The sequence below is a fragment of the Microbulbifer sp. MCCC 1A16149 genome, assembly GCF_050368945.1.
Lineage (GTDB): Bacteria > Pseudomonadota > Gammaproteobacteria > Pseudomonadales > Cellvibrionaceae > Microbulbifer.
Map to the genome: position 1 here is coordinate 3,292,672 of NZ_CP185959.1, position 57,671 is coordinate 3,350,342.

At 57.1% G+C, this 57,671-nt stretch carries 45 protein-coding genes and 1 other RNA gene (2 of these 46 only partly in view); 27 read left to right on the top strand and 19 right to left on the bottom strand.

What is annotated here, in order from left to right; genetic code table 11:
• Together dnaK and grpE are read right to left on the bottom strand one after the other, a co-directional pair.
• Positions 1-875 carry the 5' portion of a molecular chaperone DnaK gene (gene dnaK, locus ACONT6_RS13845; RefSeq protein WP_428819038.1) on the bottom strand. It extends 1,060 nt beyond the left edge of the window, so only the first 875 of its 1,935 coding nucleotides appear in the window; the start codon lies at positions 873-875; its stop codon lies off the left edge, out of view.
• A 128-nt stretch (positions 876-1,003) separates the two neighbouring features.
• Positions 1,004-1,609, bottom strand: coding sequence for a nucleotide exchange factor GrpE (gene grpE, locus ACONT6_RS13850; RefSeq protein WP_181252243.1), 606 nt, complete (start codon positions 1,607-1,609; stop codon positions 1,004-1,006).
• Positions 1,610-1,893: 284 nt separating this feature from the next.
• Here grpE and recN point away from each other — a divergent pair, with 284 nt between their 5' ends.
• Both recN and ACONT6_RS13860 read left to right on the top strand, forming a co-directional pair.
• On the top strand, positions 1,894-3,546 hold the full coding sequence (gene recN, locus ACONT6_RS13855; RefSeq protein WP_428819039.1) for a DNA repair protein RecN: 1,653 nt from the start codon (positions 1,894-1,896) through the stop codon (positions 3,544-3,546).
• Positions 3,547-3,719: 173 nt separating this feature from the next.
• Positions 3,720-4,313: a 1-acyl-sn-glycerol-3-phosphate acyltransferase gene (locus ACONT6_RS13860; protein ID WP_181252241.1), complete on the top strand. Its 594-nt coding sequence runs from the start codon at positions 3,720-3,722 to the stop codon at positions 4,311-4,313.
• Between the two features lie 79 nt (positions 4,314-4,392).
• On the opposite strand, the gene fur is transcribed toward ACONT6_RS13860, so the two are convergent.
• Positions 4,393-4,803, bottom strand: coding sequence for a ferric iron uptake transcriptional regulator (fur, locus tag ACONT6_RS13865; protein WP_181252240.1), 411 nt, complete (start codon positions 4,801-4,803; stop codon positions 4,393-4,395).
• A 353-nt stretch (positions 4,804-5,156) separates the two neighbouring features.
• Between fur and ACONT6_RS13870 the strand changes: the two genes are divergently transcribed.
• Positions 5,157-5,501, top strand: coding sequence for an outer membrane protein assembly factor BamE (locus ACONT6_RS13870; protein ID WP_181252239.1), 345 nt, complete (start codon positions 5,157-5,159; stop codon positions 5,499-5,501).
• A gap of 32 nt (positions 5,502-5,533) precedes the next feature.
• Here the strand turns inward: ACONT6_RS13870 and ACONT6_RS13875 are convergent, their stop codons facing one another.
• Both ACONT6_RS13875 and ACONT6_RS13880 read right to left on the bottom strand, forming a co-directional pair.
• Positions 5,534-5,863 carry an RnfH family protein gene (locus ACONT6_RS13875; protein ID WP_181252238.1) on the bottom strand — a complete coding sequence of 110 codons (330 nt, stop codon included), beginning with the start codon at positions 5,861-5,863 and terminating at the stop codon, positions 5,534-5,536.
• Entirely contained in the window at positions 5,860-6,300 is a 441-nt protein-coding gene (locus ACONT6_RS13880; protein ID WP_181252237.1) for a type II toxin-antitoxin system RatA family toxin, read from the bottom strand. The genes ACONT6_RS13875 and ACONT6_RS13880 overlap by 4 nt, the downstream gene beginning before the upstream one ends.
• 194 nt (positions 6,301-6,494) lie before the next feature.
• Here ACONT6_RS13880 and ACONT6_RS13885 point away from each other — a divergent pair, with 194 nt between their 5' ends.
• The 5 genes from ACONT6_RS13885 (at position 6,495) to ssrA (ending at position 11,905) form a co-directional block, all read left to right on the top strand.
• Positions 6,495-7,922 carry a sodium-dependent transporter gene (locus tag ACONT6_RS13885; RefSeq protein ID WP_428819040.1) on the top strand — a complete coding sequence of 476 codons (1,428 nt, stop codon included), beginning with the start codon at positions 6,495-6,497 and terminating at the stop codon, positions 7,920-7,922.
• Between the two features lie 9 nt (positions 7,923-7,931).
• Positions 7,932-8,411, top strand: coding sequence for an SsrA-binding protein SmpB (gene smpB / locus ACONT6_RS13890; protein ID WP_078083882.1), 480 nt, complete (start codon positions 7,932-7,934; stop codon positions 8,409-8,411).
• 73 nt (positions 8,412-8,484) lie between these two features.
• A complete protein-coding gene (locus ACONT6_RS13895; RefSeq protein ID WP_428819041.1) occupies positions 8,485-9,831 on the top strand; it encodes a sodium-dependent transporter in 1,347 nt (448 codons plus the stop codon).
• A 137-nt stretch (positions 9,832-9,968) separates the two neighbouring features.
• Positions 9,969-11,384, top strand: coding sequence for a 23S rRNA (uracil(1939)-C(5))-methyltransferase RlmD (rlmD, locus tag ACONT6_RS13900; protein ID WP_428819042.1), 1,416 nt, complete (start codon positions 9,969-9,971; stop codon positions 11,382-11,384).
• A gap of 133 nt (positions 11,385-11,517) precedes the next feature.
• Positions 11,518-11,905, top strand: a transfer-messenger RNA (tmRNA) gene (ssrA, locus tag ACONT6_RS13905).
• Positions 11,906-12,171: 266 nt separating this feature from the next.
• On the opposite strand, the gene ACONT6_RS13910 is transcribed toward ssrA, so the two are convergent.
• Together ACONT6_RS13910 and ACONT6_RS13915 are read right to left on the bottom strand one after the other, a co-directional pair.
• Positions 12,172-12,987 carry a hypothetical protein gene (locus ACONT6_RS13910; RefSeq protein WP_428819043.1) on the bottom strand — a complete coding sequence of 272 codons (816 nt, stop codon included), beginning with the start codon at positions 12,985-12,987 and terminating at the stop codon, positions 12,172-12,174.
• 411 nt (positions 12,988-13,398) lie between these two features.
• Positions 13,399-14,337, bottom strand: a complete 939-nt coding sequence (locus ACONT6_RS13915; protein WP_428819044.1) for a LysR substrate-binding domain-containing protein — start codon at positions 14,335-14,337, stop codon at positions 13,399-13,401.
• Between the two features lie 139 nt (positions 14,338-14,476).
• Here ACONT6_RS13915 and ACONT6_RS13920 point away from each other — a divergent pair, with 139 nt between their 5' ends.
• From ACONT6_RS13920 to ACONT6_RS13955, 8 genes are all read left to right on the top strand, one after another.
• Positions 14,477-15,409 (top strand): alpha/beta hydrolase, encoded by a 933-nt coding sequence (locus tag ACONT6_RS13920; protein ID WP_428819045.1) that lies wholly within the window; start codon positions 14,477-14,479, stop codon positions 15,407-15,409.
• Positions 15,410-15,479: 70 nt separating this feature from the next.
• Entirely contained in the window at positions 15,480-16,415 is a 936-nt protein-coding gene (locus ACONT6_RS13925) for an alpha/beta hydrolase (RefSeq protein ID WP_428819046.1), read from the top strand.
• Positions 16,416-16,508: 93 nt separating this feature from the next.
• Complete coding sequence (locus tag ACONT6_RS13930) at positions 16,509-17,147, top strand: SDR family oxidoreductase (RefSeq protein ID WP_428819047.1); 639 nt, start codon at positions 16,509-16,511, stop codon at positions 17,145-17,147.
• Between the two features lie 70 nt (positions 17,148-17,217).
• Complete coding sequence (locus ACONT6_RS13935; protein ID WP_428819048.1) at positions 17,218-18,048, top strand: SDR family NAD(P)-dependent oxidoreductase; 831 nt, start codon at positions 17,218-17,220, stop codon at positions 18,046-18,048.
• 45 nt (positions 18,049-18,093) lie between these two features.
• On the top strand, positions 18,094-18,753 hold the full coding sequence (locus ACONT6_RS13940; protein WP_428819049.1) for a flavodoxin family protein: 660 nt from the start codon (positions 18,094-18,096) through the stop codon (positions 18,751-18,753).
• Between the two features lie 279 nt (positions 18,754-19,032).
• Complete coding sequence (locus ACONT6_RS13945) at positions 19,033-19,950, top strand: alpha/beta hydrolase (protein ID WP_428819050.1); 918 nt, start codon at positions 19,033-19,035, stop codon at positions 19,948-19,950.
• Between the two features lie 102 nt (positions 19,951-20,052).
• Complete coding sequence (locus ACONT6_RS13950) at positions 20,053-21,216, top strand: NADH-dependent flavin oxidoreductase (RefSeq protein WP_428819051.1); 1,164 nt, start codon at positions 20,053-20,055, stop codon at positions 21,214-21,216.
• A gap of 631 nt (positions 21,217-21,847) precedes the next feature.
• Positions 21,848-22,909, top strand: a complete 1,062-nt coding sequence (locus ACONT6_RS13955; RefSeq protein WP_428819052.1) for a metallophosphoesterase family protein — start codon at positions 21,848-21,850, stop codon at positions 22,907-22,909.
• A gap of 204 nt (positions 22,910-23,113) precedes the next feature.
• Here the strand turns inward: ACONT6_RS13955 and ACONT6_RS13960 are convergent, their stop codons facing one another.
• Positions 23,114-28,936, bottom strand: a complete 5,823-nt coding sequence (locus tag ACONT6_RS13960; protein ID WP_428819053.1) for a hypothetical protein — start codon at positions 28,934-28,936, stop codon at positions 23,114-23,116.
• 829 nt (positions 28,937-29,765) lie between these two features.
• On the opposite strand from ACONT6_RS13960, the gene ACONT6_RS13965 reads away from it, so the two are divergent.
• The gene (locus tag ACONT6_RS13965) at positions 29,766-29,975 is read left to right on the top strand and encodes a cold-shock protein (protein ID WP_078083216.1); all 210 of its coding nucleotides are present in this window, start codon (positions 29,766-29,768) and stop codon (positions 29,973-29,975) included.
• 265 nt (positions 29,976-30,240) lie between these two features.
• Positions 30,241-32,514 (top strand): ribonuclease R, encoded by a 2,274-nt coding sequence (gene rnr, locus ACONT6_RS13970; RefSeq protein ID WP_428819054.1) that lies wholly within the window; start codon positions 30,241-30,243, stop codon positions 32,512-32,514.
• 106 nt (positions 32,515-32,620) lie between these two features.
• On the opposite strand, the gene ACONT6_RS13975 is transcribed toward rnr, so the two are convergent.
• Positions 32,621-34,147, bottom strand: a complete 1,527-nt coding sequence (locus ACONT6_RS13975; RefSeq protein WP_428819055.1) for a M20 family peptidase — start codon at positions 34,145-34,147, stop codon at positions 32,621-32,623.
• 475 nt (positions 34,148-34,622) lie between these two features.
• On the opposite strand from ACONT6_RS13975, the gene ACONT6_RS13980 reads away from it, so the two are divergent.
• Positions 34,623-37,139 carry a TonB-dependent receptor gene (locus ACONT6_RS13980; protein WP_428819056.1) on the top strand — a complete coding sequence of 839 codons (2,517 nt, stop codon included), beginning with the start codon at positions 34,623-34,625 and terminating at the stop codon, positions 37,137-37,139.
• Between the two features lie 99 nt (positions 37,140-37,238).
• Here the strand turns inward: ACONT6_RS13980 and ACONT6_RS13985 are convergent, their stop codons facing one another.
• Both ACONT6_RS13985 and ACONT6_RS13990 read right to left on the bottom strand, forming a co-directional pair.
• Positions 37,239-37,973 (bottom strand): tRNA-uridine aminocarboxypropyltransferase, encoded by a 735-nt coding sequence (locus ACONT6_RS13985; protein ID WP_428819057.1) that lies wholly within the window; start codon positions 37,971-37,973, stop codon positions 37,239-37,241.
• Between the two features lie 86 nt (positions 37,974-38,059).
• Positions 38,060-38,377, bottom strand: a complete 318-nt coding sequence (locus tag ACONT6_RS13990; protein WP_428819058.1) for a DMT family transporter — start codon at positions 38,375-38,377, stop codon at positions 38,060-38,062.
• A 301-nt stretch (positions 38,378-38,678) separates the two neighbouring features.
• On the opposite strand from ACONT6_RS13990, the gene ACONT6_RS13995 reads away from it, so the two are divergent.
• Positions 38,679-40,619, top strand: coding sequence for a DUF3604 domain-containing protein (locus ACONT6_RS13995; protein WP_428819059.1), 1,941 nt, complete (start codon positions 38,679-38,681; stop codon positions 40,617-40,619).
• A 40-nt stretch (positions 40,620-40,659) separates the two neighbouring features.
• Here the strand turns inward: ACONT6_RS13995 and ACONT6_RS14000 are convergent, their stop codons facing one another.
• Genes ACONT6_RS14000 through ACONT6_RS14025 form a run of 6 tightly spaced genes read right to left on the bottom strand, consistent with a single transcriptional unit; the run spans position 40,660 to position 47,447 of the window.
• Positions 40,660-41,091, bottom strand: a complete 432-nt coding sequence (locus ACONT6_RS14000; protein ID WP_428819060.1) for a potassium channel family protein — start codon at positions 41,089-41,091, stop codon at positions 40,660-40,662.
• A gap of 36 nt (positions 41,092-41,127) precedes the next feature.
• Positions 41,128-42,657, bottom strand: coding sequence for an efflux transporter outer membrane subunit (locus ACONT6_RS14005; protein WP_428819061.1), 1,530 nt, complete (start codon positions 42,655-42,657; stop codon positions 41,128-41,130).
• Positions 42,632-43,744, bottom strand: a complete 1,113-nt coding sequence (locus ACONT6_RS14010) for an HlyD family efflux transporter periplasmic adaptor subunit (RefSeq protein ID WP_428819062.1) — start codon at positions 43,742-43,744, stop codon at positions 42,632-42,634. The genes ACONT6_RS14005 and ACONT6_RS14010 overlap by 26 nt, the downstream gene beginning before the upstream one ends.
• 9 nt (positions 43,745-43,753) lie before the next feature.
• Positions 43,754-43,963: a DUF1656 domain-containing protein gene (locus tag ACONT6_RS14015; protein WP_428819063.1), complete on the bottom strand. Its 210-nt coding sequence runs from the start codon at positions 43,961-43,963 to the stop codon at positions 43,754-43,756.
• Positions 43,964-43,983: 20 nt separating this feature from the next.
• The gene (locus ACONT6_RS14020) at positions 43,984-46,203 is read right to left on the bottom strand and encodes an FUSC family protein (protein ID WP_428819064.1); all 2,220 of its coding nucleotides are present in this window, start codon (positions 46,201-46,203) and stop codon (positions 43,984-43,986) included.
• Positions 46,204-46,229: 26 nt separating this feature from the next.
• Entirely contained in the window at positions 46,230-47,447 is a 1,218-nt protein-coding gene (locus ACONT6_RS14025) for a cation:proton antiporter (RefSeq protein WP_428819065.1), read from the bottom strand.
• 321 nt (positions 47,448-47,768) lie between these two features.
• Here ACONT6_RS14025 and ACONT6_RS14030 point away from each other — a divergent pair, with 321 nt between their 5' ends.
• The 7 genes from ACONT6_RS14030 to ACONT6_RS14060 all read left to right on the top strand — a co-directional run bounded on the left by ACONT6_RS14030 (position 47,769) and on the right by ACONT6_RS14060 (position 55,963).
• Positions 47,769-48,536, top strand: a complete 768-nt coding sequence (locus ACONT6_RS14030) for a hypothetical protein (protein WP_428819066.1) — start codon at positions 47,769-47,771, stop codon at positions 48,534-48,536.
• A 278-nt stretch (positions 48,537-48,814) separates the two neighbouring features.
• Positions 48,815-49,564: an OmpW/AlkL family protein gene (locus tag ACONT6_RS14035; protein ID WP_428819067.1), complete on the top strand. Its 750-nt coding sequence runs from the start codon at positions 48,815-48,817 to the stop codon at positions 49,562-49,564.
• Positions 49,554-51,887, top strand: a complete 2,334-nt coding sequence (locus ACONT6_RS14040) for an autotransporter outer membrane beta-barrel domain-containing protein (protein ID WP_428819068.1) — start codon at positions 49,554-49,556, stop codon at positions 51,885-51,887. The genes ACONT6_RS14035 and ACONT6_RS14040 overlap by 11 nt, the downstream gene beginning before the upstream one ends.
• A 69-nt stretch (positions 51,888-51,956) precedes the next feature.
• Positions 51,957-52,841, top strand: a complete 885-nt coding sequence (locus tag ACONT6_RS14045) for a DUF1853 family protein (RefSeq protein WP_428819069.1) — start codon at positions 51,957-51,959, stop codon at positions 52,839-52,841.
• 79 nt (positions 52,842-52,920) lie between these two features.
• Complete coding sequence (locus ACONT6_RS14050; protein WP_181252205.1) at positions 52,921-53,475, top strand: GbsR/MarR family transcriptional regulator; 555 nt, start codon at positions 52,921-52,923, stop codon at positions 53,473-53,475.
• Between the two features lie 86 nt (positions 53,476-53,561).
• A complete protein-coding gene (locus ACONT6_RS14055; RefSeq protein ID WP_428819070.1) occupies positions 53,562-54,941 on the top strand; it encodes a cytochrome ubiquinol oxidase subunit I in 1,380 nt (459 codons plus the stop codon).
• The gene (locus tag ACONT6_RS14060; protein WP_428819071.1) at positions 54,938-55,963 is read left to right on the top strand and encodes a cytochrome d ubiquinol oxidase subunit II; all 1,026 of its coding nucleotides are present in this window, start codon (positions 54,938-54,940) and stop codon (positions 55,961-55,963) included. Before ACONT6_RS14055 ends, ACONT6_RS14060 begins: the two co-directional genes overlap by 4 nt.
• An 89-nt stretch (positions 55,964-56,052) precedes the next feature.
• On the opposite strand, the gene pelA is transcribed toward ACONT6_RS14060, so the two are convergent.
• Both pelA and ACONT6_RS14070 read right to left on the bottom strand, forming a co-directional pair.
• Complete coding sequence (gene pelA / locus ACONT6_RS14065) at positions 56,053-57,246, bottom strand: pectate lyase (RefSeq protein ID WP_428819072.1); 1,194 nt, start codon at positions 57,244-57,246, stop codon at positions 56,053-56,055.
• 164 nt (positions 57,247-57,410) lie between these two features.
• A protein-coding gene (locus ACONT6_RS14070; RefSeq protein ID WP_428819073.1) for a PepSY-associated TM helix domain-containing protein crosses the window boundary here: on the bottom strand, positions 57,411-57,671 show its 3' portion. The gene runs 867 nt beyond the window's last position; 261 of the gene's 1,128 nt are visible here — the last part of the coding sequence; its start codon lies beyond the right edge, outside the window — the gene reads right to left on this strand; it ends in the stop codon at positions 57,411-57,413.

Below are 57,671 nucleotides of genomic sequence, written 5' to 3' on the forward strand. Positions count from 1 at the left end.
CCGGTAGCGTCTGCAGTGATGTACGGCAGGTTCACTTCGGTCTGCTGGCTGGAGGACAGCTCGATCTTGGCTTTCTCACCGGCTTCTTTCAGGCGCTGCATGGCCAGGGGGTCACCTTTCAGGTCGATGCCCTGCTCTTTCTTAAACTGCTCGGCCAGGTAGTCGATCAGGCGCAGGTCGAAGTCCTCACCGCCGAGGAAGGTGTCACCGTTGGTGGACAGCACTTCAAACTGCTTCTCGCCGTCGACGTCGGCAATCTCGATGATGGAGATATCGAAGGTACCACCACCCAGGTCGTATACGGCGATGGTGCGGTCACCACCGGCCTTGTCCATGCCGTAGGCCAGGGCCGCAGCAGTCGGCTCGTTGATGATGCGCTTCACGTCCAGACCGGCGATACGGCCGGCGTCTTTGGTCGCCTGGCGCTGGGAGTCGTTGAAGTAGGCCGGTACGGTGATTACCGCAGCGTCTACCTTCTCACCGAGGAAATCTTCCGCGGTCTTCTTCATCTTTTTCAGGACTTCGGCAGAGATCTGCGGCGGTGCTTTCTTGTCGCCCTTTACTTCTACCCAGGCGTCACCGTTCTCGGCTTCAACGATGGAGTAAGGCACCATTTTGATGTCTTTCTGCACAACGTCGTCTTTGAACTTGCGGCCGATCAGGCGCTTAACCGCAAACAGGGTATTGGTGGGGTTGGTCACTGCCTGACGCTTGGCGGACTGGCCTACCAGTACTTCGTTGTCGTCGGTGAAGGCAACGATGGAAGGCGTAGTGCGATCGCCTTCAGCGTTCTCGATGACACGAGCCTTGTCGCCGTCCAGTACTGCCACACAGCTGTTGGTAGTACCCAGGTCGATACCGATGATTTTTCCCATTGGTCTGATTCCTCACTTTACTGCGCGCCGGATTCGGTCCTGGCTGCACACGTTTGTATTCGGTTGCTGCTTATATTGGTGCCGCCGTTTCGTTTTCAAGGGCGGCGGAGCAGGGTTTTACAATTGCGTTACGGTGCCTTGCTGACAACCACCATGGCCGGGCGCACCAGGCGGCCGTTCAGGCGGAAGCCTTTCTGGAACACGTCCAGTACCGTATTCGGCTCTACATCGCCGTTCGGCACCTGGGTCATGGCCTGGTGCAGTTCGGGATCGAAGGGCTCACCCGCCGGATTGATTACCTCAACGCCGTTTTTGGTCAGGGTGTCGATAAAAGACTTGTGAGTCAGCTCGATCCCTTCCACCACGGCCTTGTGCGCCTCGTGCTCACTGTCGACAGTGGCGATGGCACGCTCCAGGTTATCCACGACCGGCAGCAGGTCCTTGAGCAGCTTTTCCGCCCCGAACTTGTGCGCTTTTTCTACATCCTGCTGGGCGCGGCGACGGGCGTTCTGCACGTCTGCCTGGGCGCGCAGCACCATGTCTTTGTGTTCCGCCAGCTGCTGCTGCAGCGCAGCGATCTCGATGTCCTGCGCACTTTCTCCAGCCAGTTCTTCAGCGAGGGCTTCCTCCGCTGCACGCTGTTCTTCCGCGCTGGGGGTTTCCACTTCTGCGGCCTGCTCTGCCGCCTGCTCGCCGGTCTCGGTCTGTTCTTCTTCGCTGCGCTCTTTGGCCACTGCTGTCTCCGTATGTGTCCGTCGGCATACTGCCAGTTAGGTCGTAACGCCGGCTAAAACCGGCAATGCAGAGCTATATGGGGCCTGCCCGCCCCACTTCAAGGGAAGGGGCTCTTGAGGAATGTCACAGGGCATGGGAAACGGGTTGCCGGGCCTAGGTTAGCGTCGCCGCCGGCCAGCCGCGAAAAGGGAATGCAGCACATTCAGGCCCCGGGGTGATTGAAACCCCGCCTCCAAATACTGTATAAACAACCACTACTTTAATCAGCGTGAAATCGATCCCCATGTTGCTGCACCTGTCTATCAGTCAGTTCACCCTGGTCGACCAGCTGGAGCTGGAGTTCGGCCCCGGCACCAGCACCCTCACCGGCGAGACCGGTGCGGGCAAGTCCATCACCCTGGATGCCCTCGGCCTCGCCCTCGGCGACCGCGGCAACGGTGAACTGGTGCGCGCCGGCGCGAAACGCGCGGATATCCATGCGACGTTTGATATCAGCAATCACGCCGAGGCCCAGGACTGGCTGGAAGCCCAGGAAATGGACGCCGGACGCGAAGTGATCCTGCGCCGCACCATCAGCGCTGACGGCCGCTCGCGGGCCTACATCAATGGCCAGCCGGTGACCCTGATGCAGCTGCGCACCCTCGGCGAGCAACTGATCGACATCCACAGCCAGCACGAACACCAGTCACTGCTGAAGAAAGACACCCACCGGCGCCTGCTGGACGAGTACGCCCACGCGGAAAGCCACAGCGCCGAAGTGCGTATTCACTTCAAGACCTGGCAGGACCAGCACCGGCGCTACCGCAAGCTGGCAGATAGCGCCGGCGAGACCCAGGCCCGTCGCGACCTGCTGGAATACCAGCTACAAGAGCTCGAACAACTCGACCTCAAGCCCGGAGAACTGGAAGAACTGGAGAGCGAACAGCGCCAGCTGGCCAACGCCGGCGACATTCTGAGCGGCAGCTACCAACTGGCGGCACTGCTGAACGGCGGCGAAGGAGATATCGCCGAGCAGTTGCACCGCGGACTGCAACTGGTCGGCGCCATGCCGGAACAGAGCCCGGCGCTGGCAGAAGTGGCGCAGATGCTCGAAAGCGCCCGTATCCAGATCGACGAGGCCGCCAGCACCCTGTCGCGTCACATCGATCGCTTCGAGATGGACCCGGAACGACTGGCGGAAGTGGAGGAGCGCCTCTCGGCGATCTACTCGATCGCCCGCAAGCACCGGGTGCAGCCGAACCAGCTGGCAGACCTGCAACAGCAGTGGCAACAGGAACTGGAAGAAATTGGCACCCCGGACACCCTCGACAAGCTGGCCGAGGAGTGCGAGAAACTGGAACAGGCATTCCGCAAAAGCGCAGCGAAACTCAGCAAGCTGCGGGCAGCCGCGGCAAAAAAACTCGCCGAGGCGGTCAACGGGCAGCTGGCCGATCTGGCCATGCCCCACGCCCGTGTGGAGCTGGCGCTTACCGAGCTGGACAAGCCCTGCGCTACCGGCCTCGAAGAGGTAGAGATCCTGATTTCCACTAACCCGGGCCAGCCGCCCAGGCCACTGGGCAAGATCGCTTCCGGCGGTGAACTGTCGCGGGTCAGCCTGGCCATCCAGGTAATTACCGCGCAGACCTCCCGCACCCCCACCCTGGTGTTCGACGAAGTGGATGTAGGTATCGGCGGCGCTACCGGCGATGTCGTGGGCAAGTTGCTGCGGCAGCTGGGGGAGCGCGGCCAGGTTATCTGCGTTACCCACCTGGCCCAGGTTGCCGCCCGCGCCCACCGCCAGTACCTGGTGGAAAAGCACAGCGATGGCGAAGCCGCATTTGTGGCGCTGCGCGAGCTGAAAGATGCGGAACGCAGCAGTGAGATCGCGCGGATGCTGGGCGGCGAGGCCACCACCCAGTCCATCGCCCACGCACAAGAGATGCTGAGCCGGGCCTGATGCCCGGCCGCGCCGGCACACCAGAAATTGAACCGGCCGGTCTCAAATATTCCCGGTGCCGGGACCCAAATTGACCGAAAGTGAAAAGAGATTCACTTTATACTCCCGCGCCCTCACTCATGCCCTGAACAGGGGATCCGACTACACTGACGGGCAAAGAACTCGGTCATACCATGCAGACAACCATATTCAACACCCCCATTCTCACTCCCTGCCTGCGCCTGCTGGCTCGCCTGTTGCTCAAGTTGCACGGCTGGAAGGTCGTGGCCGACGAGCGCGCCCTGAAATTGAAAAAATACGTGCTGCTCGCCGCCCCCCACACCTCCAACTGGGATGGCTACTTCTTTATCCTGGCGGCGCTCAAGCTGAAGGTAAATCCGCAGTGGATGGGCAAGGACAAGCTGTTCCAGTTCCCCCTCGGCAGCACCATGCGCTGGTTTGGCGGCATCGCCGTAAACCGCAGCAAAGCCAACAACCTGGTGGAAGCCACGGTAAACCAGTACAACGAGCGCGAAGAACTGGTCATTGCGGTGCCGCCAGAGGGCACACGCGGCAAGGCGGAGCGCTGGAAAACCGGCTTTTACCACATCGCCCGCGGCGCGGCGGTACCGGTGGTTTGCGGCTTCATCGACTTTGCCAAAAAGGAAGCCGGACTCGGACCGGTGATGGAGATGGGTGAAAACCTGGCCAAGGAACTGGCCAGATTCGGCAACTTTTACGCGAGCAAGGTCGGCAAATATCCCGACGACTACACCGCTCCCGTGTGAGCATCGCGCCCGTCAGCTGAACTGGCGCCAATAAAAAAGGGGAGCACAAGCTCCCCTTTTTGCGTCTGAAGGCGCGTTATCAGCCTTCCCGCTTCTTCACATACAACACCAGGCTGTGGCCGGTGAGCTCGTAGCCGTGCTCCTCGGCGATCTGGTGCTGCAGTTCTTCAATCTGCTCATTGTGAAATTCGATCACCTGGCCGGTATCGGTGCATACCATATGGTCATGGTGGTCACCACGGTCCAGTTCGAACACGGAGTGGCCGCCGTCGAAGTTGTGGCGAATCACCAGTCCGGCGGACTCGAATTGGGTCAGCACGCGGTAGACGGTGGCCAGGCCCACGTCTTCCCCGGCTTCCAGCAGCATTTTGTACACATCCTCGGCGCTCAGATGCTGTTCGCTGGCATTCTCCAGCAGTTGCAGAATTTTCACTCGCGGCAGAGTGACCTTGAGACCCGCCTTGCGCAGTTCCTGATTTTCGTTCGACATGAGTATTAAAGTTCCGGATGTGTGCTCGTGATCGCTTTAGCGTCATTCTCAATAAATGTTGTGCGCCTGTCGGCAGGCGTACAGTTCGGGTATTATCCACGCCCAGTGAAGGCAGCGGAACCCCAAGCGGGGAATCGGGTCTCAAACCGGGCAACCGGCACGTCACTGCTGCGCCAGGGGCGAGTAACCACTCACCCACAGACTGGGGCGCCGGCAACTTAGTAGACGGCCGCCAGGTCCGCTATGCTGTCCACAGCGGCGAACCTACCCGCGTCGAGCGACCTGCTGCGCCCACTTGCACGGCAATAGCACCCAAATTAGGGAACCCAATAAAAATTCAGATGGAGCATTCAATGCCATCAGTTGTACGAATTCTACTGATCGTCGGCCTCTGCAGCCTGGCAACCGCCTGCAGCCTGTTCAAATTTCCCGGCGTACACCGCATTCAGGTCCAGCAGGGCAATATCATTACCCAGGAGATGGTGGACCAGCTCAAGCCCGGCCTGACCCGCCGCCAGGTGCGCTTCGTTCTGGGTACCCCGCTGCTGGAAGACACCTTCAACCCCAACCGCTGGGACTACATCAACCGTGTGCGCAGCCCCCAGGGTGAAGAAACCCAGAAGCGTTTCTCCGTGTACTTCAACGGCGACCTGTTGATCGCGACCAGCGGCGACTGGCAGCCGGCCGGCTGGCCCTGATTCCAGCCCGCCAGAGGATTAAGAGGCAGGGCTTAACCGCCCTGCGCCTGCCGCTTGGCCTTTTCCGCGCGCTGCTTGCGCGCCTCCTTCGGATCGGCAATCAACGGCCGGTACACCTCCACCCGGTCTCCGGGCTGCAATACATACTCCGCGGCCACCGCCAATCCCTTGGTTCCCAGGGCCTGACCGAAAATACCCAGTTTCGCCGTCGCCGGATCCACTTCCGGGTACTCCTTCGGTATCCCCGACTGCTCCAGCGCCTGCAACGCGGTGGTGCCCGGCTCCACCAGCATGCTCATCAGGCGCTGCTCGTGGGGCAACGCATACACCACTTCCACGGCGATGGTTTTCTTACTGCTCATCCGTTTTCTCCATAAATCTGGCCGGCACGCTCACACATGGCATCCACCATCTGGTTGGCGATGCCACTGAATAACTTGCCTGCGGCGGCCCCCAGCAGGCGATTCTTGGCGCGGAACTCGAGGGTAAACATCACCTTGCACGCGTTCTCCGCCAGCGGGGTAAAGGTCCAGCACCCGTTGAATTCGCTAAACGGGCCATCCACCAGTACCAGCTCCATTTTGTCCGGGCGATGCAGGCGGTTGCGGGTAACGAAACTCTGGCTGATCCCCGCCCGGGACAGATCCAGGCGCGCCTCCAGGGTATCTTCGTCCCGGTGCAGGATCTCTGCCCCGCGGCAACCGGGCAGGAACTGTGGATAACTGGCCACGTCATTGACCAGGTCAAACATCTGCCCTGCGCTGTACATCACCAGCGCACTGCGTTCAATTTTTGTCATTGTTCAAACCTTGCCCGCCAACCGCGGTTATCTTGCCTATCTTGTGGGTAGCCGGGCGATTTTGGCCACTGGCGCTACTCAAGGCGGGTATTTCCTGCAACAATCGGCACCTTTAACGGCCCCGCGCAACCATTCTGGTGCCACGGCCGTAACAATCGTTCTGGCGACAAGAATAACAGGCAAGCGAGAAGATTATGTCCGCAGCAAGAGAACATTTTGGCTCCCGACTCGGGTTCATTCTGGCCGCCGCCGGCTCCGCCGTCGGTATCGGCAACCTGGTTTCCTTTCCCGTAGCGGCAACCAAAAGTGGCGGCGGCGCGTTCCTGCTGGTGTATGCGCTGTTCGTGTTTCTCATCTGCCTGCCGGTGATGATGGCCGAGCTGGCGCTGGGCCGAAAAACCGACAAGGACCCCGTGGGCGCCTACCGTCAGCTCTCCGGCGGCTCGCACCTGTGGCGTATTCCCGGCTGGCTGGCGCTGATCACACCATTCATGATCGCCGTCTTCTATATGGTGGTAACGGTCTGGGTACTCGGCTATCTGGTGGAAATCTTCAAGGGCAACCTGACCTCTCTCACCACCGAGGCGTATTTCGGCGAGTTTATCAATTCCAAGACCGTATTCCTGTACCTCATTGCCCTGATGCTGATCATCAACGGGGTACTGTCCATGGGCGTTAAAGACGGTATCGAGCGCGCGGCCAAGACCCTGATGCCAATGCTGTTTGTCATGCTGCTGATCCTGGTCATGTTTGTGCTGACCCGGGAAAACGCCATGATTGGTGTGCAGTACTACCTGATCCCCGACTTCTCCAAGATCAGCGCGGAAGTCGTGAGCAAGGCCATGGCCCAGGCGTTCTTCTCCCTGTCGCTGGGTATGGGCATCATGATCACCTACGGCTCATATATGAAGAAGCGGGACTCCGTGCCCGGCTCTGCCAAGGCGGTCGCGCTGACCGACACCATGGTGGCCTTTACCGCGGGCCTGCTGATCCTGCCGAGTATTTTCCACTTCAATCCGCAGATCGATACCACCTCGCTGAGCGACTCCTCCGCCGGTATGATCTTCCTGTTCCTGCCGAAGATCTTCCTCTCCCTGCAGGACAGCATCGGCTATTTTGGCGCGAGCGTGTTCGCCGCCGCCTTCTTTTTCCTCGTATTTGTGGCTGCACTCACTTCGCTGGTCTCCATCATTGAAGTCCCCATCGCCACCCTGCGCGATGAGCGCGGCATGACCCGCAAGAAGGCGATCTATACGGTAGCGGCGGTACAGTTCATACTCGCCGTGGGCTGCGCCATGTCATTTGGCATGGCGGACTGGCTGACCCAGTTCGTCACCCTGGCCGGCAGCGACAAATCGTTTTTCGACTTGGTAGAAATCCTGTTTTACGACACCATACTGCCCCTGAACGGCCTGCTGGTGTGTATCTTCGTGATCTACAAGTGGAAGCGGGCCAACCTGGACAAGGAACTGCAGGAAGGCGACAGCAGTTTTGCTGGCTCCCTGTCACAGAAGTACGTCAACTTCTCCCTTGGTACCTTTATTCCCGCGATCCTGTTGCTCGTATTCATCAACACAGTACTGCTGAAGTTCTTCAATACGAGCCTGTTCAATCTCATTTAAGTTGTATTCATGGCAAAGAAGAAAAAGGCCCCCTCCTCGAACACCATTGCCCTCAACAAGAAGGCAAAACACGATTACTTCATCGAAGAGAAGTTCGAGGCGGGGATGGAATTGCAGGGCTGGGAAGTCAAATCCTGCCGCGAAGGCAAGGCCCAGCTCACCGACAGCTACGTGCTATTCAAAGACGGCCAGGCCTGGCTGCTGGGTGCGCGCATCCAGCCTCTGCCCAGCGCCTCGACCCACTTTGTGACCGAACCGGACCGCACCCGCCGCCTGCTGCTGAACAAGCGCGAGATCGCCAAACTGGTGGCCGCGGTCAACCAGAAGGGCTACGCCTGTGTGTGCACCGCGATCTACTGGAAAAAGCACCTGATCAAATGTGAAATCGCACTGGCCAAGGGCAAGGCGTCACACGACAAGCGCGAGACCCTGAAAGAGCGCGACTGGAACCGCCAGAAGCAGCGCATCATGCGGACCGACAACCGCTGACGGGCCACCCCCGGGGCAGCGATACACCGAATAAGAAACTCAACTCGGCAAAACAATAATTACAGGATTTACCATGAGTGCACCGCGAGGACAGTTCAGCTCCAATTTCGGCTTTCTGATGGCGGCCGCCGGCTCCGCCGTCGGCCTTGGCAACATCTGGGGCTTTCCCACTAACGTGGCCACCAACGGCGGTGCCGCATTTGTAGTGGTCTACCTGATACTGGCATTTATTCTCGCCTACCCGGTACTGATGGCAGAACTCTCCATCGGCCGCTACGCCCGCAGCAATATGGTGCAGGCCCTGCGCGGTATTTCCACCGGCCCGGTAAGTCGCACCGTGGGTACATTAGCCGGCTTTGGCGGCATCGTGGTGGCCTCCCTGATTCTCAGCTTTTACGCCATTGTTGCCGGCTGGATGGTTGCCCACCTGGCAGACCCGTTTGCCACCCTGGTTGGTGCCGACAGCTCGGCAGAATGGCTAACCAGCAACAGCACCTCGCGCAACTTCACCTTTACCGCCATTTTCAGTGGCCTCACCATGGCAATCATCGCCGCCGGTGTGGAGAAGGGGATCGAGCGCTGGTCCACCCTGCTGATGCCATCCCTGATCATCCTGCTGTTGCTGCTGATTGCCTATGTACTGAGCCAGCCCGGCGCCATGGCCGGCCTCGAAGCCTACCTGATGCCGGACTTCAGCGAGCTGTCCCCGGAACTGATGCTGTCCGCCATGGGCCAGGCGTTTTTCTCCCTGTCCCTCGGCGTGGGTACCATGCTGATCTACGGCTCCTACCTCAGCAAACAGGAAAGCCTGCCGCGACTGGGCGCACTGGTGACCTTGATCGACGTGGGTATCGCCTTCACCGCCGGCCTGCTGATCGTCCCCGCCATGTATGTGGCGCAGGAAGCCGGCACGCAAATTTTTGCCGAAGGTGGGCAGCTGATGGGGGGGCCGGACCTGATCCTGCAGGTACTGCCGGCACTGTTCGACACCATGGGCACCAGCGGCCTGTTCGTCGCCATCGCCTTCTTCGCACTGATGACCATCGCCTCGCTGACCTCTTCCATCTCCATGCTGGAGGTACCGGTCGCCTTCTGCATCGAAAACCTCGGCCTCAAGCGCCGCCCGGCTACCCTGCTGGTGGGCCTGGTTATTTTTGGAATCAGCTCCCTGATCATCTCCAATTTCGGCGCGCTGTTCGTGCTGGTGGTCACCATCAGCACGGAATACGGCCAGCCCATTCTGGGCATCGCACTGTGTATATTTGCCGGCTGGATCTGGCGTCGCGACCAGCTGCTGATGGAGCTGCGGGAAGGCCACCCGGATATCGAAAAGACCTTCTTCTGGAAAGTCTGGCCCTGGTATGTGCGCATCGTCTGCCCGCTGCTGATTCTGGCCGCGTTTGTACAGACCATCATCTAACTTTTGACCGGCCTCGGATCCCCGCGGCCGGTCTCCCTCTCCCCAGCCAATCCCCACTCAGCCAAGCGCGCAATTCTGCTTGCAGCGCATTATCATTGCCGCTTTCACGACATCACCGACCAAAAGCAGCAACCACAATGCCCTCCAGACGTCCTCCGTTCCCGACAAACAAGTCGCGCAAAGCCGCGCCCCCCAAGCGCAACAGCAAACCGTCCAGCAACAAGCCTTCTAACGCCACGCCGACGGTGACCATAGAGGCACTCAGCCACGAAGTGCGCGGTATCGCGCGACTGGAAGGCAAAACCCTGTTTGTGGATAACGCCCTACCCGGGGAAACCGTCAAGGTGCGCTACCTGGCCAACCGGGCCAAGTTCGACGAAGCCGCCGCGACTGAAGTACTCGAAGCTGCGCCGGAGCGACAGGACCCGCCCTGCCCCCACTTTGCGCTGTGCGGCGGTTGTGCTCTCCAGCACATGCGGCCCGATGCGCAGATCGCCGCCAAGCAGAAAATCCTGCTCGACCAGCTGCAACGCTTTGCCCGCATCAGTCCCGACCAGGTATTGCCGCCACTCACCGCCGACATCGCCGGCTACCGCAGCAAAGCGCGTCTGGGGGTTCGCTATGTGAAAGAGGCACACAAGAAAGGGGCGGACGGCAAACCACAGCTGGTTCTGGGATTCCGCGAAAAGCGCTCCAACAACCTCACCGACATCCGCGAGTGCCTGGTGATGCCGAAATCCTTTTCCAGCCAGCTGCCGCAACTGCACGCGCTGGTCGACCAGTGCCGGGAAGGCCGACACATCTCCCATATTGAAGTCGCCGTCGGCGAAGATGCCACCGCACTGGTAGTCCGCCACCTCAAACCATTACCGGAAACCGATGTGCAGCTCTGGCTCGACTTCGTGCAGCAGCAGCCGGACTGGCACCTGTACCTGCAGGCCGAGGACACACCACACAAAATCTGGCCCGAAGACGGCGAAGAAAGGCTGAGCTACGCCCTGCCCGAATTCGACCTGACGATGCACTTCCATCCCCAGGACTTTGTGCAGGTGAACTTCGCCATCAACCGCCAGATGGTGCACCGCGCGGTCGAACTGCTGGATCCACAACCAGACGAGCGCGTACTCGACCTGTTCTGTGGACTCGGCAATTTCACCCTGCCACTGGCCAAGCGCGCCGCAGAAGTCGTGGGCGTTGAAGGCGCCCTCGACCTCACCCGCCGCGGCCGTGAAAATGCCGAGCGTAACCAGCTCGACAATGTGCAATTCCAGGCCGCCGACCTCACCGAGGACTTTTCCACAAGCCCCTGGGCCCGCGGCGGTTTCGATAAAATCCTGCTGGACCCACCGCGCACCGGCGCGCTGGAAGTGGTGCGCAACATCGCGCACTTCGGGGCCAAACGCATCGTCTACGTCTCCTGTAACCCGGCCACCCTCGCCCGGGATACCGCGGAACTTCTGCAACGGGGCTACCGTCTAAGTCAGGCGGGCGTAATGGACATGTTCCCCCACACTACCCATGTGGAGTCCATTGCTCTGTTTGAACGCAAGTAACCGAAAAGGTACCGGATAGTCACAAAATTCTATCCCCGCCCTATGGTGGAAAGTGACCTTCAGGTATACTGTGCGTTACGCAAATGCGTTTCGTACTGACCGGCGAACAAAGCCTGTTCACTGCGTAGATTCCGGGGATGACTTGGATTCGACGTTGGTTGCGAAACCATGGGTGCATGCCGTGAGGGTAGCGAATCACGTAAATCCAAAGCTGCATTTTATTAGTTGCCAACGACGACAACTACGGTGCCCAACTGGCTGCGTAAGCAGCCCGTAAAGCACTACTAAGGGTTCGCCCTTAGCGGCCCTCAGCAAGGTTCCAGTACCGCGCTGCTGGCTGTCATACAGAACTGGATCGTCCTGAAGCGTGCCTGACGCGGAAGGCCTAAAACTTATTCAGGCTCGCTCTTTACGTCCTGCCCGCTGGGCTGTAGAGAGCTAAATCAATAGGCGGATCTAAGCATGTAGAGCTCTTGGCAGAGTGCTGACGGACGCGGGTTCGACTCCCGCCATCTCCACCAAATTAAAAAGGCCCGTTACCGCAAGGTAACGGGCCTTTTTAATTTGGCAGAGCTGACGCGAGAGGAACGCAAGGCGCCCGGGTTCGATCGATGCGCGCATGCGCATCAAGACAGCCGCAGGCTGCCCCGCAGGGGTGAGGAGCGCAGCGACGAATCACTCCCGCCATCGGGCGATCGGCTTACTACCAAGCTTTATTAAATATCTGGACTAATAGATATTTTTGTCAGAATTTCCGAGAACCGTTCGCAAACCCCATAGATGATAATTAAGGCAGATTTAGCTCAACATCCAGAAAACCATCATCCTGGACGGATGGGGGGGGGATATCATCCTGAGAGGGGGGATTGAGCATTTCCGTAATATCATCGCTGAACGTAAAGAACGAGGAATTCAAGGAATTCACAACAATGCTATCTGGCCTCGGAGATCCCGCCCCAGAATAATCCTCCAAAAGGATACTCTTGGCGTTGGTGTCATCAATAAAAACATCAAAAATTTCACGTGTGAAACCGCGGGGATCATAGCTATTAATGAATCTAATCAATTCCGCGTCACCTTCGGTATATATCCAAAGTTCGCTAGAGCTCCTGACTGAAACGAAAATCTTTTCCAAGTTATGGCTTAAAACACCGATATTCGGATTGGAGCAGTCGCCACCGGGGCAGGGGTCAAAATTTGTCGGATAAGCGTTTACGGAGAACGTATCGTCATTGTCTGGCATGTCGTTGCCGTTAGCATCGGTGAGTGTCGCAATCTCGTAATCCACCAGAGGGTTGTAAGCACCGTCATTTGGGTCCACATCAATAAACGCCCGCGCAAATACCCTCGGTGCATCCACGACCTCACAGTTCTCATCCAGCGCCAAACCACCGGGATCATTGTGCGGAGGGTAAACGTCACCATGGTTATCAATATGCTTCGTTAGCGCAGTACCATCCGGCACAGCGATCTTTTTGTACGTCTCCGTCGTTACATCCCAGTGGCAGATGTCAACCTTTGGCATCTTGGCCGCGTGGACCCCGGCTGCCCCAAAAAATAGGACAGTCCATAAAATGGCATTTTTACACGACAATGTCTTCACATGCGTCTCCTGGGAAACTCTTTATCGAGCAGTTAACTTAGGTGTCAACAGCCGCATTTTGCGGTTATCTGTTCGACACAGAATTTAAGCCGGATAATGCGGGGGGCGGTGTAGAAAAATCTGTCAAATTTGTGAGGCATTTCGTATAGCAAGATTTTGACAGTGAAAACGGTGGCAGATGGGCAGCCACCGTCCCGTATACACTGTGCCCTTTGAGTGAATTCCTGCGACGAAAAACCCTGAAATCAACCAAGAATGTGTCTATAGCTCGCTTATTTGGTAAACGATGAATTAACACTATATAACGTAGGAAGTCAGCTTCAGATTCCGGGCTTACCCCTAGCTGATGGTGGGGTTATTAAATCCAATCTCTCGAAAGTCTCTAAACAAATACACACTTAATATTGCCAATTAATCGGGCCACCACTCACTCCCAAACTCATCCCGCTGCTCCACCAAAAAATCAATCAAAGCCCTAATCTTCGCCGGCATCTGCGCTCGCGAAGGCACATACAAAAAGAACCCCGGAAAAGGCTCGCACCAGCTGTCCAACACCCTCACCAGCGAGCCCTCTGCAAGATGCTGCTGCACGCACAGATCCAGGTGCTTGATCACACCCACACCATTAAGCGCCGCGTGCAGCATGCTTTCGTCATCGTTGAACACCCCGTTGCCCTTCGGCTCGAACACCAACGTGCGCTTGTCAGCATCCGGCGAGGTGAAGGACCAGCGGTCGATGTTGCCACTGGAGGTAAAACGAAAGGCGAGGCAGTTGTGCTGCAGCAAGTCATCCGGCGTTTCCGGGGTGCCATACTTCGCGAAATACTCCGGGGAGCCAACGATCGCCATCGACATCGGCGGTGTTACCGGCACAGCCACCATATGTTCAGCCAGAGTTTCCCCCAGGCGAATACCTGCGTCCATTCCACTGGAAATGATATTGGAAAGGCCATCATCCAGGATCAATTCCAACTTTAGTTTGGGGTAGCGGGCCAGGAAGGTTTCCATCTTTGGTTCCAGCAATAACCTGGCTGCCACCCGCGACGTATTGATCCGTATTACCCCGGACGGCTCTGCCTGCGACTCCCCCACCTCAGAGACTGCCCGGTCGATCGACTCAATGGCCGGGGTAAGAACGTCAAACAGTCGCTGCCCCTCCTCTGTTAGCGACATGCTGCGCGTACTGCGATTCAGCAAGCGCACATTCAGCTGCTGTTCCAGCGATTTCAGGTGCTGCGACAGGGCTGCGCGTGATACCTCCCCCTCCTCCGCGGCCTTAGTAATGCTGCTGTGATGCGCTATACGCACAAACCACACTAGAGATGGGTATAGCGAGGGATCGATGGCCATATTGTTAACCTGCACTTAACACTGATTTAAGTTTTAGCACGTTTTTCCAAATAAGGCCCGCCATTAATATTTCCCCTGTCTGAGCACAACGGCTCAGAAAAACACTGAGACCGAAGCCACCAACATGAAGGGCACCGTCATGAAAAGCACCAGCATGAAAAGCATCAGCATCAAGAACCTCAACGGCCAAGGCGTCACTATCGCCGCCAACGTGTACTTCCCTGCCGACTTTGATGAAAGCCAGCAGTACGCCGCAGTGGTGGTATCCCACCCTGGCGGTGGTGTTAAGGAGCAGACAGCCGGACTCTATGCCGAGCGACTGGCAGAGAGTGGTCTGGTCACGGTTGCTTACGACGCTTCTTACCAGGGAGCGAGCACCGGTACGCCGCGTCAGCTGGAGAACCCCTACATCCGCACTGAGGATGTCAGTGCGGTGATCGACTACCTGACCACGCTGCCATACGTCGACAACAACCGCATCGGCGCCATGGGTGTCTGTGCTGGCGGCGGCTATTCCGCCAATGCCGCGATCACCGACCGCCGCATCAAATCCCTGGCCACCGTCAGTGCGGTAAACATCGGCCAGATGTTCCGCAACGGCTGGGAGAACAACGTCAAGGATGCCGACGCACTGCCATATGTCGTGGCGGGCTCCGAAGCGCGCACCAGCGACGCCAACAGCGACGAACTGGGCACCCTGCCCCTGGCCCCCATGAAGGAGGAGGACGCGCCCAATGAAGAGCTGCGCCAGGCCTGGGAGTACTACCACACCGATCGTTGCCAGCACCCGAATGCGCCCGGTTTCATGACCGCTCGCAGCCTGAACCAGATCATCACCTATGACGCCTACAACCTGGCTGAGGCCTTCTTGACCCAACCGGTACTCACCATTGCCGGCGACCAGGCGGGGAGCAAATGGATGAGTGATGACCTGATCGCCCGCGCAGCTAGCAGCGACAAGACCATGCATGTCGTGAAAGGTGCGAACCACATGTCGCTGTACGACGTGCCCGAGTATGTGGACGAAGCGGTATCGGTACTGACCCCGTTCTTCGCGCGCACACTGAAGTAACTGAATTCAAAACGAGTCATTCAGGGGCACATCCTGCGTGTGCCCCGATTCAAAATTCGAGGTGATGTCAATGAGTAACGTAAGCATCCAGCATGTGAACTATCAGAACCTGGGGTGGCAGTCTGCCGCTGACCTCTACCTGCCGCCGGGTTTTGATGACACTAAAAAATATCCGGCCATCGTCAGCACGCACCCGATCGGAAGCTGCAAGGAACAAACCTCCGGCAATATCTATGCGAAGGCACTGGCGGAGGCTGGATTTGTCGCCCTGGCGTTTGATGCCAGCTTTCAGGGGGCAAGTGGTGGTTCCCCGAGATTTATTGAGGACCCGTCGATTCGCACATCCGACATCCGCTTTGCGATCGATTACCTGGTAACACTGCCCTATGTGGATCCGGAGCGAATCGGGGCCATCGGTGTTTGCGGCGGTGGCGGATACACCATACACGCGGCGATTACCGATCACCGCATCAAGGCGCTGGCTTCCATTACCGGTGTTAATTTTGGGCGCCTGATTCGCGAAGGGTTTAGTGAATTCGATCCCGTGTCTGCCCTGCAGGCCATGGGCGAGCAGCGCACCGCCGAAGCACAGGGCGCAGAGCGCCACGTGATTGACTACCTGCCGGCTTCGGTGGAAGAAGGTCGGGCCAATGGCATCACCGACAGGGATGTGCTGGAAGCGACGGACTACTACAAGACCAGTCGCGGCCAACAGCCGAACGGTGCAACCAGTGGCCTGTTTTCGTTTAACAGTGCCGCCATGGGCTGGGATGCGTTTCTTAATGCAGAAAGCCTGCTGACGCAGCCGTTGCTAGTAGTCACCGGTGATAAGCCCGGCGCTTTCGGTGCCTATCGGGATAGCTGGGAAATCTATGGGCGCGCCGCGTCGAAAGACAAGCAGATCTTCGTGGCTGAGGGCTACTCCCATTACGACCTCTACGACAAGTCCGAGCCTGTGGCGCTGGCCATGGCTGAGGTCCTGCCATTCTTCGAGCGACACCTCTAACTGTCGCGGAGTAGATTGAGAGAAAAAACTAGTTGTTCCAGTCTCCCTGGCTGGAACCCTCTTCGGGTTCTCCGGAATGTGGAAAAACAACCTATGAAAAATGTACTCGTATTGGGCGCAAACGGACAGATCGCCCGATGGGTTATCGCGAAGCTGACAGATCGAGACGATGTATTTTTGACGCTGCTGCAGCGCAACCCAAACAAACTTACCGGGTGGGAACCTGCGAATGGGCAGATCGTAATTGGCAACGTACTGGATCGTAAACTGCTGCGGTTGGCTATGGCTGACCAGGATATCGTATATGCCAATCTCATTGGCGAGGACTTGGACCTACAGGCAAAACGCGTGATCGAAGCGATGCAGAACGCAGGCGTAAAGCGCCTGGTGTTCATACTTTCACTCGGTATTTACGATGAAGTACCGGGTCGATTCGGTCAGTGGAACAACGAGATTATTGGCAAAGACCTCGAACCATACCGCAGGGCCGCCGATGCCATCGAGAGTTCAGGCCTGGAATACACCATCCTGAGACCCGCTTGGCTGACTGACGAGCGCGAAGTGGACTATGAAATCACAGCCAAGGAGGAGGCGTTTAAAGGAACCGTGGTATCGCGCAAGAGTGTGGCGGATCTGGTTGCCAAGATCATCGTGTCACCTGAGCTGCATCTGGGCGAGAACCTGGGGGTAAATAAGCCCGGCACAGAGGCTGACAAGCCATATTTCATGTAAGCCTGGAGTTTCGCTGGCGCCCAACAGGCAGCCGCTAAAGCAGTCCGAATCGAAAGAGAGGAAATACACAATGAGCCGTATTTGGTTTGTCACCGGGGCCACGCGTGGCATGGGTGTTGAAATCGTAAAAGCTGCGTTGTTGCGTGGTGACAAGGTTGCCGCGACCGGGCGCAACCTGGAAAAACTTCGTGAGGAATTCAGTGAGGTGCCGCCAAGCAGCATTGCACTGTTGCCGCTGGATGTTCGGGAAGAACAACAGGCAAAGGACGCGGTAAAAGCCGCCTTGGAGCGCTTTGGTCGTATCGATGTTCTTGTCAACAACGCGGGTTATTGCCTCCTTGGGCGCTTCGAAGAAGCCAGTGCAGCCCAGATTGAGGAGCAATTCTCAACCAACGTCTTTGGCATCGCCAACGTGTTACGTGCTGTGCTGCCAGTAATGCGTGACCAAGGTAGCGGGCATATCATCAACACCTCCTCCATCGCGGGGGTTAAAGCAGTGGCCAATGCCACTTTCTACTCCGCGTCGAAGTTTGCCGTGGAAGGCATGACCCTGGCGCTTGCCGACGAGGTCGCGCCACTGGGCATTAAAGTCACCGCGATAGAGCCGGGGTTCTTTCGCACTGAATTCTTGAGCGACAGCTCGGCCCAGTATGGCGAAAGGCAAATTGCCGACTATGCGTCATACGGCAATGCCCGTTCCTTGCTGGCATCTGCTGATGGCCAACAACAGGGAGACCCCGCGAAGCTGGCACAGGTTGTGATGCAGTTGGCCGCTATGGACAACCCACCGAGACAGCTGCTGATTGGCAACGATGCGGTGGACTTTGTCATGCCCTCATTACTGGCCCGCATTGAAGAAACACGCAGCTTCGAGTCCTTGACCAAGACGACCGATTTTTAATTCTCCCGCGAGACCTCTCGCGCGTTCCAAGTGGTGGTGAAGACAATGTCATTTCTGCACTGGCTTGCTTTAGCTCTGACACTGGTTGTCGTTGTCATAGTTGGTGTGTTGTTCGGCGTTACCCGGATAGAAAATTACCAGGCCCGGCATCTGAAGACTGTCGGGCCTGGCATACCGGCCGCATCGGACTCCAAGAGTGTTGCCGTAGTGTTTTTTTCACGTTCGGGTAACACCGGGTTGGCCGCCCGTCACCTGGCTAAACAGCTCGATGCGCATCTGGTGGAGCTGCAGACCACGGAATACGAGTTGGGAATGGCAGGTCTTGCTAACGCGCTCAAAGACGCCAATGCATTAAAAGGCAGTCATCAGGCGCTGCCCGATATACAGCCGCGTACTGTTGATCTATCGCCTTTTGATACCGTCTACCTGGGGTCGCCGATTTGGCTCTATTCACCGGCGCCGCCGATTTGGGCGTTTATTGAAAACAACCGCTTTGATGGAAACCATGTGGTTTTATTCAATACGTTCAACAGTAACTTCAGCCAGGAGCGAATTGAATCCTTCCGCAGCAAAGTAATGAGCCGGGGAGCCAGGTCCTTCACGCATCTTCAGTTCAAGCGCGGAAGGATGACACAGCAAAAGACTCCAGATGAGATGTTGGAGGCAATTGACACACAATGGATGCCGATTGTTGAGCGCCCCTAGGGTTGTAAAGTAAGGAAGACGTCGGGGTAAATAAGCCGCGGCCTTGCTAAGGCTGCGGTGATGAGCGATATGGGCGAACCATGCCAGGGAGGGAAGAAGCGACGGGTCCACCAGCAACCCAGTTGTAAAGATTTACTTACCACTATGTTCAGGATTGGCACCTTTTTCAAAGCCAATCAGATGCCTATTATTCGTTCACCAACTGCGAGTCGCCGGTTGGGGCCCACGTCAGCTGGGCAATGCGTCAGCGACCACCCCAAACCGTAATTGGAGAAGACTATGCAAACGGTCATGATCAAGACCCAGTACTGGGACATCGCAGCCAACATCTACTTTCCCCCCGGCTTTGACGACCAGAAGCAATACCCGGCCATTATCAGCGCTCACCCCATCGGGAGCTGCAAGGACCAGACAGCGGGCAACGTTTATGGCGAAGCCCTCGCGAAGGAAGGTTTTGTCGTCATTGCTTTCGACCGCAGTACACAAGGGCAGAGCGGCGGTGAGCCCCGCTATACCGAAGACCCGGCGTTGGCCGTAGAAGACTTCAGCCGCGTAACCGACTATCTGGTGACTCTGCCGTACGTGGATGCCGACCGCATCGGGGTGCTGGGGATCTGCGGCGCTGGCGGCTACGCCATCAATGCGACCATGATCGAGCGCCGCATCAAGGCCCTTGTCAGCATTACTGGTGTCAATTACGGCCGCCTGTGCCGTGAAGGCTTCAGTGGTTTCGACCCCATCGGCCAGATGGAAGCGGTGGCTGCGCAACGCACCGCCGAGGCCAGGGGAGAAGCACTCAAGGTCGACCTGTTCGTACCCCCTTCCCTGGAAGCGGCAGCCGAAGCGGGCATTACCGACGTCGACGTGCTTGGTGCCACCGACTACTACCGTAATCGCTGTGTCAACGACAATGCCGGCACGCGCGCATTGTTCTCCCGTCGCGCCGCCTCTGCTGCCTGGGATGCCTTCCATCTGGCCGAGACCCTGCTGACAACGCCGATGATGGTGGTGGTCGGCGACATACCTGGTGGCTTTGGCGCCTATCGCGATGGCCTGGAGATTTACGCGCGCGCTGCGTCGAAGATCAAGGAACTGGTGGTCGTCGAGGGTTACTCCCACTACGACCTGTATGACCAGCCGGAGCCAGTGTCTCAGGCTCTGGCCAAGTTAATCCCTTTTTATAAGGAAAACCTGTAACAGCAGCGTGTGGGCGTGGATTCACCGCGCCCAATTCGATAACCGCTTTGGACACATGTGAGTCACCTCTTTCGGCAAACGACACCATCGGAGTTATTCAAGATGACAGTCAAACATTCCGACACAGTATTTAAGCCTTTTACCTTTAAAAACGGCACTACCCTGCGCAATCGGATTGTGATGGCGCCAATGACGACTTGGTCCGCCAACCCGGATGGAAGCGTTTCCGATCAGGAACTTGAGTACTATCGCCACCGCGCCAGTGGCGTCGGTCTGGTGCTAACGGGATGTACCCACGTAATGGCGAACGGTATTGGCTTCACGGACGAGTTTGCCGCACATGACGACCGATTCATCCCGAGTTTGCGGAGTCTCGCCCAGGCCGCAAAGAGCGGCGGTGCTCCAGCCATCCTGCAGATATTTCATGCGGGTAATAAGGCGGTACCCGATCTGGTACCCGGCGGTAAAATCGTGAGTGCCAGTGCACTGAAGGCGCAACCAGGTCCATTCAACAGTGGGGAAATTACGAGCCACGCACTGACGCATCAAGAAATCCTCGAAGTCATCCAGGCGTTTGGTGAAGCCACGCGACGTGCCATCGAAGCCGGATTTGATGGTGTTGAGCTGCATGGCGCACATGGGTTCCTGATCCAAAACTTTTTCTCGCCCATGTTCAATCAGCGTACCGATGAGTGGGGTGGCTCTCTGGAAAATCGCATGCGCTTCCCTTCAGCCTTGGTGAAGGAAGTACGTAACGTCATCGACACGCACGCCAAGCAGCCATTCCTGCTCGGGTATCGCATTTCGCCTGAAGAGTCCGGGGAAGGCGCACTGAGGATTGACGACTCCTACGCACTCATTGATCGCCTGATCGAGAGTGGATTGGATTACGTACATGTTTCGCTAGCGGACATTCTGAACGCGACACCGATCAATGCCACGGCAGATCAGCTGACTGCCGAGTTGATCACTGCACATGTGGCCGACCGCGTACCGGTTATCGCAGCAGGTAATGTTCGTACGCCTTCAGAGGCTGCAGAAGCACTGAACCTTGGCCTGTCACTGGTCGCCGTCGGCAAAGGACTGGTGATGAACCCTGACTGGGTAGAGCTAGCGCAAAATCAGCGGGACAGTGAGATTGATACGGAGTTGGCGCCGGAAAAAGTGTCCGGATTCGTTATCCCTGACAAATTGTGGGGTGTCATCGAGGCTTCCAGGGGAAACGGCTGGTTTCCGTTTCGTGAAGACGTCATCGTTGACGCGTAACCCGCCTCTTGAGGCACTGGATGGTGGAACGTGCCTGTTCGAGTTGCCTAGGAAGCAAAGAAGGCAGCATAGTTTTTGCACAACCTGAAGCAAACTCTGGCGCCCTCCTCTGGATGGGGAAAGGCGCCTTTTATGTAACACCAGATGTAACACCAATCTAGGAGCAACGTCCAAAGTGCCCGCCCCATGCGGGCTGCGGACGCGGGTTCGACTCCCGCCATCTCCACCAAATTAAAAAGGCCCGTTACCGCAAGGTAACGGGCCTTTTTAATTTGTCGAGCTGACGCGAGAGGAACGCTTAGCGAGGGTTCGATCAGGGCGCGCTGGGACGGCTGAAGGGCCGCCCCGCAGGGGTGAGGAGCAAATCGACAAATGAAACGCCAGTTTTGACGCCTCCCTCTCCCTAGCCTCCCCCACTGCCGAAAACCTGCTATCAATCAGCTGACCAGTCACAGTACTTCGGACGCGCAGCTATTTCATGAGCACGACGAAGAGCGCCGCGAGCATCAGCAACTTGCCTAAAAACAATGTCACTGCGGTATAGATGGTCGCTGATCCGGCCAGAGTTTAATGCCAGGGCTAGCCGAACTAACCTGCTTGATAACACCTCAAGAATAAGGATCCACAAGACATGAAGCTTACGTCAGCGTGTATTGCATTCGCCCTCGCGATCTCGTCTACAAGCCTTTGGGCCGAGGAAACAACGAGCGGGTTCTCCTACGATAAGGAACGACTGCCCCGCGCCAAACCCTGGACTTCCCAGCCGATTCAGAATGATCCCGCCGAATTCCAGTTCGTCGTCATCGGCGACCGAACCGGCGGAGCCAACCAGGAAGGCACCTTCAAGCTGGCCATCGATCAAATCAACCTTCTGCAGCCCGAGTTTGTCATCAATGTCGGCGACCTGATCGAGGGATACAGTGACGACAAGGCAGAGCTGAATGCCGAGTGGGATGAAGTCGATGAGCTGTTAAGCAAGCTCAAAATGCCGTTCGTCCGCACGCCAGGCAACCACGATATCGCGAACAAGACCGCACAGCAGGTCTGGAAGGATAGGCATGGCGCCACCTACTACCACTTCGTCTACAAGGACGTGCTGTTCATGGTTCTTGATAGCGAGGACCCGCCCCGTGCAGCGCCCGAAGGGATGAAGGAAAAGCTGGCATTGTACAACAGACTGCAGGTCGAAGACCCGGCGAAGGCCAAGGAAATGCTGGCTGAGTTTATGGCTGACGAGGCGGTAGTCGCGGCACTCGGCAAGCCCGTAGAGTTTGGCGAAAAGCAAATGGCGTGGATCAAAAAGACTCTCGCCGACAACCCGAATGTGCGCTGGACCTTCCTGTTCCTCCATGAGCCCGCCTGGGAGAATGCGTCCGCTAGCTTCAAGGCGATCCAGGGAATGCTCAAGACTCGCAAGCACACCTTTCTCGCCGGCCACCTGCATTACTACGACTACGATTTACTCGATGGTTCCGAGCACATCACGATGGGCCCCGCCGGAGCCTCGTTCCATCAGGAAGGGCCCGGTAACGTGGATCACATCATGTGGATAACCATGACCGAGGACGGCCCCCAGATCGGTAATATCGCCCTCAAGGGAATCTTTGATCGCAAAGGACTCGATCCAGAGATGTTCGGCGCCTACGACCGCAAGGGCGCCGATGAAGAAGGGAAGCCCAAAAAGGAAGAGTGATTTGAACAGGGTGGTAATGAGAATGAACTTACCGAACCCCCTCCGTTAGCGTCCACATCGCGCAAGTGGTCGAGCAATCTTTTTGGAAGCAACGAAAAGCAGCAGTATGAACTTACCAACTACGGCCCTCTCAGAAAATTCTCCAACCCAACGAAAGCCAATCAGTAGACAACCTGAAAACACTTCCGCTGGGCTGGACGGCATCTACTGAAACACCCAGTAGCCCACTTGTTCAGTGGTGTGCGACCGTTCACTCTGCAAAATCTGGTCTTCGTCGACAGAGAGAGCAATCGATGTTGCAGAGGGTGTATCCCGCAAAACAGCCCAGCTGCCATCTATGCCATCCATCGCAGCCTGGGTCAGGATGGCGGTGGTGGGGCTAGTGAGGCCGTTCAACGGATAACTGTATTTACCGTTATCAACACCCCTGACTGAATCACTACCGAGCCCAACGACATAGTCTCTGCCGCTGATAGTTCCGCTGCCCGACTCGACCACGATATAACCCAGGGTCTCTTGCGCGCGGACATACTGACGGTCTTCTCCTACGTGCTTGCCAATGCGGATATCGGAAGTGCTGGCCACCTCGGTTTCAGATGCCCCACGACTCCAGAACACAGACCAGCTGCTGTCGTTTGCGCTCATCACCTGACCAAAAACAACTGGCGAGGTATAGCTGTTTAGCAGGGATATTGATTCGGCGTTCCACATTCTCTTGCGATCAGTTACCGAGGATTGGTAAAGAGCCGCTTCCATCGTAATCCCGTGCTCTGCTTCATTATAGGTGCCGGCTTCAACAGCCATATAGTGCACCGGAAGGCTGACGGGCTCATTCGTCGTATCCACTCGCTGAAGCATGATTTCGAACTGGTTGCCGGAAACATTTCGAACACGCACAACCACCGGCGGTGTTGCCACGCCATACAACGGCGTGGTGACCACAACCGGTTGCTGATAAACGTGGTCGAGTGTCACCGTCGTCCAGGTATCAGTGGTTACTGATGGCAATACCTCGGTCTGCAAAAATGGATTGCCCGGATCCAGAATATTGGTGGGATCGGTTCCACGAGTGAACTCTTCCAGATTGCTAAGTTGATCGCCATCCAGGTCACCCATTGCGTCCGCAGAGTTCAGGGAGTTCAGTCCGTACTGCTGTTCCCAGGCATCGGGCAGCTGGTCATTGTCATCGTCGATATCAGCGTTGTTACCGATTCCATCACCATCCGTATCGATGGATTCGGCAGGGTCCAGCGGGAATACATCGCTACCATCAACTGCTCCATCGTCATCGGTGTCGGCATCAAATGGACTTGTGCCTAACGCAGCCTCTTTACCCGTATTCAGCCCGTCGTTATCTGGGTCAGAATTCTGGGCTCCGTCATCTACAGCCGGGTCGAATCCGTGCGCGATTTCAAACCCATCTGGCAGCTCGTCACCGTCACTGTCTGGATTGTCCGCATAAGTGCCAGCCTCGTACTCTTGCACATTACTCAGGCCGTCATTGTCTGCATCGCCACCGGCATCATCGATCCAGGGGTCGAGCCCGTACAGGGATTCCCAGTAATCAGGCATGCCGTCGTCATCGGAATCGCGAAACTCGTCTACCAGAGGGTTGGTGCCCGCAGCAAACTCATAGCGGTTACTGATTCCGTCACCATCGGGGTCGTCACTACCATCCCGCGCGGAATCATAGAGGAAACCGTATTTCGCTTCCCAACTGTCCGGCATAGAGTCCCGATCGGTGTCAAACATGTAGAGCGGGTTCGTCGGGTAGCGATCCATCTCGTCAGTTACGTAATCCCCGTCTGAATTGTCATTGAACGGATCGGTACCCAGTTCGAATTCACGCAGCGGGGTCAGTCCATCGGAGTCTCCAACGTATGGATTAGTGGCATCCCACGGATCAAACTGATTTAACCCGTATGCCACTTCCCATTCGTTGGGCAGGCCATCGCCATCCGCATCCAGGCGATAGCGATCATCCATTGGGGCAAAATCGTCTCCGTCGACAATACCGTCACCATCGGAATCCATAACCGAAGGGTCTGAACCCGCGAGAAACTCGTTAAGGTTTGTCAGGCCATCACCATCGAGGTCCTGGCTGGCATCCGCTGTATTCGAGTCATCGAGACCGTTGTTCATCTCGTAAAGATCCGGCAGTCCGTCGCGATCTTTGTCTTTGTAATAACGGACATCCGTGGGCCATACATCCAGGCCGTCCAGCACCGTATCGCCATCTGTATCAGCAACGTACGGACGGCTGCCTGCGTTGAATTCCTGCAGGTTCGTCAGACCATCACCATCGAAATCCCAAGTCGCATCGGTCGGATCGAATGCATTTAGGCCATGAGACTCCTCCCATGCATTGGGCATCCCATCTGCATCGTCATCCCGGGCTTTGCTGGCATCCAGCGGCCACAAGTCTTCACCATCCCACACGCCGTCAAGGTCACTGTCCTCTTTGCTCGGGTCAGTACCGAGGATAAATTCTCGATAGTTACGCAGACCGTCGCTGTCCGAGTCTTCACCGCCGTCGCGGGTGTTATTGTCACTGAAGCCGTGCTCCGCCTCCCACATTTCCGGCATGCCGTCGCGGTCGTGGTCGAAGCGATAGAGAAAGTTCAGCGGGTAGCGGTCTTCACCGTCATACACACCATCCCTGTCGCTATCCATGTCATGCGGATCGGTGCCGCGCTGGTATTCCTGCAGGTTACTCAGGCCGTCGTTATCGAAGTCGAAGCCAGCATCCCACGGGTCACCGTCATACAGGCCATTCGCTTGTTCCCACTCGTCCGGCAGGCCGTCATTATCTTGATCGCGACTGTAGGCGGCATTGGTGGCGTCCGGGTCTTCACCGTCCAGGGTGCCATCGCCATCGCTATCCGGGTTTTCCGGATTGGTGCCGGCGGTAAACTCCTGCAGGTTACTGAGACCATCGCCGTCGAGATCCTCTGACGCATCATTCGGATAGATGTCACCTAGGAACGGGTATTGGTTTTCGTAGGCCTCCGGCAGGCCATCCTGGTCGAAGTCATTTTTATAAGCCGCATTGAGTGGTGCAACATCATCGCCATCCAATACGCCGTCCAGGTCACTGTCGTGGAAGTCCGGACGGGTGCCGGCCTGATATTCCTCGAGATTACTGAGACCATCGCCATCCCAATCCATCGCGGCATCGCTCGGGTCAAACTCACTCAGTCCGCGAGTGATTTCCCAGGCATCGGGGATACCGTCACCGTCCTGGTCCATGGCTTTACTGGGATCTAACGGCCAGAAATCTTCGCCGTCAAAGACACCGTCAAGATCACTGTCTTCATTGTGCGGGTCGGTACCCAGGGCAAACTCGAGATAGTTGCGCAGGCCGTCGTAGTCCGCGTCCTCGCCGCCGTCATGGGGGTCATAGTCCCTGAAACCCTGCTCTACTTCCCACATTTCCGGCATACCGTCACGATCGCGGTCGTAGCGATAGCGAAAGTTCAGCGGGTAGCGATCCTCACCGTCAGAGACGCCATCCCTGTCGCTATCCATTTCATGCGGATCGGTTCCACGCTGGTATTCCTGCAGGTTGCTCAGGCCGTCGCTATCAAAGTCGAAGCCAGCATCCCATGGGTCACCGTCATACAAGCCATTGGCCTGTTCCCACTCGTCCGGCAGGCCGTCCTTATCCTGATCGCGACTGTAGGTGGCATTGGTAGGGGCCGGGTCTTCACCGTCCAAGGTCCCATCGCCATCGCTGTCCGGGTCTTCGGGGTTGGTGCCGGCGGCAAACTCCTGCAGGTTAGTGAGGCCATCGCCATCCATGTCTCGTGCCGCATCTTCCCGGTATGCATCATTCAGGAATGGATACCGATTCTCATAGGCCTCCGGCAGGCCATCCTCATCAGTGTCGAACCGGTAGGCGGAATCAAGCGGGGCGAAATCTTCACTATCAGGTACACCATCGAAGTCAGTGTCATGGAAATCAGGGCGGGTGCCGGCGTGATACTCCTCGAGATTGCTGAGACCGTCGCCGTCCCAGTCCATCGCAGCATCATTCGGGTCAAACTCACTCAGTCCACGGGTAATTTCCCAAGTATCGGGAATGCCATCACCATCTTGGTCCATGGCTTTCTCGGGATCCAGAGGCCACCAGTCTTCACCGTCCCGCGCACCGTCAAAATCACTGTCTTCATTGTGCGGATCGGTACCCAGGGCAAACTCGAGATAGTTGCGCAATCCGTCGTAGTCAGAGTCTTCACCGCCATCGTGGGTGTTGAAGTCGCTGAAGCCGTGCTCCGCCTCCCACATTTCTGGCATGCCGTCGCGGTCGCGGTCGAAGCGATAGAGAAAGTTCAGCGGGTAGCGATCTTCACCTTCATGAATACCATCCCTGTCGCTATCCATGTCACGCGGATCGGTGCCCAGATGGTATTCCTGCAGGTTGCTCAGGCCATCTCCATCGAAGTCGAAGCCGGCATCCCACGGGTCGCCGTCGTACAGGCCATTGGCTTGTTCCCACTCGTCCGGCAGGCCGTCCTGATCCTCGTCGCGAGTGAGCTGCGGATCACTTGGCTGGGGGTCCTCACCATCTGGCACACCGTCACCATCGCTATCTGGAATCCGGAGGTCAGTTCCAGCCAAAAATTCCTGTAGAGTGCTGAGCCCATCACCGTCATGATCCTCCAGCGCATCTCCCGGATCAGTATCGTCCAGGAAGGAGAATTGACTCTCAAAGGCTTCCGGCAGGCCATCCTGATCGAAGTCGATCTTGTAGGACGCATCGAGGGGCGCGGCGTCTTCACCATCCAATACGCCGTCCAGGTCACTGTCGTGGAAGTCCGGACGGGTGCCGGCCTGATACTCCTCGAGATTACTGAGACCATCGCCATCCCAGTCCATTGCGGCATCGCTGGAATCAAATTCACTCAGACCACGGGTGATTTCCCAAGCGTCGGGAATACGATCGCCATCCTGGTCCATGGCTTTGCTGGGGTCGAGCGGCCACAAGTCTTCGCCGTCCCGCACACCGTCAAAATCACTATCCTCGTTGCGCGGGTGGGTACCGAGGGCAAACTCGAGATAGTTGCGAAGACCGTCGTAATCCGAGTCTTCACCGCCGTCGAGGGTGTTGGTGTCGCTGAAGCCGTGCTCTGCCTCCCAAATTTCCGGCATACCGTCACGATCGCGGTCGAAGCGATAGAGAAAATTCAGCGGGTAGCGATCTTCATCGTCTTTGATGCCATCTTTATCGCTATCTATTTCTTGCGGATCGGTTCCCCGCTGGTATTCCTGCAGGTTGCTCAGGCCGTCGCCATCATAATCGAAACGAGCATCCAACCAGTCGCCGTCATACAGGCCGTTGGCCAGCTCCCACTCTTCAGGCAGACCGTCCTGATCCAGGTCACGACTATAGGCGGCATCGGTGGCAACCGGGTCTTCGCCATCCACAGTCCCATCGCCGTCACTGTCGGGATTTTCCGGGTTGGTGCCAGCAACAAATTCCTGCAGATTACTCAGGCCATCGCCGTCAAGATCCTGTAATGCATCTTCCGGGTAGCCATCATCCAGGAACGGATACTGCTTCTCATAGGCTTCCGGCAGGCCGTCCTCGTCAAAGTCGTTTTTATAGGCGGCATCAAGAGGCGAAAAATCATTACCATCCAGTACGCCATCCAGGTCACTGTCGTGAAAGTCGGGGCGGGTGCCGGCCTGAAACTCTTCGAGGTTACTGAGGCCGTCGCCATCCAGATCCATCGCGGCATCACTGGAATCAAACTCATTCAGGCCTCGAGTGATTTCCCAGGAATCGGGAATGCCATCGCCGTCCTGGTCCATGGCCTTGCCAGGATCCAGCGGCCACACGTCTTCCCCGTCAGGGATTCCATCCCAGTCAGTGTCGCTTCGAAATGGATGCGTTTGCAGGCCAAATTCCGCAAGGTTTTCGAGGAGATCAAAATCATCGTCCCGGCTTGCATCATCCGGGTTATACGGATCGAGACCGTGTATGGCCTCCCAGTAATCCGGCATACCATCAGCATCTGAATCCAACTCTTCTGCGTAACTCAGACTGCCCAACACAGAAATTGACAACAGAGATGAAATCGAAGTGGCAAAAAAGAATGTATAAAATCTTTGGTTACGCTTACGGCTCATAAACCCCGCCCCGAAAAAGAATTATTATTTCTTTAATAAAATTGAAACCATCACCTCCAAAAATTCAGGAAATGAAGTCAATATGAGTAAGAAAAATGGAGGCGCATTATTACAGCGAGAAAACAAAAAAAGAAGAATCCTGTAATAGCGTGTAATGAGAAATTAATTATCAGCAACCCGATTGTCCGTAAGTACTTACAGACTAAATAAACGATAAAAATGAAATTGGCGCCAAACTATATACCATGCCTCTCATTCATTTTTACTGAAATGAAAACTCAGTCGCTCACGATCGATAAAGACTAAGGCGTTGAAACAAAAAAGGGCGGGGGAATCCCGAGGAGAGGCTTGAAGAGGAACACACGGAAGCCGACCAGGTCGACACCGGAACAGCCACTTCACTGAAGAGTTCGACATAGCTATGAACCACCTACGCCACGCACCCGGACTGCCCCGTCCTCAAAGGTCGCCCAGCCCCCTCCTCTAACGCAGCTCAAAGTGACCAAATACTGACTGACGATCCACTGGAGCCCAATACGGCAATGTGAGAAATACTTTGACTTAGTTCACAGGGAGTCCTACAGTGACTCTAGTTAAAAGTAAGTCTCTTGTTTAAATCCTCAGTTTCGTCGTTTTCTTCGTCCTGTAGCATCTAAATTCCAGTCTTTTCTTTGCTATTCATGCCTCGTGAAGGCGTATCCCTATTTGTTTACAGGAAATCATCATGTCCAAGACAACTACCGGCACTGTTAAGTGGTTTAACGAATCCAAAGGCTTTGGCTTTATCGAGCAGCAGTCTGGCCCCGACGTATTTGCGCACTTCAGCGCAATTGCCAGCTCGGGCTTCAAGACCCTGGCCGAAGGCCAGACCGTTGAGTTCTCTGTGACTCAGGGCCCTAAAGGCCCGCAAGCTGAAAATATTGTTTGTATCTGAGCCATTGAGCTATAGCAGGCCATGTATCGGTCTGCTCTAAGAGGCTGTTTAGGCCTCTTCGGTTGAGCTGCCGCAAGGTAGCCCAACCAGGAATACGGCGATTCAGGCTGGAATCAGTTTGAATCGCCGACTGCAATACCCCCACTCAACTCCGTTGAGCAATCTCCGCCTGCATACCTTGCCGAGTAACACCTGATCTGTCCTTACACATCACTCAAGTTTTTACCAAGCGCAATCTTATTGGCGGTCTTTCCGAGAGGAAACTATGAGCGAATCTCCAATAGCTGCGTTTAATCCGCTGGACGCCAAAAAATACAGCAACCCTATTCCCGCGCGCGAGTTCATTATGAGCTTGCTCGAAAACAACAAAGAAGTACTCGACCGCAAAAAGCTGGCAAAAGTGCTGGATCTTTCCAGCGACGAGCAGAAAGAAGCTTTGCGTCGCCGGTTGCGCGCCATGGAGCGCGACGGCCAGATCGCATTTGATCGCGATGCAGGCTACAGCCTCATCAAACCTGAAGACCTGATCACTGGACGCGTCATCGGCCACCCGGATGGTTTCGGATTCCTGAACAGCGATGCATCTGCTGAAGACCTGTTCTTATCGGATAACGAAATGCTGACCGTGTTCGACGGCGATATTGTCGAGGCGCGCGTTAGTGGCGTGGATAGGCGCGGACGTAAGACCGGTGTGATCGTCAATGTGCTGGAACGCAAGACCACCCACCTGGTGGGCCGCTTGCAGTTCGAGGAAGGCGACTACTTCCTCAAGCCCGAGAACAGCCGACTATCCCACGAGATCGACCTCGATCGCGACCAGCTGATGGGCGCCAAGCCCGGACAGTATATTTCCGTTGAGATCATCGACTTTCCCAACCGCCGCTATAATGCCTTCGGCCGTGTGACCGAGCTGCTCGGTGATGCCATGGGCCCGGGTATGGAAATCGACGTTGCCATCCGCAGCCACGATATTCCACACCAGTGGCCACAGGATGCCCTGCGCGCGGCAAAAAAGCTGGGCGATAGCGTACCCGAGGCGGACAAACAGCATCGCGCCGACTTGCGCGAGCTGCCGTTTGTGACCATTGATGGCGAGGACGCCAAGGACTTCGACGACGCCGTGTACTGCGAACAAGCGCCAGCTGGTGGCTGGCGCCTGTTCGTGGCGATTGCGGATGTTTCCCACTATGTGGCGCCCGAGAGCGCACTCGACCTGGAAGCGCAGAAACGCGCTACGTCCGTTTACTTCCCGGGCCGTGTGGTCCCGATGCTTCCGGAATCCCTGTCTAACGGATTGTGCTCGCTCAACCCCCATGTGGATCGGTTGGTGATGGTGTGTGAAATGACCATCAGCAAAACCGGGAAAATGACCGACTACACCTTTTCTGAGGGTGTGATCCATTCCCATGCGCGACTGACCTATAACCAGGTGAATGCTTTCATCACTGCACCCGACTCCGGCCTGGGCCGGCAGACTGCTCGCAAGCTCAAGGGAACCGCACCGCATATTCACGCGCTGCACGATCTGTATTCGGTACTGAAGCAGGCGCGCACCATACGCGGCGCGCTGGATTTTGAAAAATCCGAAGTGCAATTTGTCTTCACCGAAGACCGCAAGATCGATCGGATCATTCCGGTAATCCGCAATGATGCGCACAAGATGATTGAGGAATTTATGTTGAGCGCCAATGTGGCGACCGCAGACTTTCTCAAGCGACAGAAGTTGCCCGCACTGTACCGGGTACACGACGGTCCACAAGACAAGAAGCTGACTGCCCTGCGCGCATTCCTGACGACCAAGGGGCTCAAGCTCGCGGGCGGCAACAAGCCGCGCCCGGAGCACTATGACCAACTCATGAGCCAAATTGGTGAACGCAGCGATGCGCAGACCATTCGCACCATGCTGCTGAGGTCCCTCAGCCAGGCGGAGTACAGCATGGACAACCGCGGCCACTTCGGTCTCGCCTATTCCGCCTATGCGCATTTCACTTCGCCCATCCGCCGTTATCCGGACCTGATGGTACACCGGGCAATCCGCTCGGTGATCCGCCAGTCCAAGCAGCGCTCTACACTTGGCCGGGCGCTGAAGTTCATCATCGGCAAGGGCAAAGATTCGGTACAACGTTTCGACAGCGCACCTCTCCTCGCCCCGGGCAAAAGCTACCCCTATGGCAAAACCGCCATGCAGTCGCTGGCCATGCACTGCTCCAATGCCTCACGCCGCGCCGACAAGGCCAGCTGGGACGTGGAGGCCTGGCTGAAATGCGAATATATGCAGGATTTCGTCGGCGATGTATTCCAGGGGGTGGTGGCGAGCGTTACCCACTTCGGCCTGTTTATCGAGATTGACGGTATTCAGGTCGAGGGACTGATCCATATATCGGCGCTGAAAAACGACTACTATCACTTTGATGCCGACCGGCAGTGCCTGATCGGCGAACAACGCCGCAAAAGTTTTGCAATCGGCGACGCTATCAAAGCGCGCGTTGTCGCCGTGGATATGGAGCGTCGCAAAATTGAGTTTGCGTTAGCCAGTTAAGATCAGAGAAAGAAATTTCTCTTCTTTGATCTGAAAAACTCAGGAAGCCCGTTATCGAAAGATAGCGGGCTTCTTCGTTTATATATTTAAAAAGTACGCGGGAAAATTAGAGGTCGTCCAGGTTATCCATCAACTGGTAAAAGAAGGCGATGGACTTGCCATATTCATCTACCAGAATCCGCTCATTCACACCATGAAATCCCGCGAACTCCTTTGTCGACTCCAGCTGAATGCCGGTGATGGTATAAACATTCGGTGCAAACGGCCGCGCCTGAAAATGCTTTGAATCCGAGCCACCAATCACAAAGAACGGGGAGACAATCAGGTCATTGCCCCAGGTCTGGCGGATGGTTTTCTCCAGCATTTTATAACCCGCACCATGCGGATCTGCGATATTGGTGGGCGGAGTGGATGCTGATATATCCTTGATGTCAATACGATCGTCGTCAATCGCTTTTTTGACATGGGCGATGACACTTTCCTTGCTGTCTTCCGGGGCGATCCTGAAATTGACCACGGCGCTTGCCGAAGGGGGCAATACGTTGTCCTTGATTCCGGCATTGAACATGGTGACCGCAATAGTGGTATGCAGCATGGCGCGTGTGACCTGGTCCTCAGCCATTTCCTCGATAAACTTCTGCTCCAGTGCCGTCGTCTTGGCGTCATCACCAAATGCGACAGCCTCGTACATGGGCTGTTTTTCTTTCTGCAGTTCAGGCCCCATAAAGCGATACTGGTAGCGCACCGCTTTATTGATCTTGTAAGGGAACTGGGCCTTTTCCAGCTTGGTGATGGCCTCGGCGAGAATACCGATATTCGAGTGCCTTGGAGGCTGGGAAGAATGGCCACCCTCACCATTCACCGTCAGCTCCAGGCTCATGTAGCCCTTCTGGGCTATACCAATCAATGCCGAGTTCTCCTCGATACCAGGAAACACCCCCGGTATCAGAGGTGCGGACTCGTCTATGACAAAGGCGATTTCCTTCAGTCCGCGCTCTTCCAGTACATCGACCACATGCTTGGCGCCTTCCGGGCCACCGACCTCCTCGTCATGGCCAAAGACGAAGTAGATGGTGCGAGCCGGCTGAAATCCTTCCTTGATCTTCATTTCCGCCGCTTCCAGGATCGCATGAATCTGGTTCTTGTCGTCCAACACACCGCGCCCCCAAATATAGCCATCTGCAATGGCGCCGGAAAATGGCTCCTGTTTCCATTGGTCTCGGGACTCCTCGGCAATGGGGACCACATCCTGGTGCGCCATAAATACCGCCGGTGGCAGCGATGGATCCTTGCCTTCCCAGGTATACAGCAAACTGTAGGGACGGGGCTTGCCGAGCTTTTCCCGTTTCAGGGTCTTGTGGACGTTTGGGTAAGCTTCCTCAAGAAATTTGTGGTAGCCCTCAAACGCCTTTACATCAAAGTCAGCCCTGTCCTGGTTTGAAATCGTGGGAAACTGAACCGCCTTGGATAACCGTTTGGCAGCGGCCTCCACATCGACCTCTACTTCAACCGGTTCAACACCTTGCATCTGCATGGAGGTGAACTCCTGATCTGCATGGCTTGTAGCTGAAAAGGCGAGAATAAAAAATGCGACGGAGAGATATTGCGATACGATCCTTGGCAGGATTTTCATTGTTCCCATTCCTTATTTTCTAGACCCATTGAATCTAGTGGAAACAGCTTGATCGCAGTGCGTCTTGATGCCGAAATTTATGCAGGGTTAATAATAGGGATTAATCGCCTAGTAGGAACAACCGTTCCAGTTAACCTATTTAAAACTGGAGTGTTCGTACCATTTAAAAAATAACGTAGATAAATTCATCTCACTCGTGAAAACAACTTCACACTAATTTTGATAAAAGCATTCAACAAATCTCTACTTCTCAACCATTCGCCTCATATTAATTGCCTCGTCTCTGCGCCGTTGATAGTGTTTCCGGGTAACTGAACGGCCATGCTGTTTCGGTCATTCAATAATAACTACGACAAATGGACGAGCACACTCAATGAAAAAATCTTTACCACGCCAAAATGTTTTAACCTGCGCCATCCTGTCTGTGGCAGCCGCATCCACACCGCAAGTTTTATACGCGGCCGAAGAAAGTGCGATGGAAGAAGTTGCCGTTGTCGGCTCCCGCATCCAACGCAATGCGGAATTCGAAACAGCAACGCCGATTCAGGTAATGGACCGGGAGGCTATCGAAAAGTCTGGCTTTACGAATCTTCAGCAAATGTTTGAGAAAAACCCCGCTGCGGGTAACGGCACTTTCTCAACCCGGGGGAATAATCAGGACTCCACCGCCAATGGTGCTGCCGCAGTCAGTCTTCGCGGTATGGGTGCCGACGCAACACTTGTGCTGGTCAATGGCAAGCGCGTGGCCATCAGCGCTTTTGCCGAGAGCATTACCACCAACTTTGTCGATATCAACAGTATTCCCATCGCCGCGGTCGAGCGCGTGGAAGTACTTAAAGATGGTGCCTCGGCCATTTACGGTTCCGACGCGGTTGCCGGTGTGGTGAATCTGGTGCTGCGCAAAGATTTTGAAGGCGCTGAGGTATCCGTGGACTACGGTGGTGCCGATGGCTATGACGAGCAGTCGGTCTCGGCGGTGTGGGGGGTTAACGGCGAAGATTCAAACCTCACGCTGATCTTTGATCACCGGACGAATTCAACCCTGGCCAGCGTCGAGCGCAAGGGGCTGGACACCGCGGACCAGTCCTTCCGCGGCGGTATGGATTTCCGTTCATCGCGCGGGTATCCGGGACGCTTTATTGTCGACGGTGAGACCACCATCGACCCGAACTGCCCGGAAGGCGACGCATTCGGCCAGACCTGTGTCTACGACTACGGTCCCTGGACCCTGCTGACCCCGGAAGCGGAACGCACCGGTGTACTTATGCTCGGCCACGCGCAGCTGACGGACAGTATCGAATTCTTCAGCGAGCTCGCCATTCAGCACAATACCTCCATCGCCCAGGGCGCGCCGACACCGCTGGATGAGGATGCCGGTCTTACCGTGCCTCTAGACCACCCCAACAATCCGTTTGTCGGCGCCAGCAGTGTCGATGTCGGCCGTTACCGTACCGTGGATGCCGGTGCGCGACAGTGGGATATTGAGACCGATAACCTGCGCGGTGTATTCGGGCTGCGCGGCACCATCTCCGACTGGGACTGGGAGGCCTCGGTACAGCGCTCACGCAGTGAGTCCACCCAGACCGGCGACCGCACCCAGGGTTGGGTACGTACCGACCTCCTGCAGCAGGAAATTGACGCGGGTCGCTACAATCCATTCGGCGGCGTACAGAATCCGCAGTCCGTTATCGATGCCTTTACCACCAGCCTGGTGCGCCAGGGTAAATCCGAGTTGCGCAGCATGGATTTCACCATCAATGGTGAGCTGTTCGATACCAGTAACGGGGCCATTGCACTGGCCGCCGGCCTCGAGCGCCGCGAGGAAAGCGCTTCGGATATTCCCGACGACCAGTTCCAGCGCGGCCTGATCTTTGGTACCGAGTCCGTCTCCGCCGCTGCCAGCCGGGATATCAATTCGGCGTTTGTGGAAGTCGCCATTCCGCTGCCCGCCAACCTGGACCTGACCCTGGCCGGCCGCTATGACGATTACAGCGATTTCGGCAGCACCACCAACCCCATGGCCAACCTGCTGTGGACCGCGAGCGAGCAGCTGTCTCTGCGGGCCTCCTGGGGCACCGGGTTCCGTGCACCGTCGCTGGCGCAGATCGGCCTCGGACCGTCGCAGGAATCGCAGTTCTTCATCGATTCCTACGGCTGTGCGATCAACGAAGCCTACTGTGCCAGCACCGACTACAACATCGTGTTCTCCGGCAACCCGGACCTGGAAGCGGAAGAGTCCGAGTCGGTTAACCTGGGTGCAGTGGTGAAGCCGGTCGATGGCATGCAGCTGTCACTGGATTTCTGGCGTATCACCCAGGAAGGCAAAATTGACGAGGTTCCATTCGGCTACCTGTACAGCCAGTTCTGTAACGACCAGAACAGCACCGTGTGTGTGCGCTCGGCGGCTTTGCCCGGTGAATCCCTCGGCTCCCTGCAATCCATCAACAGCGGCTTTATCAATATCGGCGAGCAGACCGTCTCCGGTATCGACCTGAGTGTGGTGTACTCCGCGCTGACGGTAGCCGGTGGTGATCTCGGCCTGCGCCTGGATTACTCCTATCTCACGGAGTTTGAACGGGTCGAGCTGAACTCTGCGGGGGATGCTTTCCTGAGCCGTGATCTCGCCGGTGAATATGAATACCCGGAACACCGCTGGGCGACATCCGCCGACTGGACGCGGGACAGCTTTGCCTTCACCGTGGGCCTGAACTATATCGGCGAGTTTGAAGACACCCCCGATATCGATTTCGATGGCACCCTGGATTACGACACGAATAAATCCCGCATCGTGGATTCATTCATGACCGTGAACCTGCAGGCTCGCTATACCGGTTTCGAGAATATGATTCTGAGCCTGGGAGCAGACAACGCGTTCGACGAAGAACCGCCGTTTGCCATTGGTGATGGCGACTCGGACCTGTACGGCTATGTTTCCAGCCAGCACGATCCGCGCGGTCGCTTTATCTACGGCAAGGTGACCTATAACTTTTAATCTGACCCACTGAAAGCCGGCACTGGTCATCCGTGCCGGATCACAAGCACTGGAAGCCGGGGGAGACCCCAGATACTCCCTCGGTTTTCATCCCGGTTCTTATCCCGCCTTTAATTGGCTGGTATACGCTTCCAGCACCGCATGACTCTCTCCCCGCTCGGGCAAGTAACAGCCCCGGGTCGCCAGATAATGCTGGTTAAACAACGAAAAGTAGTGCTGAAGAACCCCAGCCGAATCCTCTTCGCCAGCCAGCAACAGACAGCTGATGGCTGCTTCCGCGGTTGAAAAACGGTGACTCCTGCCAGAATCCCGTACGGAATAGGATCGCACCAGGGTCTCGGGCAAGCTCAGGCAGGGCACTCGATCCAGCCAGCGGCTGAGGCCGATTATACGGCTGCACTGTTTCCAGGTGCCGTCGAGCAGGATCAGTGTTGTTTTCTTGCCACTCGCAGGCGGCAGTGCACGGGTCACCTTTCGCGAACAATTTTCGGTACCGTCTGCCGGGAACACCACAAAGCACTCCCGCTGCGGATCATTCAGCAGGCTCTCCAGTCCCTCCGGTGCTTCAAGCCGGTTCCACAGGAATACATTGGTCCGGGGAAAGACGTCGACGATCAGGCGGCCGGTATTGGTGGGTTTGAACAGCTCCTTGCGGTGCACAAGCAGTGCGAAATCTACCGGGCTCTCGCTTTGCGGCCGCCAAGCGCACATACACGCAAAGTCACCCATCTGGCAGTCCGGGCAGCGTTTTACACTTTTCCCCTTGGCCTGAAACGGCTTGGTGGATTTGGCGAGCTCCTGCTCGCGAAGTCGGGTGAATGTGGTGGAATACATGGTAATAGTTTGAAAGCTATTAGGAGGACCCGCGCATTCGAAAGCGCACAGTTCCTCCCGGGTATTTAATACAAAGACGAGGGCTATCAGCTCGCGGAAAGTTTCATCAGCACCAACCCCGACACGATCAGAATCGCCGCAACAATTCTCATCGTATTCACCGGCTCCGCCAAAAACATAATGCCCACCAGAAAAGCGCCGATAGCACCGATACCTGTCCAGATGGTATATGCCGTACCAAGCGGGATGGTCCTCAGGGCGACGGCCAACAGCCAGAAGCTGCCGACCATGGTGACTAGCGTAATCAGGGAAGGCGTAAGCCGGGTGAAGCCTTGGGATTGCTTCATGGAGAAGGCCCAAACAATTTCAAGGGCACCGGCAACGAGAAGGTAGATCCAGGACATGGACTGCTCCTTTTACAACAGGGCCAGGTCGTCCTCGGCATCATGTTCCCAGATTGGGGGAGGTCGTCCTCCTACAACAGGTCGGACAATACCCCATGGGTGAATTTTGGGCAACTGATCCCCCCCAGGGTGACTGACCAACAAGTCTCCGCTATTCGCAAAAGCGTAGGGACAGGCGCTACACGCCTTAAACCACCTGTCGCTTGTAATTGGCACTCAACTCTCCCCCAGCGCTCCCCCACTCAACTATTACTAAGCTACCCGGATTTCCGTTTTGATTTTATTGAATAGTGAGTGTCCCATGCGATTCCCCTACTCTGTTCTGTTACTTGCGGCCCTGCTTCCTGCCTGTAGCAGCGAGACCGATAACAAGGCGTCGCCAGATACCACCGACAGGCCGGATTCAACCATGCCCGAAAGCAGTAACACGGCAGAGGCGGCAAGCGAAACTGAGACACAACCTGCGCAAGCGACAGCGACGGTCACCGAAATACCGCGCAATCCGAACCGCGACGTCTACTTCGGCAATCTGCACGTGCACACGCGCTGGTCTTTCGACGCCTACATCAACGAAGCCTGGGTGGATCCCGATGCTGCCTACCGCTGGGCCAAGGGCGAAGAGATTCCCCCGGGTGAGACCGGCAAGCCACTGAAAATAGGTGTCCCCCTGGACTGGTATATCGTCTCTGACCACGCGGAGTACCTGGGCGTGCTACCGCTGATGGGAGATCCCGACAGCCCCATCAGCAAGCATCCACTCGCGGCTGATATCACCGGCGACGACCCGAAAAAATCCTTCGATGCCTACGGCCAGATCCTCGATGGCATCTCCAATATGAAGGTGGATCCGATTCTCGGCGACAAAAAACAGTCAAGGTCACTCTGGTCGGAGGTGGTAAAAATTGCCGACGCGCATTATGAGCCAGGGAAATTCACCACCATGCCGGGATATGAGTGGACTTCAAACCCCGACTGGAGAAACCTGCATCGAGTCGTCTTTTTCCGCGACAGCGCCAAAGTGCCGGATGCCCCTTTTTCCGCCCTCGACTCCAGCACGCCCGAGGACCTTTGGCGCTGGATGGACGGGCAGCGCAAAGCCGGTAACGACCTTCTCGCCATTGCCCACAACGGCAATGCCAGCGACGGACTCATGTTCCCCGTGGATAAGTCGTACGGCGGCAGCACCTTGAATAAGGAATACGCCGAGGCGCGTATGCGCAACGAGCCGGTGTATGAAATCACCCAGATCAAGGGCACCTCGGAAACCCACCCGGCACTGTTTCCCAATGATGAATTCGGCAGTTTCGAGCTCTGGGACTACACGCTGGCGCCCACCGCAACCCCGCCCGAGCACAAGAAAGGCGGCTACGCGCGGGAAGCCCTGATCCGCGGGCTCAAGCTTGAAAGTAAGGGCAACGGCAACCCGTTCAAATTCGGGTTTATCGGCGACTCGGACACCCACAATGGCGCATCTGCTATCGAGGAAGACAACTACACCGGAAAGTTCGGTTTTGAAATCGACCCCAAGCACCGGCTGGAAGGCCCACCCGGAGTTGATGCGGCTGGCGCAAAGCAGGTGCGGAGTTTCAGCTCTGGCGGTGTGGCCGCAGTATGGGCGGAAGCCAACACCCGTGACGGTATCTTTGAGGCGATCCAACGCAAGGAAACCTTTGCCACCTCCGGGCCGCGACTCAAGGTGCGTTTCTTTGGCGGCTTCGACATGTCGGGGGTTTCCCTTGGTTCAGAGAACGGAGTAAAGCAGGCCTATGCGAAGGGTGTGCCCATGGGCGGCGATTTACCCGCGGCAAGTGATGGGGCGCCGACCTTTATCGTGCAGGCACTCAAGGAAGCGGACGGGGCCAATCTCGACCGTATCCAGATCGTCAAAGGCTGGGTGGATGAATCCGGGGAACAGCAGTCCAAGATTTATGACATCGCCCTGTCCGGTGACCGCAAGCCCGGCCCCGACGGCAAGATTCCTCCGGTGGGCAATACCGTCAACGAAAAGGACGCGACCTATAAAAACACCATCGGCGACAACCAGTTAATGGCCACCTGGACAGATCCCGATTTTGATCCCGCGCAGTACGCCTTCTACTACGCGCGTGTATTACAGATTCCCACCCCACGCTGGTCTACCTACGATGCCGCGCGCACGGGCCTCAAACGGCCACAGGACCTGCCGATGAGTATTCAGGAACGCGCGTGGACCTCGCCGATCTGGTACACACCCCAACAGTAAACGACTGACAGCGCGCTGGTCTTTCGAGTGGATTGAAAGACTAGCGCTGCGGTTTTTGATACAGCCGCTGAACCACCGCCAACACCACGGCGGTGGTCCAGCCAAACATGATGATGCCGATGGCGGCCTGAAACGAAGACAACAAACGCAGGCTGCCTTCGAGCACGATATCCCCGTACCCCAGTGTGGTGTAAGTCACCATGGAGAAGTAGAGCGCAGGCTCTGCATCACTGAACGCACCCAGCCAGCGGTAGACCAGCGCCCAGGTCATTACCTCGGCCACCGAGGCAAAGAACATCAGCAATACCACCGCGGATACCACCACCGGCCTGCCGGTAGGCAGGAATGGATGTGCCGGGTGCAATCCCGCAATTTGCCGACTCCAGCGGAGAGCGAGGGTCATCGCCACCGCGTGAATCATTGTGTTGACCACCAGCAATGCTGATGCAATCAGCAGGACTTCGAGCAGCATTATCTCACCTGGGACCATTCATTCCCTGAACACGTTTCATTCCCTGAACACCTTGCGCCAGCTACCGGTGCGCTGTTCCATTTCCTCGCGGGTTTCCGGCGGTACCAGTTCAACCGGTAAAAGGTCGCCGCGCACCTGCCAACCGCCGCCCAGCGCGCGGTATACCTGCACCAGGCTGGCCGCTACTGCACCGCGTGCCTGCGCTAGCTGATCCTGCTGGTTCGCGTCTGCGGTGAGCGTACTGATCACGGTGTTAAAGCCCACCAGACCATTAGTGTACTGCGCGGTAGACAGCGCCACCGAACGCTGGGAAGCGGCCGCGGCGCGGTCGATCATCGCCAGCTGCTGGTGTGATTTCAGATAGGCGACGATGGCATTCTCAGCATCGGCCTGGGCCTCGAGTACGGTCTGCCTGTAGTCCTCCAGCAGCTGCTGGAAACGCGCATCCTGCAGGCGCACATTACTGCGCAGCCGGCCGTAGTTGAACAGGTTCCAGGCGAAGCCGCCGCCGATGCTCCAGGTTTCCGTTTCCCCTTCAAACAGCTGGCCGATGTCCATAGCCTGCGAGCCAATCGCACCGGCGATGGAAAACGCCGGATACAAATCTGCGCGCGCCACACCAATCTGCGCCCCCTGTGCCGCCAGCGAACGCTCGGCGGCGCGAATATCCGGACGCTGACGCAATAAGTCCTGCGGCATGCCCACCGCGATCTGCGGCGGCACAACAGGAATGCTGCCGGGACTGCCCAGCAGATCACCCAGCGTCCCCGGTGTGCGCCCCAGCAATACCGCGAGGGAGTTCTTGAGCTGCTGCAGGGTACTTTCCAACCCCGGCACAATGGCTTTGGTGTTGTACAATAGCGACTCGGCCTGCTCCGCATCCAGGTCACTCACTTCGCCGGCATCTGCCTTGGCGCGCGCGATATGCAGGCTCTGTGATTGCAGTTCGATATTCCGGCGCGCTACTTCCAAGCGGCTCTGGGTGGTACGAATCTGGACATAAATCTGCGCGACCTGGGCCACCACCGATACCAGTACACCGTCGTAAGCCGCCACACTGGCTTCCATCGACGCGGCGGCGGAACGCACCTGGCCGCGAAAGCGCCCCCACATATCCAGTTCCCAGGAGAGATTGAAGCCAACGTCATACTCTTCGAGGATCAGGTTGCTCTGTTTGAAGCGCGCAGCTGAGCCGGTGAGCTGCTGTAGCTGTGGAAACTGATTGCCCACCGCAATGGCCAGCAGTTGCTGTGACTGCATCACGCGCAAGGTTGCCGAACGCAAACTGAGGTTTTGCTCCAGGGCGATGGTAACCAGCTCATCCAGCCGTGGATCGGAAAATGCCTGCTCCCACCACAACGGAGCCACCGGTGCACTGCTACTGATCTCCGACTCTCCGCGCTCGATCCAGCGGTCGGCCACGGGTACTGCAGGAGGATGGTAATCCGGGCCCAATGTACAGCCGGTGATACTCACACTAGCGGCGAGGATGGTTGCGAACGACGCCTTCCTCGCGGCCTTCAACGACCAGCTTTGCGCGCTACTTATACCCACGCGCTTCTTCATCCGGTATCGCGGTTCCACCGAGCACCTTTACCGAACAGCTGGTGCCCACCCGCAGCAATACGCCCTCTGGCAATTCGCCCAGGGCAATTTTCACGGGTACTCGCTGTGCCAGTCGTATCCACTCGAAGGTGGGGCGTACTTGCGGCAACAGGTCGCGCCCGGTAGCCCCGTCCTGCTGGGCGATGCCCCAACCGATACTTTCCACCTGCCCTTCAATCGGGCGGTCGGGATAACTCATCAATGTCACCAGCGCGCGATCTCCGGGCCGGATTCTCGCTACCGCTGTTTCGCGGAAGAATCCCTCGATCCAGAAGCTATCGGCATCGATCAATGCCAGCGAAGGTTGATTGGCGACCGCGTGGCTGCCGACGCGCAGATTCAAATTGGTGACGTAACCGGCAACCGGCGCGGTCACGCGGGCAAACTCCACATTCAGTTGCGCTTCCTGCAGGGCCGCGCGCGCTGCGCGGATATTCGGGTTGGCATCACCCAGTTCACCGAGAGTCGCACGGGCCTCATCCAGCTGCGCCGCAGCACTGTTATATCTGGCGCGCGCCTGAATCAGCGCCGCTTCGGTTCCCTTGCGCCGCTCCAGGGATACCGCGTGCTGCGCCATGGCGCTCTCCACCTGCTTCTGCGATGTTGCCCGCTGGGGTAACAGGCGCTGCTGGCGCTGCAGTTCCGCGGCATTTTTCTCAATTACCGCATCGATCTCACGAATCGCACTCTCCGCCTGCACTACTGCTGCACGCGCCACTTCGAGTTGTGCCGCCACCGAAGCGACGTTTTGCTCCTGCGCCAGATAATTGTCGCCGGTGCGGTCGTACTGTGCACGGGCCTGCGCCAATTGCGCGTCAAACGGACGCGGGTCGATCTGAAATAGCAACGCGCCCTGCTCGACAAACTCGTTGTCCCGCACGCCCATCTCTACCACCTGGCCGGACACGTTCGGCGTTACCTGAATGACTGCCGCGCGCACCTGCCCGTCCCGCGTCCAGGGATTACGCAGGTCGTACCAGTACTTGAGCAGTACAAAAAACACCGCGCACAGCACCACCAGAGAGGTAAACACTATTTTTTTCGGCACAGACAAGTTTCAGATTCCGATCAATAACGTCCCTACAAGCAAGGTAAAGATCACACTCATACTGGTCAGCACAAGCGCGGGGTGTGCGAAGTATCGCGACAACCGAAACCTGTCCAGTAATCGCGCCACGCCAAGCGCAATCAGTACACCGATAAAAGCTGCGGCCAACATGGGGGAGAGGTAAATCCCCGCAATCGAGAGTTCATGGGGTACGGGCATGTGCGCGTGTCGCTTGTGTGTCAAAAGAAACGCTGGTCATCCCACTGTCTCCAGTTGAATTCATCCACGCAACGGCACACATCCACCAGCGATTGGCCGATACCGCGGAACAGTCCCGCGCGGCACAGCCACTGCTCGACTTCATTCGCATCAGCGGTCTCCAGCTGTGTGACATGTGATCGCACTTCGGACTCGATTTCAGTGAGCAATTGCTGCAGGCGTGCCGCAAGCGCGCGGTAGTCAATCGTCTCGTTACCCTTTCCATCCATGCCATCAGCCATGGCGAACAGTGCGCCTGCCACCGATTCACGCCATTGCTGCAACGCCGCCGGCTCTTTCCAGTTATCGGGGCGGTGCAGCGCCAGTGTTTGACTATAGAAGGCTAGCGCCCCCACTCGTGCCACCAGAGAATCGAGGGCATCCCGCGACGCATTGGGCAAAAGCCGGACAGGGACGCGGGCCGCGCTGTTTGAAATCTTCCCGGGAAGTGTAGCCAGCGTCGCAATCAGCGAACGGCTACGCCAGTTTTTCCGCAGCCCCCTGGCGTCACCCATCTCCGGTACACCACCGCCTGTCAAAAATAAGCGACCGGCACACAAGAAGAAGCGTTTGAGAAGCCGCCGGAAAACCTGCTCTGGCCGAGGCGACGCGGGAATATAGGATGCTAGTGACAGCAAGACCAGCACGATGACAAATGCCATGGCGATATCGGCGACGGCGATAAAACTGTAGGACTGTGTGCTCTGGATATTGGAAATAGAGATGAACAAGGAAAATGCAGTCGCCTTCACCGCCTGCAAGGCAGGGGCAGCGAACAGCCGACAAATCAGCAGGGTCAGACAAAACAGCAGCAACCCCAGCTGCCAGAATTCATACAACCTGGGCATGATCAGCAGATAGATCGCCGCCGCCAGCGACGTAACCAGCAACACCGGCAGTACCAGTCGCAGTGGAGAGACCTGTGGCGCTACCGCCATCGCGATGGCCAGCGATCCGGTCAGCGTCACCAGCGCCGGCCCACCGGGCAAGCCTTCCACGTAGATATAAATGAGGTATGCGGCCCACAGGGTCAACATGACGCGCAAGGTCGCGATCAGCCGATCCCGGTCCAGCGCGCGGCTCGCGTTAGTGACACGTCCTGCGTTTCTGCGGGGTTCGGTCAGAGTGTAGCCGGTAACCAGCGGCTCGCTTAATTGCCCCGCCGACTGCGCCTCAACGGCGCCGCCTTCGATGCGCGCCCGGAGCGACACCAGCTCCCGGGTCATGGTGTCGAGGTCACGGAGCTGGCGCCGAACCACGGTGAGGTTTCCCGCATCGTACAGTGACAAAGATGTCAGCCGGCTCTTTTCAACGTCCAAAGTGTGCGCTGCTTCCTGCGACTTATCCACAAGCCCGTCCGCCGGGGCAGTGAGCCACAGGAAACGCTGCTGTATGGCAGCGTCGAATGTGTCGAGCGAAGGGATCAGTGTGCCAAGCTGCTGCAGAGCATCACTCGGCGCGAACAGTGCCAGTTGCTCCAGGCATTCGGTGAGCGCTTTACAGCGGTCCACATACCGCTGCCAGTCACTGCGCGCCTCCCAGATGTCGTAGCTATCTGCAATCGCGGCGTCGAGCAGGTTCGCCAGGGTGCGGTGTGCTACCGCCAGCGCACCCAGCGCCTTGGTCGCCTGCTGTATATCCGCGGAACTGTGCCGGGCGGTAATCACCGCCTGATACAGCGCGCGTTGTTTCTGATGCAGATCTGCGAGGGTATTGAGGAACCTGTCACCGCTGTGGCTGGGCCAGAGCAGCATGGCAACCAGGCTGTAAACCAGTACGCCCAGCCCGGTCTGCTGGGCACGCAAAACCGCGGTTTCAAACGCGCCCCCCTGGGAGGTTGCGGCACCGACACAGATAATTACACTGACAAATCCGCACACCTGCCAGAAGTAGGCGCGCTGGGACCCCAACACCATAAAGGTGCAGCAGCCTACCCACAGCGAAAGCGCGGTCATGAACAACCAGCGGTCTTGGGCAAAAAGCCCTACCAGCAGCAGCGCAACCATCGCCGCCACTAGAGTGCCCAGCATCCGCATCATCCCTTTGTTCAGGGATAAGCCGAGCGAATCCAGACTCACCAGCGCCACGGCCAGACCGGCCCACATGGGCTTGTCCCAATTTGCCTGCAGCGCGATCCAGTAAGTCAGCACCAGCGCCAGTGCGGTCTTGATCGCCTCCCGTGTCGCTCTGGAGCGCAGCACTGTGGATATCACCGTACTGTTCATGGCTAGCTTGATGCCCCACCCGACCCAGCTTCGTCGCGTCCAATACGCGCGGCGAAGGCATTGGCGGTTATGCCGTGGGCAATGACGCTGAGCAAAATGGTGATGGAGACGGTCAGGACGAGCGTGTCGTTTCCGGGAAGTTGGTGATTGAGCACGATCACAGCAAACACAATACTCGCGAGGCCCCGCGGCCCGAACCACCCCATAAAGAGTTTCTCGCGGAAATCCGTCCCGGTCCCCATCAGGCATAGATACACCGGCAGCATGCGCACCACTGTCAGGCTCAGCACTGCGTACAGTACGACTTCCCAGGTCATATGTGCGAGCGCCTTGGCCACTACGCCGGCCCCGAATGCTACCCAGGTCAGCAACGCAAGGACATCCCCGGTACCCTCCGCCGCCTTCAACAATTCGCGTTTTTCCGCATGCGCCAGCCAGCCGAACAGCAATCCGCCGCTGAACGCCGCAATAAAACCACTGCCACCCAACCACTGGGCCGCACCAAAACATCCGAGCGCCATGGTGATGACAGGCAGTTGCTGCCAGGTGTCCATAATCCAGCCGCGCCGGGTGGCGCTGCGTAAAAGTAGCGTGAGTATTGCTGTCAGACCGAGGCCCACCAGCAAGCCAATACCCAGCTCCTCCATCACCAGTTTCAGCGCCAACCCGCCCGGCGCGCCAGCCGACACCTCCCCGGTGGCGAGCGCGAGAAACACGAACAGAATGGGAACACAGATGCCATCGTTGAGGCCGCTTTCCACATTCAGCCCCTGGCGAATAAATCCCGGCACCGCCCGGTTCGAGACTACTGCCTTGCCTAGCGCCGCGTCGGTTGGCGCCAGCATGGTGGCGAGCACAGCCACTTCGAAAAATGGCAGGTCGGGAAACAGGAAGCCCCCTGCGAGAACACCGAGCCCGATGGTCAACGGTAGGCCTATCAACAGCAGGCGCTGGGGCACAACAATGTTCTTGCGCAAAACGTGCAGGTTGGAATTCGCCGCATCAGAAAACAGTACCAGCGCCAGGGTTAATTCAGCGATGGCACGCAGGCTTCCCGAGTCTAATTCAAAACTCAACAGCCCAAGCCCCCAGGCGCCAAACGCCAGTCCAAACAGCGTATATACGAGCGCGCCATTAATGGGCGTGCGATCCGCACGGCCGCTGATCGCGCAGTAAGCAAAAACAAACAGCGCCAGAATGGTGAGATCGGCGTACTCCATCGGACTCTCCTTGTCCTCTTTATCCGCTGCCGGGGAAACAAGGAATGCGCATCGACGACAGTCATGGACAGTCTGGAGCTTAGTCCGATTGTTAATGTGGCGCCGATAGTTCTCCTTTTTATGGCCAACGCGACAAATCGTCAGTTAAAGCCACCTTGGCGCGGTCAATCTAATCCAAGATCTAGAGGTTCAAAAACCGTGCATTCAATTAGACGTGAACGTAAGGGCGGCGCGCAGCTGGACGCTCACGGCCTGGTTTGCCCGGAGTAGCACCCGGCCCAGAAGTATATGAATAATGACAGGACCACAGGACGACTCGCAATGAAACGCATCCTGATACTATTTCTTTTGAGCTTTCCCTTTTGTCTGGCGCAGGCACAAAGTTACGGGCCACCTGAGACTTTCGGCGGTGGCCCAGCGGATCGCTGGATGCTGGGTGCCGAACTCTACCTGTGGGGCGCCAGTATCGGTGGCGAAAACAGAAGTGGCGACAATATTGATATCGGCTTCGATGAACTGATCAAAGATCTTGAAATGGGCTTCATGGGCACCCTCGCCGCCAGCCGGAACGAGTGGACGCTGTTTGCCGACATGATCTATCTAAATGTATCCGACGATATCCGGCAGACTGTGCGCTTTCGCGGCGACCTGTTCCGCGTCGGTGCCGATATTGACCTTGAAGGCTTTGTTTCCACTCTGGGCGGCGCCTATCGTTTCTATCAGTCCGATATCACGCGACTCAACCTGACATTCGGCGCGCGTTATTTGGGGCTCGATGTGGATGTCACCGGAGGCCTCGACCGATTCCGCCGCTTCAGAGTTTCGAACTCCGGCAATGTTTGGGATGGCGTGGTCGGCCTGCGCGGCAAGACTGATCTCGACGAGCGCTGGTATCTCACCTACTACGCCGATGTGGGCGGCGGGGAAAGCGACTCGACCTGGCAAGTGTTCGGTGCCATCAATTATCGCTGCTACCGCTACGATATTGTCGGTGGCTATCGCTACCTGAAATGGAATTTCGATAATTCGCGTTATTTTGACGATCTGGATCTGAGCGGCCTGTTCGCTGGAATTAAATTTTCGTTTTAGCGCGTGATCACACCGGGGAGGGGAAATAATCTCTGGCACGCCGTCCTGATGTCGCCCGAATTCTGAATAACTCGCCATCCCCCAAAGGTCACTCTTTCTCCTGCAACCTCGCCACCCCATGCTACTTTTACAGGTGCCGCTGAGATTTCCCGATAATTTTTTCGGTATCTGCAGCGCCATCCAATCAAAACTGGGGCGCCAGTAACTCAAGATACGACGTGCGACCAGCCAATGATAATCAGGTCGTCAGCGTCAACCGGTGTTAAACGGAGTTAACAATGAAAAAACTCAAGCTGGCCGTTTGCTTGGTATTTCTGTTCCCTTTTATTACGCAAGCACAGATCCCTGTTTCCGACGTAGACCTTACCCGTTTTTACGTGCGGGTAGGTGCCAGCTTTGTCTATCCCGATGACAACAATACCTCGCTCAAATATTACCTGCTGCAGGACTGGCAGCTCTACAGAACCAAGTGGGAAATCGAGGACGACACCACGTGGAATGTTTCCGGTGTATGGCGACCACTGCCCTATCTCGGTATTGAGATGTTGTATGTGGCTGATTCGGATCACTCGCTGTTGCTGCAAAATTTTCGCGCTCGTCCGGGGCGCGACAATATTCATTTCGGGCGATTCAGTGCCTCCTCGGCCAATCTGTTCGTCAACTGGTATATGACAGACCTCGAATGTCTCGGTCAACCATATATTGGCGTTGGGCTGAATTACTCCGACTATTACGATGACGATCTTTACCCGGAATTCCAGCACTACTTGCAAGGCAGTGGCATGGCGACGGGCCCCGGGCATTTCGGTATAACCCACTCCTGGGGTGCCAGTGCACAACTGGGCATAGACTGGCGTCTGGGGCGTGGATTTATGCGCTCCTGGCTAATCAATGCAGCGGTGATCTACACCGATTCCAACCCCGACGCAGAAGTTACTTACCCCACCACACTCGGCTACGAACGACTCTATTCAGAATTTGAAACCAACCCCTGGACCCTGAACCTGGGTATCACCTATGAGTTCTGATTCGGCATCACGTTGGCACGCGGGCTTTTGGCTCGCTCTGGGTCTTACTACGCTTCCCCTGGGCGCCATAGCCGACTGTAGCCCGGGTAATACCGGTACTGCGGGGCCCGATCAGATATTGTGCGACGAAGATAACGATGCCGAAGGGGCCGATGTAAACAGTTTTGGCGGAAACGATACCCTGGACCTTAACGCCGGCACTATCGGCAATGTGGACGCTGGCGAAGGGGATGACCTTGTCAATGTGAACGGCGCGACCGTTGAAACCAACCTGCTTACCGGAAACGGCAACGACACCGTCATCATGGACGTTCGCGATTCGGAAATCGGTAACTATTTCGACGGTGGCCTGAATACCGGTGCAGGTGATGATCGTCTGGAGCTCTACGACGGTCTTATTTTCGTCGCTGATATGGGCGCTGGCGACGATTACGTGTTACTCGATGGCGGCTTTATTTACCAGAAGCTGTCTCTAGGTGATGGGGACGATACCCTCTATCTCGACGAGGGCCTGGTTTATCACGTCGATGGCGGAAATGGATCCGACTACATAGAAATAGATGCCTACGCCTACGAGGGAGATGCCATTCTGGATGGCGGCGATGACCTCTACGCTGATGACGGTTACATCGACACCTTGCGTTTCAAACTCGACCACTTGCTCGACGGTGGCGACCTGCTCAACTGGGAGCGCATTATCGTCAACGGCAGTACGCGCCTGCGCCTGTTTAATGATCTGTCTGTTGGCGGTGGGCGCAATGGTCAGCAGCCCCTGGGACTGGATATCCGTTTTGGTGCCATTGTTGAACCCACGGAATCTCAATTCACCATATTTGGCGATGTAAACAACGCGGGCACCCTGTTACTCGCAAATGAGAAATTCAACCGCCTTGATATCAGTAGCCACGCAAATGGTCGTTTCGGTAATTACGACGGGCGCGGGCGCGATGCACGTCTGTGGATGGATACCACACTCGCCGGCGATAACGCGCCGACGGATTTTCTGAACATTGAGGGCAACGCGAGCGGCCGCACCTTTGTGCGTATCTACAATGCCGGTGGCGACGGAGCCATAACCACCGGCAATGGCATTCCGATTATCCACGTAGGGGGAGATAACCCGCCCAGGGCATTTATCCTCGATGGGGATTACCGGGGCTACGACAGGCGCCCGGCTACCGTCGGCGGCGCTTATGGCTACAGTCTGCACCGCGGCGGAATCAACAATCCCGACAATGGCACCTGGTACCTGCGATCTACCATCGTTGACCCATTTAGCGACAGCGGCGAGCTGATTCCACGCTGGCAACCCGGTGCCGTGCTCTATGAAACCTATGCCCAGGCGATCCGCCGTATGAATGCGCCAACCACACTGCGCAAGCGTGTGGGTAACCGCTTCTGGGCCGGCACCAGCCACCGCGATCGCGGCGTCTGCTGTTACGGCAATGCCATTGAACGCGCAATTGATGGCGGTGGCCTGTGGATAAGGGGGAATTCGGCCTATAGCGAAAATGATCCCGAACGGTCGACCTCCTATTCACAGTGGCAACAGGATTTTGGTCAGATTCAGCTGGGTGCCGACTTCTCCTTTGATCCAGCGGTTTACTGGGGGCGCCTGGTGCTCGGCATTTTTGCCCAGTACGGCTACGGCAGCACGGAGCTGGACAGTTATTTTGGCCACGGGGATATTCGCACCGATAACTGGGGGATCGGCAGTACCTTTACCTGGTATGGCAGCCAGGGCAGTTACGCGGATATCCAGGCGCAGTTCAACTGGTTCGATTCCGACCTGTATTCCCACGAGCTCTGGCATCTCGGCACAGGCAACGATGCCATCGGCTTCAATTTTTCTGTAGAGGGCGGGCACAGTTTCAGACTGTGTGACTTTTACTCCATCACGCCTCAGCTTCAGTTGGTCTATACCGCCGAAGATATCGATGACAATTTCGATCCCTACGGTGCTTATCTGGAAGATACAGACAACCAGGGTGCGTTCGCACGACTGGGCGTGGCGTTCGAGCAGCGCGTCAGCCAGCGGGTCAATCGTAATATGTACGGCAACCTGCTGCTGGAGCGCATTGGCCTCTACGCCATCGCCAATGCGTTCTATTATTTTGACGATAAGACGGAAGTGGATGTTTCCGGTAGCGCGCTTTATCAGGCACGCGACGACTGGTGGGGCCAGCTGGGGATAGGGTTTACCTACGACCAGTGCGGCGACCGCTGCTCGGTCTACGGCGAAGTGGACTACGCGACCAGTATGGACAACTTCGGGGACAGCTATGAGGCGAGCCTCACATTCGGCTTCCGCTTCAAGTGGTAACCGGAATTACCGACCGCCCGCAAACAGGCAGAGTTTAGCCCGCGCCGCGCTTTTACTTATAATCGGTGCATGACCGATCCGGACCGCTCAACTCTCCCTTCAACCTATCCCGACCATTGGGACAACCTGTTGTGGGCGCTCACCACTGACGATATCAGTGAGACACCTTCCCTGCCCTGGCTGCCGAGCGAACGGCGCGCAGAACTGGGCGATTTTTTTGCCGCGCCGGCGACGCGGGCTTCCCTGGAAAATATTTTACGCACGTTTGTGGAATCGACCAGCAGCCGGCGCCTGGGGGTTTACTTCGAAAACCTGTGGACGTTCGCTTTCCGATATCACCCTCAGTACCAGCTGATTGCACGCAATCTCCCGCTCAGAGTTGCAGGCAAGACACTCGGTGAACTGGATTATGTGGTGCGTTATCTGCCCGATGATGTCACCGAACACTGGGAAGTGGCAGTGAAGTTCTATTTACAGGTCGCAGATGCCTGGGTCGGCCCCGGCCTTAAGGACCGCCTGGATATCAAACTTGCACGCACCCGGGACCACCAGCTTCCGATCATTCACCAGCCTGAGGTCGAGCCACTCCTGCGCGACCAGGGTATTGAAATTCAGCGGCAGTGGACCCTGATGCCCGGACGCCGCTTTCGCTCACTGGACAATGTGACAGCCGATAAGGATTTCTGGTGGTCCGACTGGCCTGGCTTCCTGCAAGCCTTTGCTGACAAGCCCTGGCACTGGCTGCAACTGCCCAAGCAATGCTGGCTGGCCCCCTGTATACCCACCCACGATACCGCGCCACTCACATTGACCGATGCCACAGACGCAATCACCGAAAAACTAAAAGCCCGGGGGCCGCTGTGTGTGGCCGCTGTGGATAAACACCGCGAGGTCACCCGCGGGTTTATCGTGCCGGATGACTGGGCTTCCCGGGCTCAGCTCGCCATTCCCTAACAAAAGAAATGACCGCCGAACTTGACACCGGTCAATCCTCGTTTACAATTTTCAGAAATTTCTGAAAGTTAAGAACATAATGAAACTCTCCAGTCAGGCGCAGGCCTTCGTACTGCATTTTGGTGAAATGGGTAGCCGCTGGGGCTTCAATCGCACCGTCGGGCAAATGTTTGCCCTGTTGACGATCCACTCCGAACCGGTAAACGCGGACCAGCTGGCGGAGGCGCTGAAGATCAGTCGCGGCAATGTGAGTATGGGGCTCAAGGAATTGCAGGCCTGGCGCCTGATCGAATTGCATCACCAGCCCGGAGACAGGAAAGACTATTTCACCGCGGCCGGCTCCATCTGGGATCTCGCCCGCACGGTGTTTGAAGAACGCCGCAAGCGCGAGCTGGACCCGACCCTCACCCTGCTGCGCCAGCTGCTGTTGACCGATCCCAGGGACCCGCAGGAAGCCCAGGCCCAGGAGCGCATCCAGGAGGTCTACAGCCTGCTGGAAATGCTCGACCAGTTCGCCAACACCCTGAGCAAGCTGGAGCACAAGGACCTGATCCGGCTTATGAAACTGGGCTCAGGGCTGAACAAGCTGCTGGACCTCAAGGCCGGCGCCAAGTCGAAAAAATCCAATAGCTAAATCAACGGAGAAGCGCACCACTTAAAAGTTCCCGGCACCCGCTGTAACCCACCCGCGGCCCAAGGCCGCCTGCCACCGAGGTACCTATGCTGGATACTCTGATGCTGTCGCGAATACAGTTCGCCACCAATATCAGCTTTCATATTCTGTTCCCCACCATCACCATTGCCCTCTGCTGGATCCTGTTTTTTTTCAAACTGCGCTTCGACCTCACCGGTAACCCGGTGTGGATGCGCGCGTACCGGTTCTGGGTAAAGATTTTTGCATTGACGTTCGCGCTGGGCGTGGTGAGCGGTATCACCATGTCTTTCCAGTTCGGCACCAACTGGCCGGGCTATATGGAAAAGGTGGGCAATATTGCCGGGCCTCTGCTGGGTTACGAAGTACTCACGGCGTTTTTCCTGGAGGCGACCTTCCTCGGCATTATGCTGTTCGGTATCAAGCGTGTGCCGAGCAAGGTACACACTTTCTCCGCATTAATAGTAGCCATCGGCACAACCCTCTCCGCGTTCTGGATTCTCGCGCTCAACTCGTGGATGCAGACTCCGGCGGGCTATGAGATCCGCGATGGTGTGGTGCACGCAACGGACTGGCTGCAGGTCATTTTCAATCCCTCCTTCCCCTATCGCCTGGTGCATATGCTCCTGGCATCCGGGCTGACGGCTGCGTTTTTTGTTGCCGGCCTCTCCGCATACCGGATTCTGAAAGGGGATGAAAAACAGGCGCCGCGACTGGCACTGAAAACCGGACTGATCCTGGCCGCGGTACTGGCACCCCTGCAGGCATTTGTGGGGGATCTGCACGGGCTCAATACCTTCGAGCACCAGCCGCAAAAAATCGCCGCCATGGAAGGGGTATGGGAAACCGAACGGGGCGCGCCGCTGCTGCTGTTTGCCATTCCGGATGAGGAAACCCGCAGTAATCATCTGGCCGTGGGTATTCCCAAGCTGGCAAGCCTGATTCTCACTCACCACAGCGATGGCGAGATCCGCGGCCTGAATACATTCGAGGGCGACCACCCGCCGGTCAAGCCGCTGTTTTTCGGCTTCCGCATTATGGTGGGTATGGGCTTGCTGATGCTGGCGGTTGCCTGGGCGGGCTGCTATTTGCTGCGCAGGCCGCAGATTCCACGCACCTTTCTCAAGATCCTTGTAGCGATGACTTTTTCCGGCTGGGTCGCCACCCTGGCGGGCTGGTACGTAACCGAGGTCGGCCGCCAGCCGTGGCTGGTCACCGGAATTCTCACTACCGCAGATGCGGTTACTCCGGTTGCGCCGGCCAATGTGGGGCTTTCACTCGCCCTCTACCTGATTGTCTACGTAATCCTGATGTGGGCATATATCCACACCCTGAAACGCATGGCTCTCAAATCGGTGTATGTGGAGGAGTTTGAAACCAACGAGCCCGCACCAGATGGCAGCCTCACCAATCTGCCCGAATCCAAAATCGCCGGAGGTACCCGATGAACAGCTTGAGCGCAATTTCCAGTAGTGGCGACTGGCTGCCGGTGGTGTTTATCGGGCTGATGGGGCTGGCGGTACTCGCCTACGCGATTCTCGATGGCTACGACCTGGGTGTGGGCATCCTGTTGCCCATGGGCGAGCAGGATGAGTGGCAGCGCGATACCATGATCGCGTCCATCGGCCCCTTCTGGGATGCCAATGAAACCTGGCTGGTACTGGCCGTCGGACTGTTACTGATTGCCTTTCCCGCGGCGCACAGCCTGATCCTGATGCACCTGTATATTCCAGTGGCGATCATGTTGATTGGCCTGATCATGCGCGGGGTGGCGTTCGACTTTCGCGCCAAGGCGGCGGTGGATCACAAGCTTGCGTGGGATCGCACCTTCAAGATCGGCTCGCTGGTTACCACGCTCACCCAGGGCTATATGCTCGGCCAGTACGTGATGGGGTTTGACCAGAGTCTGCCTGCCCTTCTGTTCTGTGGCATCAGCGCCCTCGGGGTCACCGCGGCCTACAGCTATATCGGTGCCGCCTGGCTGGTGCTGAAAACCGAATCCTCGCTGCAGGCGCGGGCGGTGGGCTGGACCAAAACAGCCGGACGCGCTTCCCTGGTCGGCGTGGTAGCAGTATGCCTGATCAACCCGCTGGTCAACCCGGGAGTATTCGACCGCTGGTTTACCTTCCCGCTGGTGATGTTCGTGCTGCTGATTCCTACCCTGTGTTTTCTCGGCTTTGTGGCCAACGACATTCTGCTGCGACGCTTGCCCAAGGAAGCGGATCGTCACTGCGGTGTGCCATTCGCCATCGTGGTGGGAATTTTCACTCTGTGCTTCAGCGGGCTCGGCTTCAGCTTTTTCCCGGATATCGTGCCCGGTCAACTGTCCATCTGGGAGGCCGCCAGTGCGCGGGAATCGCTGCAGTTTATCCTGGTCGGCGCCGTGGTAGTGGTGCCCATGATCCTGATGTACACGGCGTTCTCCTACCGGGTGTTCCGGGGCAAGGCTACCGATCTGCACTATCATTAATCATTTCCATTCATTGGTACCTAAACAAAAAGCCCCCCGGGATTAACCGGGGGCTTTTTTATGTAACAACGCTGGTGCAGATGACCGACTTACTCCTGCCGCTTGCGATATTTCTTGAGCACCTTGTACGGTTGCTCCGTGTACCAGGCGTACCCGCGGCGACGCTCTTCCGATACCTCATCCACATCGAAATACACCTTGCCATCGCGGTCGCCAAAGATCGGGCGATCGCTATCGATATCGTAAAAGCGCGCCCACAGCGGGTCGGCATCTTCCTCCGGCACCAGTGACGGCAGCTTGCCGTCGCGACGGTAACGCAGGCCGTCGATGCGGTGCTTCTCAAACCAGTCATTGGCATCGTCGATAGACTTCTGGATATGTGCCGGCGGCTGCTCCAGAGACATCAGGAACAGCACCAGGTCGGCACTTTCACTGGTCGCCAGTGCCACCGGTTCGAAAGCGCGCGCTGCGGTGGGGGCAAAGGTTTCCGCATCATGCTGGGCGCCCCAGATAGCGGGTTTGCCCTGTACCTCAACCTGGGTGGCGGCCACCATTTCCAGTGCCCGCTGCAGGCTGTCATGCGCCTGTTCGCGCAGCACCTGCGGCACGAACTTCAGACGCGGATCGTCATTGGCCGCGGCGGCGACAATGGTCAGCAAGCTGGTGATCGCGGTGTCGTTGTAGGTGATGTAATCGTGATACTTGCCCCGCAGGGGGAAGGTCTGCGGCCAGCCGCCGTTGGGGTACTGGGCAATCAGGATGTACTTGAGCGCGCGGGTTGCGGAGTCGCAGTAGCGCGCTTCCCCGAGGCTGTTACACGCATTGGCCATGACCCAGAACTGGGTACTGGTGGCGAGATTGTCGAAGGTGGGCACGTAGCTTTTCTCGGTGCCGTACTGGTAGCCCTGCGGCCGCGGCACCCCCATATCCGTGCGCTTGGACCAGCCGCCGGATGGCGTCTGGAAAGTCAGCAGGTTTTCAGCGATCTGGCGCCCTTCCGGCGTGGTGAAAAAGTCGCTATCGGTGGCCGCCTTTTGCGCATCAAAACCAAAGCGCTTGGCTTTTTTCGGCTTGGGGGACTTGTCCAGGCCCGCGGCCTTGGCTTCCGCCTTAACTGCGGCCTGGTCCAGCTTGTAGAGCTGTTCCGACATGGCCCGGTATTCGGCCATGGTCTTGGCAGGCTGTAATTGATCCAGCGGGTCGGCCTCTGCGCTGCAACCGGAAACGCTGAACACCAGGGCCGAGAGCAGCAGGGAGCGGACCGACAGTTGGGCAAATTTCATACTAGGGCTCGCTACGGGATTCTGTCAGGCAGAATTTAATTATTTGGTAAGGCCAAATGATGGTAGCAAAAGCCGTGTTCTGATGAAACCGTCCAATAATCCGGACACAAAAAAGCCGGGGCAAGCCCGGCTGGAAGGATGCATTCGGGCCCGTGAGCCTCCCCTCAGGCAGAGGCCCCGGCCAGTTGCGCGGCCTTGACCCGGCGCTTCTCGCGCGCCGCCCTGCGTTTGCCGCGGCGCTGGTTCCAGATATAGATACCGGTGATGGACAGCAGCAGCGGTGACAGACCAATTACACACCACAGGATCTTGCTCACCAGGCCGGCAAAGTTGCCAAAGTGCAGGCGGCGGTAGCTGTCGAGGATCTTGGCACCCAGTGAGGCGTCGCGGATATCGTAGCTGAGAAGGTGCTCGCCACTCTGCGC

Coding starts and splice junctions, on each gene's coding strand:
- fur (WP_181252240.1), bottom strand. CDS start 4,803: ATGTCGAACGAAAATCAGGAACTGCGCAAGGCGGGTCTCAAGGTCACT.
- ACONT6_RS13940 (WP_428819049.1), top strand. CDS start 18,094: ATGTCATTTCTGCACTGGCTTGCTTTAGCTCTGACACTGGTTGTCGTT.
- ACONT6_RS14040 (WP_428819068.1), top strand. CDS start 49,554: ATGAGTTCTGATTCGGCATCACGTTGGCACGCGGGCTTTTGGCTCGCT.
- pelA (WP_428819072.1), bottom strand. CDS start 57,246: ATGAAATTTGCCCAACTGTCGGTCCGCTCCCTGCTGCTCTCGGCCCTG.
- ACONT6_RS13985 (WP_428819057.1), bottom strand. CDS start 37,973: ATGTATTCCACCACATTCACCCGACTTCGCGAGCAGGAGCTCGCCAAA.
- ACONT6_RS14005 (WP_428819061.1), bottom strand. CDS start 42,657: ATGAAGAAGCGCGTGGGTATAAGTAGCGCGCAAAGCTGGTCGTTGAAG.
- ACONT6_RS13945 (WP_428819050.1), top strand. CDS start 19,033: ATGCAAACGGTCATGATCAAGACCCAGTACTGGGACATCGCAGCCAAC.
- ACONT6_RS13920 (WP_428819045.1), top strand. CDS start 14,477: ATGAAAAGCACCAGCATGAAAAGCATCAGCATCAAGAACCTCAACGGC.
- ACONT6_RS13875 (WP_181252238.1), bottom strand. CDS start 5,863: ATGAGCAGTAAGAAAACCATCGCCGTGGAAGTGGTGTATGCGTTGCCC.
- ACONT6_RS13885 (WP_428819040.1), top strand. CDS start 6,495: ATGTCCGCAGCAAGAGAACATTTTGGCTCCCGACTCGGGTTCATTCTG.
- ACONT6_RS14035 (WP_428819067.1), top strand. CDS start 48,815: ATGAAAAAACTCAAGCTGGCCGTTTGCTTGGTATTTCTGTTCCCTTTT.
- smpB (WP_078083882.1), top strand. CDS start 7,932: ATGGCAAAGAAGAAAAAGGCCCCCTCCTCGAACACCATTGCCCTCAAC.
- ACONT6_RS13995 (WP_428819059.1), top strand. CDS start 38,679: ATGCGATTCCCCTACTCTGTTCTGTTACTTGCGGCCCTGCTTCCTGCC.
- rlmD (WP_428819042.1), top strand. CDS start 9,969: ATGCCCTCCAGACGTCCTCCGTTCCCGACAAACAAGTCGCGCAAAGCC.
- ACONT6_RS14025 (WP_428819065.1), bottom strand. CDS start 47,447: ATGGAGTACGCCGATCTCACCATTCTGGCGCTGTTTGTTTTTGCTTAC.
- ACONT6_RS14050 (WP_181252205.1), top strand. CDS start 52,921: ATGAAACTCTCCAGTCAGGCGCAGGCCTTCGTACTGCATTTTGGTGAA.
- ACONT6_RS13975 (WP_428819055.1), bottom strand. CDS start 34,147: ATGAAAATCCTGCCAAGGATCGTATCGCAATATCTCTCCGTCGCATTT.
- ACONT6_RS13990 (WP_428819058.1), bottom strand. CDS start 38,377: ATGTCCTGGATCTACCTTCTCGTTGCCGGTGCCCTTGAAATTGTTTGG.
- ACONT6_RS14060 (WP_428819071.1), top strand. CDS start 54,938: ATGAACAGCTTGAGCGCAATTTCCAGTAGTGGCGACTGGCTGCCGGTG.
- ACONT6_RS14045 (WP_428819069.1), top strand. CDS start 51,957: ATGACCGATCCGGACCGCTCAACTCTCCCTTCAACCTATCCCGACCAT.
- ACONT6_RS13950 (WP_428819051.1), top strand. CDS start 20,053: ATGACAGTCAAACATTCCGACACAGTATTTAAGCCTTTTACCTTTAAA.
- ACONT6_RS13895 (WP_428819041.1), top strand. CDS start 8,485: ATGAGTGCACCGCGAGGACAGTTCAGCTCCAATTTCGGCTTTCTGATG.
- ACONT6_RS13915 (WP_428819044.1), bottom strand. CDS start 14,337: ATGGCCATCGATCCCTCGCTATACCCATCTCTAGTGTGGTTTGTGCGT.
- ACONT6_RS13925 (WP_428819046.1), top strand. CDS start 15,480: ATGAGTAACGTAAGCATCCAGCATGTGAACTATCAGAACCTGGGGTGG.
- ACONT6_RS13860 (WP_181252241.1), top strand. CDS start 3,720: ATGCAGACAACCATATTCAACACCCCCATTCTCACTCCCTGCCTGCGC.
- ACONT6_RS14015 (WP_428819063.1), bottom strand. CDS start 43,963: ATGCCCGTACCCCATGAACTCTCGATTGCGGGGATTTACCTCTCCCCC.
- ACONT6_RS13935 (WP_428819048.1), top strand. CDS start 17,218: ATGAGCCGTATTTGGTTTGTCACCGGGGCCACGCGTGGCATGGGTGTT.
- ACONT6_RS13870 (WP_181252239.1), top strand. CDS start 5,157: ATGCCATCAGTTGTACGAATTCTACTGATCGTCGGCCTCTGCAGCCTG.
- ACONT6_RS13955 (WP_428819052.1), top strand. CDS start 21,848: ATGAAGCTTACGTCAGCGTGTATTGCATTCGCCCTCGCGATCTCGTCT.
- ACONT6_RS13965 (WP_078083216.1), top strand. CDS start 29,766: ATGTCCAAGACAACTACCGGCACTGTTAAGTGGTTTAACGAATCCAAA.
- ACONT6_RS14000 (WP_428819060.1), bottom strand. CDS start 41,091: ATGCTGCTCGAAGTCCTGCTGATTGCATCAGCATTGCTGGTGGTCAAC.
- ACONT6_RS13980 (WP_428819056.1), top strand. CDS start 34,623: ATGGAAGAAGTTGCCGTTGTCGGCTCCCGCATCCAACGCAATGCGGAA.
- recN (WP_428819039.1), top strand. CDS start 1,894: ATGTTGCTGCACCTGTCTATCAGTCAGTTCACCCTGGTCGACCAGCTG.
- ACONT6_RS14030 (WP_428819066.1), top strand. CDS start 47,769: ATGAAACGCATCCTGATACTATTTCTTTTGAGCTTTCCCTTTTGTCTG.
- ACONT6_RS14055 (WP_428819070.1), top strand. CDS start 53,562: ATGCTGGATACTCTGATGCTGTCGCGAATACAGTTCGCCACCAATATC.
- rnr (WP_428819054.1), top strand. CDS start 30,241: ATGAGCGAATCTCCAATAGCTGCGTTTAATCCGCTGGACGCCAAAAAA.
- ACONT6_RS13930 (WP_428819047.1), top strand. CDS start 16,509: ATGAAAAATGTACTCGTATTGGGCGCAAACGGACAGATCGCCCGATGG.
- ACONT6_RS13880 (WP_181252237.1), bottom strand. CDS start 6,300: ATGACAAAAATTGAACGCAGTGCGCTGGTGATGTACAGCGCAGGGCAG.